The sequence below is a fragment of the Cupriavidus sp. DB3 genome (genome assembly GCF_020418465.1).
Lineage (GTDB): Bacteria > Pseudomonadota > Gammaproteobacteria > Burkholderiales > Burkholderiaceae > Cupriavidus > Cupriavidus cauae.
Genome location: NZ_JAIZPL010000002.1, coordinates 1 through 56504, shown reverse-complemented (window position 1 = coordinate 56504; position 56504 = coordinate 1). Strand labels below are relative to the sequence as shown.

Annotated in this window: 51 protein-coding genes (1 of these 51 running past the window's edge); 22 read left to right on the top strand and 29 right to left on the bottom strand. The window is 68.1% G+C overall.

Features of this window, described 5'->3' with window-relative positions; all coding sequences use genetic code 11:
- Positions 1-798: the 5' portion of an NAD(P)/FAD-dependent oxidoreductase gene (locus K7G19_RS05995; RefSeq protein WP_226107032.1), read on the bottom strand. Its footprint begins 417 nt before the window's first position; only the first 798 of its 1215 coding nucleotides appear in the window; the start codon lies at positions 796-798; its stop codon lies off the left edge, out of view.
- Positions 799-1024: 226 nt separating this feature from the next.
- Complete coding sequence (locus K7G19_RS05990; protein WP_226106417.1) at positions 1025-2467, bottom strand: PLP-dependent aminotransferase family protein; 1443 nt, start codon at positions 2465-2467, stop codon at positions 1025-1027.
- A gap of 391 nt (positions 2468-2858) precedes the next feature.
- Between K7G19_RS05990 and K7G19_RS05985 the strand changes: the two genes are divergently transcribed.
- Complete coding sequence (locus tag K7G19_RS05985; protein ID WP_226107031.1) at positions 2859-3611, top strand: NADPH-dependent F420 reductase; 753 nt, start codon at positions 2859-2861, stop codon at positions 3609-3611.
- 10 nt (positions 3612-3621) lie between these two features.
- Here K7G19_RS05985 and K7G19_RS05980 read toward each other — a convergent pair whose 3' ends face one another.
- Entirely contained in the window at positions 3622-4566 is a 945-nt protein-coding gene (locus tag K7G19_RS05980; protein ID WP_226106415.1) for a hypothetical protein, read from the bottom strand.
- A 108-nt stretch (positions 4567-4674) separates the two neighbouring features.
- Here K7G19_RS05980 and K7G19_RS05975 point away from each other — a divergent pair, with 108 nt between their 5' ends.
- The 5 genes from K7G19_RS05975 (at position 4675) to K7G19_RS05955 (ending at position 9516) form a co-directional block, all read left to right on the top strand.
- Complete coding sequence (locus K7G19_RS05975; RefSeq protein WP_149318751.1) at positions 4675-4929, top strand: hypothetical protein; 255 nt, start codon at positions 4675-4677, stop codon at positions 4927-4929.
- A gap of 77 nt (positions 4930-5006) precedes the next feature.
- Positions 5007-5864, top strand: coding sequence for a DUF3348 domain-containing protein (locus K7G19_RS05970; RefSeq protein ID WP_226106413.1), 858 nt, complete (start codon positions 5007-5009; stop codon positions 5862-5864).
- Between the two features lie 10 nt (positions 5865-5874).
- The gene (locus K7G19_RS05965) at positions 5875-8154 is read left to right on the top strand and encodes a DUF802 domain-containing protein (protein WP_226106411.1); all 2280 of its coding nucleotides are present in this window, start codon (positions 5875-5877) and stop codon (positions 8152-8154) included.
- Positions 8151-8798 (top strand): OmpA family protein, encoded by a 648-nt coding sequence (locus tag K7G19_RS05960; RefSeq protein ID WP_149318745.1) that lies wholly within the window; start codon positions 8151-8153, stop codon positions 8796-8798. The genes K7G19_RS05965 and K7G19_RS05960 overlap by 4 nt, the downstream gene beginning before the upstream one ends.
- Complete coding sequence (locus K7G19_RS05955) at positions 8791-9516, top strand: DUF2894 domain-containing protein (RefSeq protein ID WP_226106409.1); 726 nt, start codon at positions 8791-8793, stop codon at positions 9514-9516. The genes K7G19_RS05960 and K7G19_RS05955 overlap by 8 nt, the downstream gene beginning before the upstream one ends.
- A 12-nt stretch (positions 9517-9528) precedes the next feature.
- On the opposite strand, the gene K7G19_RS05950 is transcribed toward K7G19_RS05955, so the two are convergent.
- On the bottom strand, positions 9529-10437 hold the full coding sequence (locus K7G19_RS05950) for an ABC transporter substrate-binding protein (protein ID WP_226106407.1): 909 nt from the start codon (positions 10435-10437) through the stop codon (positions 9529-9531).
- A 77-nt stretch (positions 10438-10514) separates the two neighbouring features.
- Positions 10515-11000, bottom strand: a complete 486-nt coding sequence (gene pedF, locus K7G19_RS05945; protein WP_149318743.1) for a cytochrome c-550 PedF — start codon at positions 10998-11000, stop codon at positions 10515-10517.
- Positions 11001-11289: 289 nt separating this feature from the next.
- Here pedF and K7G19_RS05940 point away from each other — a divergent pair, with 289 nt between their 5' ends.
- Positions 11290-13311, top strand: coding sequence for a sigma-54-dependent Fis family transcriptional regulator (locus K7G19_RS05940; RefSeq protein WP_150084013.1), 2022 nt, complete (start codon positions 11290-11292; stop codon positions 13309-13311).
- Positions 13312-13351: 40 nt separating this feature from the next.
- Here K7G19_RS05940 and K7G19_RS05935 read toward each other — a convergent pair whose 3' ends face one another.
- Together K7G19_RS05935 and K7G19_RS05930 are read right to left on the bottom strand one after the other, a co-directional pair.
- Entirely contained in the window at positions 13352-14347 is a 996-nt protein-coding gene (locus tag K7G19_RS05935; protein ID WP_226106405.1) for an MBL fold metallo-hydrolase, read from the bottom strand.
- Between the two features lie 44 nt (positions 14348-14391).
- On the bottom strand, positions 14392-15363 hold the full coding sequence (locus K7G19_RS05930; RefSeq protein WP_226106403.1) for an alpha/beta fold hydrolase: 972 nt from the start codon (positions 15361-15363) through the stop codon (positions 14392-14394).
- 105 nt (positions 15364-15468) lie between these two features.
- Here K7G19_RS05930 and pqqA point away from each other — a divergent pair, with 105 nt between their 5' ends.
- The 5 genes from pqqA to pqqE all read left to right on the top strand — a co-directional run bounded on the left by pqqA (position 15469) and on the right by pqqE (position 18642).
- The gene (pqqA, locus tag K7G19_RS05925; protein WP_006578070.1) at positions 15469-15543 is read left to right on the top strand and encodes a pyrroloquinoline quinone precursor peptide PqqA; all 75 of its coding nucleotides are present in this window, start codon (positions 15469-15471) and stop codon (positions 15541-15543) included.
- A gap of 79 nt (positions 15544-15622) precedes the next feature.
- Positions 15623-16540 carry a pyrroloquinoline quinone biosynthesis protein PqqB gene (gene pqqB / locus K7G19_RS05920; protein ID WP_226106402.1) on the top strand — a complete coding sequence of 306 codons (918 nt, stop codon included), beginning with the start codon at positions 15623-15625 and terminating at the stop codon, positions 16538-16540.
- Positions 16537-17229 carry a pyrroloquinoline-quinone synthase PqqC gene (gene pqqC / locus K7G19_RS05915; RefSeq protein WP_226106401.1) on the top strand — a complete coding sequence of 231 codons (693 nt, stop codon included), beginning with the start codon at positions 16537-16539 and terminating at the stop codon, positions 17227-17229. The genes pqqB and pqqC overlap by 4 nt, the downstream gene beginning before the upstream one ends.
- Before the next feature lie 23 nt (positions 17230-17252).
- On the top strand, positions 17253-17498 hold the full coding sequence (gene pqqD / locus K7G19_RS05910; protein ID WP_190286398.1) for a pyrroloquinoline quinone biosynthesis peptide chaperone PqqD: 246 nt from the start codon (positions 17253-17255) through the stop codon (positions 17496-17498).
- A complete protein-coding gene (gene pqqE / locus K7G19_RS05905; RefSeq protein WP_226106400.1) occupies positions 17470-18642 on the top strand; it encodes a pyrroloquinoline quinone biosynthesis protein PqqE in 1173 nt (390 codons plus the stop codon). The genes pqqD and pqqE overlap by 29 nt, the downstream gene beginning before the upstream one ends.
- Before the next feature lie 98 nt (positions 18643-18740).
- On the opposite strand, the gene K7G19_RS05900 is transcribed toward pqqE, so the two are convergent.
- From K7G19_RS05900 to K7G19_RS05840, 13 genes are all read right to left on the bottom strand, one after another.
- The gene (locus K7G19_RS05900; protein ID WP_226106399.1) at positions 18741-19082 is read right to left on the bottom strand and encodes a c-type cytochrome; all 342 of its coding nucleotides are present in this window, start codon (positions 19080-19082) and stop codon (positions 18741-18743) included.
- Positions 19083-19200: 118 nt separating this feature from the next.
- Positions 19201-20934: a PQQ-dependent methanol/ethanol family dehydrogenase gene (locus K7G19_RS05895; RefSeq protein ID WP_226106398.1), complete on the bottom strand. Its 1734-nt coding sequence runs from the start codon at positions 20932-20934 to the stop codon at positions 19201-19203.
- 295 nt (positions 20935-21229) lie between these two features.
- Positions 21230-22165, bottom strand: coding sequence for a quinoprotein relay system zinc metallohydrolase 1 (locus K7G19_RS05890; protein WP_226107030.1), 936 nt, complete (start codon positions 22163-22165; stop codon positions 21230-21232).
- A 77-nt stretch (positions 22166-22242) separates the two neighbouring features.
- A complete protein-coding gene (locus K7G19_RS05885; protein WP_370639516.1) occupies positions 22243-23025 on the bottom strand; it encodes a quinoprotein dehydrogenase-associated SoxYZ-like carrier in 783 nt (260 codons plus the stop codon).
- Between the two features lie 11 nt (positions 23026-23036).
- Entirely contained in the window at positions 23037-23858 is an 822-nt protein-coding gene (locus K7G19_RS05880) for an ABC transporter permease (protein ID WP_370639515.1), read from the bottom strand.
- Between the two features lie 15 nt (positions 23859-23873).
- Positions 23874-25082 (bottom strand): ABC transporter substrate-binding protein, encoded by a 1209-nt coding sequence (locus K7G19_RS05875; protein WP_226106396.1) that lies wholly within the window; start codon positions 25080-25082, stop codon positions 23874-23876.
- The gene (locus K7G19_RS05870; RefSeq protein WP_226106394.1) at positions 25075-26091 is read right to left on the bottom strand and encodes a PQQ-dependent catabolism-associated beta-propeller protein; all 1017 of its coding nucleotides are present in this window, start codon (positions 26089-26091) and stop codon (positions 25075-25077) included. The genes K7G19_RS05875 and K7G19_RS05870 overlap by 8 nt, the downstream gene beginning before the upstream one ends.
- Entirely contained in the window at positions 26088-26864 is a 777-nt protein-coding gene (locus K7G19_RS05865) for an ABC transporter ATP-binding protein (RefSeq protein WP_226107026.1), read from the bottom strand. The genes K7G19_RS05870 and K7G19_RS05865 overlap by 4 nt, the downstream gene beginning before the upstream one ends.
- A gap of 23 nt (positions 26865-26887) precedes the next feature.
- Positions 26888-27838 carry a tripartite tricarboxylate transporter substrate binding protein gene (locus K7G19_RS05860; RefSeq protein WP_223819739.1) on the bottom strand — a complete coding sequence of 317 codons (951 nt, stop codon included), beginning with the start codon at positions 27836-27838 and terminating at the stop codon, positions 26888-26890.
- Positions 27839-27927: 89 nt separating this feature from the next.
- Entirely contained in the window at positions 27928-28341 is a 414-nt protein-coding gene (locus tag K7G19_RS05855; RefSeq protein ID WP_226106392.1) for a DUF779 domain-containing protein, read from the bottom strand.
- Positions 28342-28468: 127 nt separating this feature from the next.
- The gene (gene adh, locus K7G19_RS05850; RefSeq protein WP_226106390.1) at positions 28469-29989 is read right to left on the bottom strand and encodes an aldehyde dehydrogenase; all 1521 of its coding nucleotides are present in this window, start codon (positions 29987-29989) and stop codon (positions 28469-28471) included.
- A gap of 299 nt (positions 29990-30288) precedes the next feature.
- A complete protein-coding gene (locus K7G19_RS05845; protein ID WP_226106388.1) occupies positions 30289-30915 on the bottom strand; it encodes a response regulator transcription factor in 627 nt (208 codons plus the stop codon).
- On the bottom strand, positions 30915-32360 hold the full coding sequence (locus K7G19_RS05840; RefSeq protein WP_226106386.1) for a histidine kinase: 1446 nt from the start codon (positions 32358-32360) through the stop codon (positions 30915-30917). Before K7G19_RS05840 ends, K7G19_RS05845 begins: the two co-directional genes overlap by 1 nt.
- 195 nt (positions 32361-32555) lie before the next feature.
- Here K7G19_RS05840 and K7G19_RS05835 point away from each other — a divergent pair, with 195 nt between their 5' ends.
- Together K7G19_RS05835 and K7G19_RS05830 are read left to right on the top strand one after the other, a co-directional pair.
- Entirely contained in the window at positions 32556-34994 is a 2439-nt protein-coding gene (locus K7G19_RS05835; protein WP_226106384.1) for a TonB-dependent receptor, read from the top strand.
- Positions 34995-35084: 90 nt separating this feature from the next.
- Entirely contained in the window at positions 35085-35846 is a 762-nt protein-coding gene (locus K7G19_RS05830) for a hypothetical protein (RefSeq protein ID WP_226106382.1), read from the top strand.
- A gap of 38 nt (positions 35847-35884) precedes the next feature.
- On the opposite strand, the gene K7G19_RS05825 is transcribed toward K7G19_RS05830, so the two are convergent.
- Complete coding sequence (locus K7G19_RS05825; protein ID WP_226106380.1) at positions 35885-38215, bottom strand: glycoside hydrolase family 55 protein; 2331 nt, start codon at positions 38213-38215, stop codon at positions 35885-35887.
- Positions 38216-38460: 245 nt separating this feature from the next.
- Between K7G19_RS05825 and K7G19_RS05820 the strand changes: the two genes are divergently transcribed.
- Together K7G19_RS05820 and K7G19_RS05815 are read left to right on the top strand one after the other, a co-directional pair.
- Positions 38461-38889, top strand: a complete 429-nt coding sequence (locus K7G19_RS05820; RefSeq protein WP_149318727.1) for an antitoxin Xre/MbcA/ParS toxin-binding domain-containing protein — start codon at positions 38461-38463, stop codon at positions 38887-38889.
- On the top strand, positions 38889-39350 hold the full coding sequence (locus K7G19_RS05815) for an RES family NAD+ phosphorylase (protein WP_226107024.1): 462 nt from the start codon (positions 38889-38891) through the stop codon (positions 39348-39350). Before K7G19_RS05820 ends, K7G19_RS05815 begins: the two co-directional genes overlap by 1 nt.
- Positions 39351-39455: 105 nt before the next feature.
- On the opposite strand, the gene K7G19_RS05810 is transcribed toward K7G19_RS05815, so the two are convergent.
- Both K7G19_RS05810 and K7G19_RS05805 read right to left on the bottom strand, forming a co-directional pair.
- Positions 39456-40457 (bottom strand): tripartite tricarboxylate transporter substrate binding protein, encoded by a 1002-nt coding sequence (locus K7G19_RS05810; protein WP_006578080.1) that lies wholly within the window; start codon positions 40455-40457, stop codon positions 39456-39458.
- A 52-nt stretch (positions 40458-40509) separates the two neighbouring features.
- A complete protein-coding gene (locus K7G19_RS05805; RefSeq protein WP_149318725.1) occupies positions 40510-41670 on the bottom strand; it encodes a M20 family metallopeptidase in 1161 nt (386 codons plus the stop codon).
- A 149-nt stretch (positions 41671-41819) separates the two neighbouring features.
- Here K7G19_RS05805 and K7G19_RS05800 point away from each other — a divergent pair, with 149 nt between their 5' ends.
- The 3 genes from K7G19_RS05800 (at position 41820) to K7G19_RS05790 (ending at position 44541) form a co-directional block, all read left to right on the top strand.
- Complete coding sequence (locus tag K7G19_RS05800; protein WP_226106378.1) at positions 41820-42728, top strand: MurR/RpiR family transcriptional regulator; 909 nt, start codon at positions 41820-41822, stop codon at positions 42726-42728.
- Between the two features lie 230 nt (positions 42729-42958).
- Positions 42959-44098 (top strand): DJ-1/PfpI family protein, encoded by a 1140-nt coding sequence (locus K7G19_RS05795; protein WP_226106377.1) that lies wholly within the window; start codon positions 42959-42961, stop codon positions 44096-44098.
- 20 nt (positions 44099-44118) lie between these two features.
- The gene (locus tag K7G19_RS05790; protein ID WP_226106376.1) at positions 44119-44541 is read left to right on the top strand and encodes a VOC family protein; all 423 of its coding nucleotides are present in this window, start codon (positions 44119-44121) and stop codon (positions 44539-44541) included.
- 101 nt (positions 44542-44642) lie between these two features.
- Here K7G19_RS05790 and K7G19_RS05785 read toward each other — a convergent pair whose 3' ends face one another.
- Both K7G19_RS05785 and K7G19_RS05780 read right to left on the bottom strand, forming a co-directional pair.
- A complete protein-coding gene (locus tag K7G19_RS05785; RefSeq protein ID WP_370639501.1) occupies positions 44643-46241 on the bottom strand; it encodes a phospholipase D family protein in 1599 nt (532 codons plus the stop codon).
- 163 nt (positions 46242-46404) lie between these two features.
- A complete protein-coding gene (locus K7G19_RS05780) occupies positions 46405-48522 on the bottom strand; it encodes a TonB-dependent siderophore receptor (RefSeq protein ID WP_226106375.1) in 2118 nt (705 codons plus the stop codon).
- Between the two features lie 263 nt (positions 48523-48785).
- On the opposite strand from K7G19_RS05780, the gene K7G19_RS05775 reads away from it, so the two are divergent.
- Positions 48786-50222, top strand: coding sequence for a PepSY domain-containing protein (locus tag K7G19_RS05775; RefSeq protein ID WP_226106374.1), 1437 nt, complete (start codon positions 48786-48788; stop codon positions 50220-50222).
- A gap of 41 nt (positions 50223-50263) precedes the next feature.
- Here the strand turns inward: K7G19_RS05775 and K7G19_RS05770 are convergent, their stop codons facing one another.
- Entirely contained in the window at positions 50264-50641 is a 378-nt protein-coding gene (locus tag K7G19_RS05770) for a YnfA family protein (protein ID WP_149318719.1), read from the bottom strand.
- A gap of 81 nt (positions 50642-50722) precedes the next feature.
- Between K7G19_RS05770 and K7G19_RS05765 the strand changes: the two genes are divergently transcribed.
- Complete coding sequence (locus tag K7G19_RS05765) at positions 50723-51121, top strand: DUF1801 domain-containing protein (RefSeq protein WP_226106373.1); 399 nt, start codon at positions 50723-50725, stop codon at positions 51119-51121.
- A 75-nt stretch (positions 51122-51196) separates the two neighbouring features.
- On the top strand, positions 51197-51490 hold the full coding sequence (locus tag K7G19_RS05760; RefSeq protein ID WP_226106372.1) for a YciI family protein: 294 nt from the start codon (positions 51197-51199) through the stop codon (positions 51488-51490).
- Positions 51491-51829: 339 nt separating this feature from the next.
- Here the strand turns inward: K7G19_RS05760 and K7G19_RS05755 are convergent, their stop codons facing one another.
- The 3 genes from K7G19_RS05755 to K7G19_RS05745 all read right to left on the bottom strand — a co-directional run bounded on the left by K7G19_RS05755 (position 51830) and on the right by K7G19_RS05745 (position 56173).
- Positions 51830-52612: a transporter substrate-binding domain-containing protein gene (locus K7G19_RS05755; RefSeq protein WP_226107021.1), complete on the bottom strand. Its 783-nt coding sequence runs from the start codon at positions 52610-52612 to the stop codon at positions 51830-51832.
- Between the two features lie 262 nt (positions 52613-52874).
- A complete protein-coding gene (locus tag K7G19_RS05750; protein ID WP_226106370.1) occupies positions 52875-55592 on the bottom strand; it encodes a DUF6351 family protein in 2718 nt (905 codons plus the stop codon).
- A 170-nt stretch (positions 55593-55762) separates the two neighbouring features.
- The gene (locus K7G19_RS05745; RefSeq protein ID WP_226106368.1) at positions 55763-56173 is read right to left on the bottom strand and encodes a hypothetical protein; all 411 of its coding nucleotides are present in this window, start codon (positions 56171-56173) and stop codon (positions 55763-55765) included.
- Between the last annotated feature and the right edge of the window lie 331 nt (positions 56174-56504).

Below are 56504 nucleotides of genomic sequence, written 5' to 3'. Positions count from 1 at the left end.
GGCGGGGATCTGCTGCGTCAGCGGCGTCGCCGTGACGCCGCCGGTCCAGATGACGGTGGCGGCATCGATCCGCTTGCCGTCACTGAGCGTGATGCCGTGGGCGTCGACCGCCGTTACCGCGACGCCCAGCCGGCGTTGCACCCCCAGCGCGTCGAGCGCCTGCTCGATGACGGGACGCGGCCCGGGTCCGAGATCGGGACCGATGGCATCCGCCTGCTCCACGACTATCACGTGTACTTCGCTGTCGTCGCCGAGCGCGGCACGCAGGCGCGCCGGCATTTCGGCGGCGGTCTCGATGCCGGTGAAGCCGCCGCCGGCCACCACGACCGTATTGCGCGCCGTCGACCACGGCCGCTCGGCCAGCGCGGACAGATGCCGCTCCAGTGCGACCGCGTCTTCGCGCTGATCGACGCTGAAGGCAAACCGGGACAGGCCGGGCAGCGCCGGCATCGCCAGACGGCTGCCGGCGGCGAGCACCATCCGGTCGTAGCGAATTTCGCTGTACCGGCCTTCGCCATCGCGCAGCGCGACGCGGCCGGCGGCGGTGTCGATGGTGTCGGCCCAGCCGGCGATGAAGCGCACGCCGACGGTGTCGAACAGCGCATCGAGCGGCGCCGCCATGCGCGCCGGCGCGCTCTCATAGAGACGCGGCCGCAGCGTGATGGCGGCTTCGGGCGCCACCACCACGATCTCGATGGCATCCGGCGCGACGCCGTGGCGATCGCGCAGTCTGGCGGCGGCCAGCGCCGCATACATGCCGGCAAAGCCGGCTCCGACGATAACGACTTGCTTGTTCATGACACCCCACGATTGGCAACGACGGAGGATCCGTCCGGATCGACAGGTGGGGATGGTAGGGGGCGGGGGGCCGGCGGGAACAGTACCAAGATCTGAGCAAATGCAGGCACCATCGAATGCCTGCACATTGCGCGTCCGGCTACGGTATCGGCGCACGGCATCGCCGCAGCGTGCTGCAGCAGGCTGTTACGGGGTTCTGCTGACTGCCAGGGACTGCTGCGAGGGCTCAGCGCATCTCGGCCAGCAATGCCATCAACGTGTCGCAGGCCGGCTCCAGCCGCGCCTCGCTCAGATTGGTGACGCCGAGCAGCAGGCCGCGCTGCTGCGGGTGCCGCCCGGGGTCGGCATACCAGCGCGAGACGGCGGAGGGCGCGATGCCGCGCCGCACCGCTTCGGCCGCGATCGCCCGATCGTCGCAGTGGGGCGGCAGCCGAAGCCGCACGGCCAGCCCGGCCATCGCATCGACGTCCGCCTGCGGGCCCGGACGGGCGTCCAGGAGGGTCCGCAGAAGGCCGCGCAGCGCATCGCGCCGCTGTGCATACAGCGCCTTCATATGCCGCAGATGGCGCAGATAGTGGCCCTCGGCCATGAACTCGGCAAACGCCAGCTGTGTCGCCAGGTTCGGCGCGGGAGCCAGGCAGCCGGCCACCTCGGCGAAGCGTTCCGCCAGCGGCAGCGGCGCCACCACGAAGCCCAGCCCCAGCGCCGGGCTCATGGTCTTGCTGAACGTCCCGATATGGATCACGCGGCCGTGCCGATCGGTCGCCGCCAAGGCCGGTGCCGCGCGGCCCTGCAATTGCAGTTCGCTCAGATAGTCGTCCTCGACGATCCACGCCTGCGCGCGGGCGGCCCAGCGCAGCAGCGCCTGGCGCCGTGCGGGCGACAGCGGCACGCCCGTCGGCGCCTGCTGCCCGGGCGTGACCACGGCGAGCGCCGCCTCGGGCGCCAGCGCGAGGCCGCGTTCGACATCGAGCCCGTGCGCGTCCACCGGGATCGGCACCGCGCGCAGCCCGGCCAGTTGCAGGCCGGTCCGCGTGACCATATAGCCCGGCTCTTCGATCCAGGCGGTGCGGCCGGCGAGTTGCAGCGCGGCCAGCGTCAGCCCCAGCCCGCCGCGATAGCCGGCGGTCAGCACGATCTGGTCAGGCACGCAATGGATGCCGCGCGCGATCGCCAGATAGCTGGCCAGTTGCGAGCGCAGCGCCGCCGCGCCGCGCGGATCGGGATAGGTGACCGGCGACATCGCGCCGGTACGCAGCGCCCGCGCCCGCAGCCGGGACCACAGCTTGGCCGGGAACGCGTCCTGCGCCGGCACGCCCATCTCGAACGGCAGCGGAAGCGCGGAGAAGTCGTGGAGGAGGCCGCTCAGCGGCGCGTTCAGCGCCGGCGCCGGCGCGGCTGCGGACTCGGTTCGCGCCGGCTGGGCGGCGACGCGGGTACCGGCTGCTCCGGCCGCGACCACCAGCCGCTCGTCGATCAGCCGTTCATAGGCGCTGCGGACGGTGCCGCGGCCCACGCCAAGCCGGGCCGCGAGATCGCGCCACGAGGGCAGCCGCGCGCCGGGCGCCAGCCGCCCGTCGCGGATCGCCAGGCGCAGATTGCCGGCGATCTGCGCGCTCAGGGGTTCGGATGACAAACGGTCGAGGCTGACGTCGAGACTGGAGTCCATGCGGGAAAAATCGATCGGCGTTGCATCGCCGGCTGGCGGGACAAGGCGGCGTTGGACAGGCATTCTAAGCCGCAGCGCTGGCGGCAACGGCATGGAGGCCACCGGCAATTTGACCTAGAGTGGCCACAGTAGCCGCGGTCAGGGCAGCGTTCACGCCGCTCTTCCCGCCACCGCTTGCCGCTTGCCGCTTGCCGCTTGCCGCTTGGAGGACATTGCCATGGACCGCCCGTTATTGCGTCGGCTTCCGCGCCTGCTGCGGACGCGCTTGCCGGCACAGTTGCCGATCCATTTGCCGACTCGGTTAGCGCCCCCATTGAGGCCATCGAATCCATTGCCGCTGCCGCAGCGCCCGGATGCGCACCGGCGGCGGCTGCTGGCAGTCGGTGGCGCGATGCTGCTGCCGGCCGCATTGCCCGGCCTCGCCTCGGCGCAATCCGCGTCACCTTCACCTTCACCTTCGCCGCAGCAGTCGGTGCCCCGTCCATCGGGCAGCAAGCCGATGCAGATCGGCGTGATCGGCAGCGGCCGGATCGGTGGCACGGTCGGAGGGCTATGGGTCAAGGCCGGCTATCCGGTCTTGTTCTCGTCGCGGCATCCGGAACAGCTCAAGCCGCTGGTCGATGGCCTGGGGCCGCAGGCCCGGGCGGGCACGGTGGCGGAGGCGGTCGCTTTCGGTGACGTGCTGTTCGTTGCCGTGCCCTACGGCGCGCTGCCTGAGATCGGCAAGGCGCATGGCCGCGGGATGGCCGGCAAGGTGGTGCTGGACGCCACCAACGCCTATCGCCATCGCGATGGCGCCGCGGGCGAGGATGCGCTGGCCAACGGCATCGGTCCGACCACGTCGAAATACCTGCCGGGGGCGCGCATCGTGCGCGCCTTCAATTTCACCAGCGCCAGCGATTTTGCGACCCGGCACCATCAGGAACCGCGGATCGCGATACCCATCGCCAGCGACGACCGGGCCGCGCTCGACACCGCCTCCGAACTGGTGCGGGCCGCCGGCTTCGAGCCTGTCGTCATCGGTCCGTTGAAGATCGCCGACAGCTTCGCGCCCGGCGGGCCGCTGTTCCGGCAGGTCGGCAGCGCCGAGGAACTGCGGCAGAAGGCGAGGGCCGCAGTGCCGGCGCAGCCTGCCGGGCGCTAGCGCTCGGCGATCACAGCCGATACAGCGACGCTGGCGAGCCCGCCGGCGGGCTCATCAGATTGCGCACGGTGACCTTTGCCAGCAGGTTCGTCCGCGCCGCGTCGCTCAATTGACCGCCGTGGATCAGTGCCATCGCCTTGTCCTGGATACCGGCGGGCGGCTGCGGCCACGACAGCCACTCGGCCAGCCAGGCGGCCTGCAGATCCGCCGGCATCGCTGCCAGCCCTTGCTCCATGGCGCAGACCAACGAAGGCGAAGCGTCCGGGCGCAGCGCGAGATGCGCGGCTTGCTCCAGCAGCCCCGCGCGTGCCGTTGTCCTGCCGGCCACCTGCGGCCGCTCGGCGTCGCCGAGGACCGAGGCGAGACGCCCCCGCAACGTGTCGTCCCGCGGAAGATTCGGGCCGGCGAGGTACCGCGCAATGCTGGCCGCCAGCGTTTCGGCCGACGTGGTGTCGCGCCGGTTGACGAGGCCGCCCGCCCGCTCGACGTCCTGGATCAGGCAGTTGCTCAGCCGGAACTGATGGCTTTCCAGCAGCGTGCCAAGCAGATCGCGCGGATGTGCGCCCGGATCTCGCTGCCTTTCCTGCTCCAGCGCCTGGAATACCGCGTTCAGTCGGAGAATGTCGGGGCGCGGTTCGAGCGCGACGCGCGCTTCGCCGGCGTCTAACTCCAGTAGAGGTAATCCGCGTGCCGCCGCGGGATTGGCGCCGGACTCAAGCGGGAATGGAAGGGAAATGGCCTGCTGGGGCGCGGCGGCGCCCGTCGAAGAGGTGTGCATGGGAGAAGTAGGGAGGTGAGCGTTGAGGGAGGAGCCGCGGCGTGCCGGCTGGCGTGCTGCTGCGCCGCCACCGCGGTCCGGCTCGTGTCCGCGACGCGGACCGCGCGATTCTGGCCAGCCTCGCCGCAGCGCGCTTCCGATTTGCGGCGCGGACCGCAGGAAGCGTGCCTCGCTCAAGCCGCCATGCCGCCGGCCGCTGCGCTGGGCGACGGTAGAATGCCTGCGCGCCGGACCGTTCCGTCTCAGTAGCCAGATTTCCGCTGACACCGGCCAGGGAGGATGACGATGAGCGCCCCAAATCCCCAGCACCCCGACGAGCACCGCCTCGGCGCCTGCGCTTACCTGCTGCACATGCTGCTGCAGCGCGCGGAACAACAGCAGCCCGGCATGCTCGATGCACTGATACGCGGTGTCACGGCAGACCGGGACGGCGCGCAAGCGCAAGGACTGGCCGATCCACGTACGGCCGGCGTCTTCGACGAAGCGCTGCGCATGCTGCAACTGGCGAACGATCAGCTCAGGGCGCAGACCCGACCGTAGCAATCGCGGGCTTACGCCCGCCGCGGCCGAAACGCGGCCCCGGCAGTGTAAACTGCGGGGTTTTTCACTCAGGCGCTATGTTGCAAGTGCCCCCGAGCGCAGCCCCCGGCGGACAGACGCTGATCCGGTTGCTTGCGCACCTGACCGAAGCCCAGGCCCCCGAATCGGCCCCGTCGCTGTCGGGCCAGCTGAGCCAATGGCTGGGCTGGACCGACGCGATCGCCTTGTCGTCGGCGCTCAACGGCAATCCGCCGGCCGTGCCCGCGGCCGGCGCGCGTGCGGCCGTCGGCGACGAAGCCGCCGACAGCGCGCGGGTGCGGGCGATGCTGGTCGACGCCATCCGCGACGACCGCGCCTCGGCCAGGGGGCGGCGCAGTCCGGTCCGGCCCATGCCGGCGGAAGCGCTCGATGCGTCGGCCGATTTTGCGATCTACCGCCAGCGCTACCAGACGCTGCAGCAGAGGATGGAGACCGCCATCGGCGATCTGCGCGGCCGCCTGCGCGGGGCGCTGGCCCGGCGTCCCGGCCAGGGCCGGCTCGCCATGCTCGATGCGGTGATGGAACGCGTGATGGGCGCGCGGGAGCAGGCGTTGCTGGCCAACCTGCCGGCCGTGCTCGAGGCGCACTACCTGCGCTTGCGGCAGGCGGAGGAAAACGCGCTGGCCCGGGCGGCGAGCGCCAACACCGCCAATACCGACAATACCGACAATACGGCCGAAGCCCCCGAAGCCCCCGAAGCCGCCGAAGCCGCGCAACCCGCCGACACCACTGCAAGGCCCGAGCCGGCCGGCGTGACGGCGACGGTCGCGCCCGGCGCATGGCGCCGCGTGTTCCGCCGCGATATGGAAGACCTGCTGCTGGCCGAACTGGACCTGCGCTTCCAACCCGTCGAGGGATTGGTCGCGGCCCTTGGCGCCAATCGATCCGGCAGCTAACCAGAACATCATGACCCGATTCCCTATTCAACTTGTTGTGTTCCTGGCGGGCCTGCTGGCCGTCGGCTGGATCGGCGCCGGCTACGCGGGCTCGAATGCGCTGGCGTTCGCCGTGACGCTGCTGATCGGCGGCTTCTATGTCGGCGGCGCCTACGAGCTCCAACGCTATCGCCGCGCGACGGAGAGCCTGACACAGGCCGTCGGCGGCCTGTCCGAGACGCCGGCGACCCTGGGCACCTGGCTCGAACGCATCGATCCGGGCCTGCGCCAGGCCGTCCGGCTGCGCGTCGAAGGCGAGCGCGTCGCCTTGCCGGGACCCGCACTGACCTCGTATTTCGTCGGCCTGCTGGTGCTGCTCGGCATGCTAGGGACGTTTCTGGGCATGGTGGCCACGCTGAAGGGCACCGGCCTGGCGCTGGAAACCGCCACCGATCTGCAGGCCATCCGCGCCTCGCTCGCCGCGCCGGTCAAGGGCCTGGGCTTCGCCTTCGGTACCTCGGTGGCGGGCATGGCGACCTCGGCCATGCTGGGGCTGCTGTCGGCGCTGTGCCGGCGCGAGCGGATCGACGCCGCGCAGCTGCTGGACGCTCATATCGCGACGACCTTGCGTGTCCATTCGCGGGTCCATCAGCGCGAGGAAGCCTTCAAGCTGATGCAGCGCCAGGCCGAGACGATGCCGGTGCTGGTCGACCGGCTGAACGCGATGATGGCCGCGATGGAGCAGCAGAGCCAGGCACTGACCGAACGGCTCGCCGCCAGCCAGGACGCCTTCCACGGCAAGACCGAAGCGGTGTACACGCGCCTGGCCGCATCGGTCGAGCAATCGCTGAAGGACGGCGTCGCCGAGAGCGCGCGCGCCGCCAGCGCGGCGATCCAGCCGGCGGTGGAAGCCACCATGAGCGGCCTGGCGCGCGAAGCGGCCGGGCTGCGCGACACCGTCACGCAATCGATGCAGCAGCAGCTGGAAGGCCTGGCGTCGCGTTTCGATGCGACCACGACGCAGGTGGCCGGCCTGTGGAGCGAGGCGCTGGCGGAGCACCGGCGTACCAGTGCGGCGCTGGCCGACGGCCTGCGCGGCACGCTCGACGGGTTCACCGCCAACTTCGAGCAGCGCTCGGCGGGATGGCTGGAGCAGGTCGCGCAGCGCATCGACACGGCAGCCGCCGCGACTTCGGCCCGCTGGAACGAAGCACTGTCCGGCCACGAGCGCACCCTCGGCGCGATCGCGAGCGAGAACCAGCAGGCGCTGGCGACGGCCGCCGGCGCCTTCGAACGGAATACGAGCGCGCTGCTGACCACGGTCGCGCAGGCGCAGGCCGAGCTGCGCGTGCAGCTGGCCGCGCAGGACGCGCAGCGCCTCGCCAACTGGAGCGCGACGCTGTCCAGCCACGAGCACGCCATCGGCGCGATCGCCAGCGAGAACCAGCAGGCGCTGGCGACGGCCGCCGGCGCCTTCGAACGGAATGCGAGCGCGCTGCTGACCACGGTCGCGCAGGCGCAGGCCGAACTGCGCGCGCAGCTGGCCGCGCAGGACGAACAGCGTCTCGCCACCTGGAGCGCGAAGCTGGACGGCATTGCCGCGGGGCTGCGCCAGCAATGGGAAGCGACCGGCGCGCAGACCGTGGAGCGGCAGCAGCAGATTTGCGAGACGCTCGAGCGCACCGCGCAGGAAATCACTGCCCAGACGCAGGCGCAGGCAGGCGCCACCATCGCCGAAGTCGCCCGTCTGGCGCAGGTCGCCGGCGAAGCGCCGCGCGTGGCGGCCGACGCCATTGCCGAACTGCGGCGCAAGCTGTCCGATGAAATGGCGCGCGACAACGCGATGCTGGAGGAACGCACCCGCCTGATGGAGAGCCTGTCCACGCTGCTCGAACAGGTCAGCCGGACCTCCACCGCGCAACGCGAGGCGGTCGACACGCTGGTCGGTACCAGCGCGGAACTGCTCGAACGCATCGGCTCGCGCTTCACCGACAAGGTCGAGGCCGAGACCGGCAAGCTGACCGACGTGGCGGCGCAGGTCACCGGCAGCGCCGCCGAGGTCGCCAGCCTGGGCGAAGCGTTCGGCGTGGCGGTGCAGCTGTTCAGCGAGTCGAACGACAAGCTGGTCGCGCATCTGCAGCGCATCGAGGCCGCGCTCGACAAGTCGATGGCCCGCAGCGACGAGCAGCTGGCCTACTACGTGGCGCAGGCCCGCGAAGTGGTCGACCTCAGCATGCGCTCGCAGAAGCAGATCCTCGAAGACCTGCAGCAGGTCGCCGGCCAACGCGCACCGGACGCAGAGGCGGCATGAGAGAGGAGATCGACGCCGGCGTCGAGCCGACCGTACCGACCTGGGCCGTCTTCGGCGACCTGATGTCGGTGGTGCTCGGCGCCTTCGTGCTGATTCTGCTGGGGGTGATCGGTATCCAGCTCGAACTCGCCTCGCGGCTGGACAACGAGGTCAAGCAGCGCCAGCAGGAGATGCATCGCCGCGAGAGCCTGGAACAGGCGCTGGCCGGCCCGCTGGCCGCGGGGCGCGTGACGCTGGTGAACGGGCGCATCGGCATCAGCGGCAGCGTGCTGTTCGCGCTGAACTCGGCCGAGCTGCAGCCCGAGGGGCAGGAGGTACTCAAGAGCCTGGCCGCGCCCTTGAAGGCCTATCTGCGCAATCGCGACGAGATCCTGATGGTCAGCGGCTTCACCGACGACCGGCAGGTGCGCGACGGCAACCGCCAGTTCGCCGACAACTGGGAGTTGTCGGCCCAGCGCGCGCTGACGGTGACGCGCGCGCTGATAGACGCGGGCGTGCCGGCCGCGTCGGTATTCTCCGCCGCCTTCGGCTCGCAGCAGCCGGTGGCCTCGAACAAGGACGCGCAAGGCCGCGCCCGCAACCGCCGCGTCGAGATCGCGCCGATCCCGCGCGTGTCGATGGGAACGGGGAAGTCCGGTGGCTAGCCTCGGCGCCGACGACATGCTGGCGCGCATCGACGCATGGCGCGACAGCGGCGCGGATCGCGTGGATCCGGTCCGCTTTCGCCTGCTGGAGGCACTGGCGCGACGGATGTCCGCCCATCGCGGCGAGGCGCGGCGGCGGCTGGAGGAAAGGCTGGCCGGGCTCGTGCAAGCCTATGAGGACGGGCTCGGCCGCGCAGCAGCCACGGCGACCCAGCCCGAACAAGGTCCGGCGCAACGCCGGCGCATGACAGGGCCGCTGGCGGCACTGGTGCGCCAGCTCAGAGGCGATATCGAGGGGCAGGGCGCCGATCCTGCGGCGATATCCACGGTCACCGCCACCGCCACCACTGCCACCGCGATCGCGCCGCGTCACCCGCCCCAGCCCGACCCGGCGCTGGTCGAATATGTCCGCCAGACATGGACCCGCCTCAGCGCGGAGCGCGCCTGGCGGCAGTCGCTCGAACGCGTCCCGGAAAACGCCGGACCGCTGAACTCGAACCACCTGATCCACCGCGCGCTGTCCGCGATGCGCGAGCTGTCGCCCGGCTATCTGCAGCAGTTGCTGTCGTACGTCGATACGCTGTCGCGGCTCGAGCGAATGAACGGGGACGGTGCGGCGGAAAGCAAGGGCGCGGCGCCCACCGGCGCGCCGGCCAGGTCCGCGCGCGGCAAGGCACGCCAGTCGCGCGCCAGGCCCGCGGCGCCGCCGAAACCGTAGCGCCTCACCGCATCACGGCGCCACCGGCGTCAGTCCTGCCGCGGTGAAGATCTTCTGCAATTCGCCGTTGCCGCGCAGCGTATCGACTGCGCGCTGCACCGCGTCGGCCAGTTCCGCGTTGTCCGCCTTTACCGCCATGCCGACCGCCCATCCGCGCGGCGGCAGCAACGGCGACGAGACCTCGGCCGCCGCGTATTGCGACGCGGTGCGGCCATCGGCCTTGAGGGCGCTCTCGTATTGCGAACGTGTGACCATCGCGGCCGCGATCTCGCCGGCAAACAGCGCGCGCAGCGTGTCGCGCGGCGACGGATAGATGCGGACCTTGTCGCGCAGCGTGCCGCCGGCTCCGGCCAGCAGCGCATTGGCGCCGGCCGAGCCGGCTTCCGCGCCGACGGGCAGACCTCCCAGATCGGCGAGATCGCGGATCTGTGGCAGCCGCGCGGTGTCGTGGACCAGCACGAACTGCTCGCGATAGTACGGCGCGAAGATCGTCGCCTTGTCGTTCTCCCGCATGAAGGCGCGGTCCACCGGCACGTGCAGCATCACGTCGGCCGGCCCATAACCGAGATAGTGGCCGCGCCAGACCATATTGCGCAGGTCGTCGGCCATGTTCTCGTCGGCGTCGAAGGGCAAGAGCGTCAGCGACAGATTCAGCTGGCGGCTCAGCGCTTCGGCGATCGCGACATCGACGCCGGTCGGCTTGCCGTCCACGACATCGGAGAAGGGCGCGAAGGCCTTGTAGACGGCGACCTTCAGCCGCCCGCTTTCGCGGATCCTGGCGAGATCCGCCCAGGCGCCGGCGGACCATGCCAGTCCGGCCGACAGCAGCAGCAAGGCGACGGCGCGGCCGCGGCGCGCGGCCGGACCGGCGCGCCTCGAAGGCACGGGGGACAGCAGGGACAGCAGGGGCAGGGTGGGCATCGTCGTCTCCTGAATGGAATAGGAAGGCAGCGCATAGGGGCGCGCCGGCGCGCGCCGGGCACCTCGTCGGCGTGCCATCACTGCGGCCGGCGCGATTCCAGGTAGGTCTTCAGTGCCCACACGGCTTCCTGCGTCAGCGTCTCGTCGAACGGCGGCATGTAGACGCGGCCGTCGCGCGTGCGGCCGCGGCGCACGGTGGTGGCGAAGTACTGATCGATCTCGCTGTAGCAGCCTTGCTTCTTCTTCGGGTCGGCCAGCGCAGAACAGTCGGAGTCGAGACTGCGCAGGTCCGGCGCGATGCCGCCCGAGATCGCGTCGAGGCCGTGGCAGCGTGCGCAGTTCTGGTTATAGGCGGAGCTGCCGATGCGCAGCGCCTCGTCGTGCGCGGGGCCCGTGCGGTAAGGGTTTTCCTGCTTCCACTCCTTGCCGAGCTGCGGCAACGTGCTGGTGTCGACGGCCTGGGGCGTGACGTCGCCGTGGGCATGGGCGGCGCCGGGCATCGTGGCGGCGGCCAGGCCGGCGCAGAGGGCGAGGGCGGAAAGAAGCGGGCGGAAAGTCGCCATGGGAGTCTCCTGGTGTTGTCGGGATCGTTTGCCCCGATCGTCCGCAAGAGCTGTGCCATTCGCGCCAGGCCCAGAAAACGGCGGAAATCGCCACGCGGCGGCGTCCTCGCGTCGCAGCATGGTCGCCGGGGCGCCCTCGAATTCAACACCCTGGCAAGCATTTTGCTCCACAATGCAACAGTGCCCCGGCGGAACACTGCGCACCCCACTGTGCGCAGGTTTCGCCCGGATGCGCCGATCGCCGAAGATCCGGCACCAAGATGCCGGGCAGCCGAACAGGAGACAATCCATGACCCCGCACGAGCCGGAGCCGCACGGCGGCACGCACGCCGACACCATCGCCCAGGCCCATCAGCGATCGCAGTCCTACGGGCTGCGCCCCTACGAGTCGCCGGACTTCGGCCCGGTCGCGCCGGTCGACCTGCGCAGCCAGATCGAGAAGAGCCAGTCCCTGTTCACGCACGCGCTGCCGGTCATGGAGATGCTGTACGACCAGATCGTCAACACCCACAGCATGGTGATCCTGACCGATACGGCCGGCCTGATCCTGCATTCGCTGGGCGATGACGACTTCCTCGAAAAGGCCGACAAGGTCGCGCTGCGTCCCGGCGCGGTGTGGTCCGAGGAGAGCAAGGGCACCAATGCGATCGGCACCGCGCTGACCGAGGGGCTGCCCACGCTCGTCCACGGCGACGAACACTTCCTGCGCGCCAATCATTTCCTGACCTGCTCGTGCTCGCCGATCTTCGATCCCTACGGCAAGACGGTCGGCGCGCTCGACGTGACCGGCGACCATCGGGGCTTTCACAAGCACACCATGGCGCTGGTGCGCATGTCGGCGCAGATGATCGAGAACCATCTGTTCGAGAACGCCTTCCAGGACATGGTGCGCGTGCATTTCCACGCGCGGCAGGAGTTCATCGGCACGATTGCCGAAGGGCTGGCCTCGTTCACGCCGGGCGGGCGCTTCCTGTCGGCCAACCGCAGCGGCCAGTTCCAGCTCGGTTTGTCGGTGGGCGCGTTGCGGGCGCATACGTTTTCGTCGCTGTTCGGGCTGTCGATGGGCCAGCTGTTCGACGCGCTGCGCAGCGCGCCCGGCGGCGTGATGCCGCTGCAGCTGTCGAGCGGCGTCAAGGTCTGGGCCCGGGTCGAAATCACGCGCTCGACGGTGGTGCCTTCCGGCGGGCTGATGCCCGAGGCCCGCGAAACGCCTGCGCCGCGGCGCGGCCGCCTGCCGAACGCCCAGCAGCCCGGCGGCCTGGACGAGCTCGATACCGGCGATCCGCAGATGGCGGCGGTGATCGGCAAGCTGCGCAAGGTCGTCGGCCGGGACATCCCAGTGATGATCTGCGGCGAGACCGGTACCGGCAAGGAGCTGCTGGCGCGCGCGATCCATGCCGAAAGCCAGCGGCAGCAAGGCCCGTTCGTCGCCGTCAATTGCGCGTCGATTCCCGAGACGCTGTTCGAGTCGGAGCTGTTCGGCTATGAGGAGGGCGCGTTTACCGGTGCGCGCAAGAAGGGCGGCATCGGCAAGATGCTGCTGGCCAACGGCGGCACGCTGTTCCTCGACGAGATCGGCGACATGCCGCTGCACCTGCAGGTACGGCTGCTGCGGGCGCTGCAGGAGCGGTCCGTGACGCCGCTGGGCAGCAACAAGGTGATCGAGGTCGATTTCGTGCTGATCTGCGCCACCAACCGCAACCTGCGCGAGGAAGTCGCGGCGGGCCGCTTCCGCGAGGACCTGTACTACCGGCTCAATGGCCTGGTGGTGCGGCTGCCGGCGCTGCGCGATCGCACCGACCTCGACGTCGTCGCCAGCAAGGTGCTGGCGCGGCACGGCGGCGCATCGCGGCCGCTGCGGATCGCGGAGCCGGTGATGCGGATGTTCGCGTCCTATCACTGGCCGGGCAATATTCGCCAGCTGGCCAACCTGCTGAACACGGCGCGGCTGATGGCGGAGGACGAGGACGAGATCGACGTAGCGCATCTGCCCGACGATTTCCTCGACGACTGGCGCGAGCGGAACGCGGCGGGCACCGCCACGCCGGCCGCGGCCGCGAGCGGTGCGCGCCCGGCGGCGGTACCGGGCGTGGCGCAGCCTGATTCGGTGCCGCCGCTGCCGCTGCGGCCGACGCGGCTTGCCGACGTCGAAGCGCTGACCATCGTCGCGACCGTCAAGGCGCATCACGGCAATATCTCGGCCGCGGCCAAGGCGCTCGGCATCTCGCGCAATACGGTCTACCGCAAGCTCGGCGAGGCCGAGCGCCTGCTGCAGGCCGATGGGGACGCGGAACCGGGCGAGCCGCACTGACCTGCCCGCGCGCCGGCCAGCGCCGGCCAATGCCCCGCGCTCATCGGGCCGGCGCGCCGCGCATCCATTCATCCTCCAGTTCCAGCCAGGCGCGTTGCACGTTCAGCGCGTGCCGCGGCACAAAGCCCTGCCAGTGCCGGAAGGCTTCACCCGGCACGGCCCGCAAGGCATCGGCGGCATCCACGCCAGCGGCCAGCCCCTGCCGGATGCCGCGCTCCAGACTGTCGAGATAGGCCAGCGTCGGAACGATGCATTGCCGTGGCGTGCCTACGCCGTCGCCCACCACGGTGTCCGCCGGCAACACCGACAGCGCGCGCAGCGCAGCCTGCCAGCCCGTCAGCGAACCGTCGCGCAGATCCGGAACACGCTCGCCCGTGGCCAGCCCGCCGGCAAACAGCAAGCGCAGCGCGGGCGCATACAGCGCCGTGTCCGAGGCGCTGTGCGCATTGGCAAGGACCCGCACCTGCCAGCGGACTCCCCCCGCGTCGAGCGGCGCGCCCTCGCGCAGCGCCGGCCGTGGCAGCACGATGGTCGTGCCGGCCATCGCCGCCGCCCCCAGTTCGGCCACGAGCTGGCGAAGGCAAGCGTCGCAACGCGATCGCATCCGCTCGACCGTCGCCGGCGAAGCGAGGAAAGCGGGGCGGGGCCGCAGCTCGGCGAAGGCGGCATTGGCCAGCACCTGCCGTGGATGCGGATGCGAATTGACGACCCATCGCACCGGCAGCGCAGTCCGCCGCCGGATCGCCGCGATCAGGCGGCGGCCGTGGCGCAGATTCGGGCCGGGATCGACCACCAGCACGCCATCACGACCGATCGCCACCAGAGAAGGGGAGAACGACGGATCGGCGCCGTCCACCGCGCCGGTGTAGACGCCGGGCGCCAGCGGCGAAAGAAGCGGCAAAAGAGGCGGAGACAGAACCGGAGACAGCGCGGGCGACGACACTCGCGACGGCACCCGGGACATAAGCGGCTGCGGCTGCGGCTGCGGCTGCGTCGGCGCGGCCCCGGCCACGCGGTCCGCGGACAGCGCCGCCAAGCCCAGGCCGGCCGCACGCTGCAGGAAAGCGCGGCGGCCGCCTGTCACGCCGACAACTCGCGGATCGCGGCTCGCAAGGCATCGGCCATGGGTCCGGCGGCGAGATGCCCGCCCCCGGATACCACGCGCAGCATGGCGTGTGGCATGACGGCCTGCAGCCGGGCCGCATTACCGGGGCGGCAGACGCGGTCGCGCGCGCCGTGCAGCAGGATCGTGGGGATGCGATGCAGCGCGATGCCGGCGGCGCAGCGCAGCAGCGCCGGCTTGCCGAGGCCGCAGCGCCGCTGCAGGTAGTGCGCCTGGATCCGGTACTTGCGCCGCAGGGCGGCGTCGTCCCGGGCGGGATGGGTCGGTCGACGCAGCGCGGCGTGCTCGCCCAGCAGCGCGCGTTCCACCATGCGCCATCGCCGCGCGGTGTCCCGTTGTTGAACACCTGTTCCATTCTGCAGCAGCCGGATGGCGCAACGTTGTTGCGCTTCGGCGGAGCCGCGGCGTGCTTGCGCCGCAGCAAAGTCGGCGCCGCCGGGGGGCAGCACCGACATGCCGCGGGCACGCGCGGCGAACAGCCGCAGGATATCGTCGCGCCCGGTCAGGAAGGTGCCGCGCAACACCAGCCCGGCCACATGCTGCGGCCAGCGCCCCGCGTAGGCCAGCGCCAGCGACGCGCCCCACGAGCCGGCGGCCACATGCCAGCGCTCGATCCCCAGGGTCGTACGAAGTCGTTCGATATCGGCGAGCAGCGCGCCGGTGGTGTTGCGCCTGAGCGTGCCGGCCGGGCGCGAGCGGCCCGCGCCGCGCTGATCGGGCAGGATCGCCAGCTGGCGCGCCGGATCGAACCAGCCGGCCATCGACACGGAGCAGCCGCTGCCCGGGCCGCCATGCAATACCAGCCAGGGATCGCCATCCGGCCGGCCGTGGAGGCGGACGTGCAGGCGGTGCATGTCCGCTGTGCGCAGCCAGAACACGCGGTCTTCAATGCGGTGGGAATCGTGCTGCTGTCGTGCGGTGTCGGGCATGGATGTTGCCTCGGAGTCGATGCGGAAGGGCGGGGCACGGTGCCGCCGCCCGCTCCGACTCGGCAATCACAGTCCGTGCCAAGCAACCACATCGAAGGAGACCTCATGAACTGGACCACGCCCGCCTATACCGATCTTCGCCTCGGCTTCGAGATCACGATGTATATCGCCAATCGCTGACGGTCAGCGTGCAAGCCGGTCCCCGCGCTGGCGGGGACTGTCAAAGAATAAAACGGGCGCACGGCGCCGCAACACTGCGATGACGACGTTAAGGGTTCTGGGATCGGCTGCGGGAGGGGGCTTTCCGCAGTGGAACTGCAACTGCCCCAATTGCGACGGCGTCCGCCGCGGCGCGGTGTCCGCGGTGCCGCGCACCCAATCCTCGATCGCGCTGACCGATAACGGCCTGGACTGGCTGCTGGTTAACGCGTCCCCCGACATCCTTGCGCAGATCCGGGCCACGCCGGCCCTGCAGCCCGCGCGCGAGCGGCGCGACACCGGCATCGCGGCCGTTCTGCTGATGGACGCGCAGATCGATCATGTGACCGGGCTGCTGATGCTGCGGGAACATCAGCGCCGCCTGCCGCTGTATGCCACCGAGCCGGTGCTCGCCGATCTGTCGGACGCCTTGCCGCTGGCGCGCGTGCTGTCACACTACTGCGGGCTCGATCGGCATCGGCTGCCGCTCGACGGCGAGCCGCTGCACATCGCGCCGCTGCAGCGGGCGACCATCACGGCCGTGCCGCTCGACAGCAAGGCGCCACCGTATTCGCCGAACCGCCACGCGCCGCGGCGTGGCGACAATATCGGCCTGCGCATCGTCGATACCGCCACCGGCAGGCGCGCCTTCTACGCGCCCGGACTTGGGCGGATCACGCCGGACCTGATGGAGGAGCTGCGCGGCTCCGATATCGTGCTGGTCGACGGCACCTTCTGGGTCGACGACGAGATGCTGCGGCTGGGCCTGTCGAACAGGACCGCCGCGCAGATGGGTCATCTGGCGCTGTCCGGCGCCGGCGGCATGATCGAGCTGCTGGACGCGTTGCCGGCATCGCGCAAGATCCTGATCCACATCAACAACACCAATCCGATTCTCGACGAGCGATCGCCGCAGCGCCGCCATCTGGACGCGCGCGGCATCGAGGTCGCCTGGGACGGCATGGAGATCGCGCTATGACGCAGGCCACCGCCTGGAGCCCGGCCGAGTTCGAATCGCAACTGCGCGCGAAGCAGTCGGGCTACCACATTCACCATCCATTCCATCGCCGCATGGCGGCGGGACAGTGCACCCCCGAGCAGATCCGCGGCTGGGTCGCCAACCGCTTCTACTACCAGGTACGCATCCCGCAGAAGGACGCCGCCATCCTGGCCAATTGCCCGGACCGCGAGACCCGCCGGCTCTGGGTCCAGCGCATCCTCGACCACGACGGCACCGACAGCGAGCCCGGCGGCATCGAGGCCTGGGTCCGGTTGGGCGAGGCGGTCGGCCTGCCGCGCCAGGCGTTGTGGTCGCACGAACTCGTCGTGCCCGGCGTGCGCTTCGCCGTCGACGCCTACGTCAATTTCGCGCGCAGCGCCCCGTGGCAGGAGGCGGTGTGCTCGTCGCTGACGGAGATGTTCGCGCCGGAGATCCACCGCCAGCGGCTGGCCGGCTGGCCCGAGCACTACCCCTGGATCGAGCGGGACGGGCTGCATTACTTCCGCACGCGCATTCCGCTCGCCCAGCGCGACGTCGACCATGGCCTGCGCGTGACCCTCGAACATTTCCGCACGCCGGCCGAACAGCGGCGCGCGCTCGAGATCCTACAGTTCAAGCTCGACGTGCTGTGGTCGATGCTCGATGCCATCGAGAAGGCCTATCCATGACCGCGCCATCCACAGGCACCTGCATGCCGACCCTGCACCGCACGCTCCGCCTGCAATGGGAGGAGGCGCAGCAGGCGTGGGTGCTGCTGTATCCCGAGGGCATGGTCACGCTGAACGAAAGCGCCGCGGCGATCCTGCGCCGCTGCGACGGCTCGCGCACGCTCGACATGCTGATCGACGAACTGCAGGGCGCCTATCACATCGAAGGAATCGCCGCCGAGGTCCATGCCTTTGTCAAACATGCCTTCGAACGCGGCTGGCTCGCCTGAGGCCGGCGTGCGCCCCGGCCCGCCTCTGTGGCTGCTGGCCGAGCTGACCTATCGCTGCCCGCTGCACTGCGCGTTCTGCTCGAATCCGGTCGACTATGCCCGGCACGGCGCGGAGCTGGGCACCGCGCAATGGCTCGACGTGCTGGCGCAGGCGAGAGCCCTGGGCGCGGTGCAGCTGGGACTGTCGGGCGGCGAGCCGCTGATGCGCAAGGACCTCGAAGCGATCGTCGCGGATGCCCGCCGGCTCGGCTTCTACATCAACCTGATCACCTCCGGTGTCGGGCTGACCGATGAACGCCTTGGCGCGCTGCGCGAGGCGGGACTCGATCATATCCAGCTGTCGTTCCAGGATTCGACGCGCGAGCTCAACGACTTCCTGTCGAGCACGCGCACCTTCGAGCTGAAGCAGCGCGTGGCGCGCATGATCAAGGCGCACGGCTATCCGATGGTGATGAACTGCGTGCTGCACCGGCACAACCTGCCGCATGTGGGCGCCATCATCGAGATGGCGCTGGAGATGGGCGCCGAATACCTGGAACTGGCCAACACCCAGTACTACGGCTGGGCCTGGCGCAACCGCCTCGCGCTGATGCCCGATGCCGCGCAGCTGCGCGAAGCCGAGGCGGTGGTCGAGCGCTATCGGCGGCGTATCGGTTCTCGTTGCCGCATCCTGTTCGTCGTCCCGGACTATTTCGAGACGCGCCCGAAGAAATGCATGAACGGCTGGGGCACGACGTTCCTGGGCGTCGCGCCGGACGGCACGGCGCTGCCATGCCACGCGGCGCGCATGCTGCCGGGACTTTCGCTGCCGAACGTCGCCGACATGCCGCTGCGCGACATCTGGTTCGACAGCGAGGCGTTCAACCGCTATCGCGGCACCGCGTGGATGAAGGGCGCGTGCCAATCCTGCGACGAGAAGGAGGCCGATGCCGGCGGCTGCCGCTGCCAGGCATGGCAGCTGACCGGCGATGCCGACGCGACGGACCCGGTCTGCGAGCGGTCGGACGATCACGATCGCGTGCGCGCGATCGTGGCACAGGGGCGGCTGGCCGCCGTGCTGTCCCAGGGGCGCGTGCAGCGGGGCAGGGAGGCGCCGCTGCTGTTCCGTACCGACGCCAATTCGCTGCGACTGAGCAAGGCGTAGCGGACCGCGGCGCATGACATCAAGAAAGGAGAGGCGCACCGGCGCCTCTCCTTTTTCCGTATGACGCGGGACCTCGCTCACGCGGGGCCCCGATCGGATCAACCGGCCTCCAGCACCCACGCCGCCAGCTGCCTGGCCTCCTCGTCCTTCAGCGAGGGGTGCGGCGGCATCGGAATCCGCCCCCATACCCCCTTGCCGCCCTCCTGGATCTTGCGGGCCAGCTTGCCGGTGGCCTCGCTGTCACCCTTGTACCTGGCCGCGACCTCGGCGAAGCCGGGGCCGACCAGCTTGCCCTGCATGCCGTGGCAGGAAAAGCAGCCGTTCTTGTCGGCCAGCGCCCTGATGTCCGGGGCCGCCTGCGCCGAGGCGGCGAGAGCCAGGCCGAAGGCGAGGGCAGCCGCGCCGCGCGGCGCGATACGTCGAATCCGTTCTTTCAGCATGAATCACCCATTCGAATGCGGTCGGCGCCGTCCCCGCATGCGCCAACACATGCGCCAACACATGCATCAACGCACGTGTCGATGCGCACGCTGGCGCGCCGGCCTGTACGGCAAGCGCTCAGACCTTGCTGAGCTTGAACACCCACACCGAGCCGCCTTGCTCGAGGAAGTTGACGCGCTTGGCCACGTCGCCGCCCCACAGCGGCACGGCGCCGCCCCAGCCCGACACCACGGCGATGAACTGCTCGCCGTTTTCTTCCCAGGTGACCGGCGGCGCCACCACGCCGCTGCCGGTCTGGAATTGCCACAGCTCCTTGCCGGTCCTCGCGTCCGCCGCCTTCAGGTAGCCCTCGGGCGTGCCCCAGAACACCAGGCCGCCGCCGGTCGTCATCACGCCGCCCCACAGCGGCGCGTTGTTCTTGACCTCCCAGACGATCTTGCCGGTCTTCGGATCGACGGCGCGCAACGCGCCGATATAGTCCTCGTTCAGCGGCTTGATGGTGAAGCCGGCGCCGAGGAAGGCCGCGCCCTTCTTGTAGGTGATCGGCTCGTTCCAGATGTCCATGCCCCATTCGTTGGCCGGCACATAGAACAGGCCCGTCTGCGGGCTGAACGCCATCGGCTGCTGGTTCTTGCCGCCGAGGAAGCCCGGCGCGGCGAACACCGACTGTCCCTTCTTCTGGTCGGCGGGGTCGCCAGGACGGCTTTCCGCGACGAAGTTGGGCCGGCCGGTCTTCAGGTCGATGTCCCTGGCCCAGGTCACCTTGCGGACGAACGGAAAGGCGTTCAGCACCTTGCCGTTGCGTGCATCGTTGACGTAGAAGAAGCCGTTGCGGTCGGCCTTGCCGCCGACGCGCTTGCCGTCGAGGTCGAAGGTCACGAACTCGTTGACGCCGTCGAAATCCCAGCCGTCGTTCGGCGTGTTCTGGTAATGCCAGACGATCTTGCCGGTGGCAGGATCGATGGCCACCGTCGACGACGAGTAGAGGTTGTCGCCCTTGCGCAGATGGCTGTTCCACGGCCCCGGATTGCCCGTGCCGAAGTAGGCCAGCCCGGTCTTGGGATCGTAGGTGCCGCCGAGCCAGGTCGCCGCGCCGCCGGTCTTCCAGGTTTCGCCCGGCCAGCTGGCGTTCAGGTTACCGGTGATGCCGTTCTCGATCTTGTTGCCCTCGGCGTCGAAGCGATAGCCCATATGCCCTTCGACGGTCGGGCGGATCCACACCAGGCGGCCGGTCCTGGCATCGCGCGCCTCGACGCGGCCGACCACGCCGAACTCGCCCCCCGATACGCCGGTCAGCACCAGTCCCTTGACGATCATCGGCGCCGCCGTGTACGAATAGCCGGCCGCGTAATCGTCGATCTTGTCCTTCCACACGACCTTGCCGGTGTCCTGGTCGAGTGCGACCAGCTGCGCGTCCAGCGTGCCGAAGATGACGAGCTTGTCGTACAGCGCGGCGCCGCGGTTCACCACGTCGCAGCACGGCATGATGCCTTCCGGCAGGCGATGCTCGTACTTCCACAGCTTCGCGCCGGTCTTGACATCCAGCGCGAAGATCCGCGAGTACGAAGCGGTGACGAACATCTTGCCGTTATGGATCAGCGGCTGCGATTCCTGGCCGCGCTGCTTCTCCCCGCCGAACGAGAACGACCACGCCGGCACCAGGCGGGCGACGTTCTTCGTATTGATCCTGGCCAGCGGCGAGAAGCGCTGGCCCTCCGGCCCGATCCCCCACGACAGCACATCACCGGGACTCTTCGCGTCGTTCTCGATCATCGCGTCCGTCACGGCGGCCCGCGCGGCGAAGCTGGTCACGCACGCGGCGGCCAGCACCAGCACCTTCAACTTGCTCATCGTTTGCTCCTCTCTCTTTTTGTCGATCATCGGCTTCGATCATCGGTTTCGATCAACCCTGTCGCGGATTTCCCGGTGGTTCTTCCACAGGCGCGGCACAGGCCGATCGGCGATGCCGCGCCGGTGCGCCAATCCGCAATTCGCGTGCCACGCCGGCCGTGAAAAATTCCCGTTGCTTGCGAACCCTTTTCGCCGCGATCGCGCGCGCGGATGCGCCATACCGGGCCGTACCGCGCCACCGCGCAACAACGCTGTCGCGGAATGGAGCATCCCTCGCGGGTACCAGCGGCACGGTTCATGGCACCAGCGCCTCCCGTTCATAGGCCGGGTACAGGTGCGTGACGTTGCGCAGGTATTCGGCCGGCATCGCGGCCCAGCCCGAGTACGGCGCCGGCACCGGCATCGCGATGACCTCGGCGAGATCGCGGCCTTCGCGGGCCGCCTGGCGCAGCCGGGCGTCGAGCCAGCGCAGGTAGTCGCGCGTCTGCGCGATCGCATCGGCGCCGTCGAGCGCAGGGCCATGGCTTGGCACCAGCAGGCGCAATCCGTCCTCGCGCATCCGGCGTTCCAGCACGTCGAGGCTGGCGAGCCAGCGGGGAATGTCGGCGTGCGGCGTGGTCGGGATGCGCGAGCGGAAGGCCAGGCCGCCGGCGAACATCACGCGCGCGGTATGGTCGATCAGCACCAGATCGTCGCCGGTATGGCCCTGCAGGCGCAGCAGCTCGAATCGATGGCGTCCGATCGTGCGCGGTCCCGGCTCGATGGTCGTGACGGGCGGCGCCGGTTCGGTGCCCGCCATCCAGTCGCCGCAGAGCCGATACAGGTTGTCGGCATACGCGCCGGCCTCGCGCGCCGCGCCGGCGACGGTACCGGCCAGCGCGGCCGGACTGGCGTCGGCATAGGCCTGGTTGCCGAAGAAGTAGTCGGGATGCAGGTTCAGGTTCAGCACCAGGCGGACCGGGGCCTTGGTCACCCTGGCGATCGCCGCGCGCTGCTGCTCACCGTAGCGCCGCGACGGCCCCGTATTGACGACGACCACGCCGTCGCCGGTATCGATGAAGGCCGTATTGATGATGTTGCAGCCGTTGCCGACGGCGAAGTCGGCATTCGCCCCTTCAAACAGCCAGATGCCGTCGCCGATATCGCGCGGCGCGAGGCGGTAGTCGGGCGGCCGCAGCGCCCCTGCTGCGGGGTCGTCGCCGAATGCCGATGCGGGAAGCAGCAGGGCCATCGACAGGGCGATCGACAGGGAGAACGGCAAGGCAAACAGCTGGAGAATCGGCACGGCGAGCGCGGCCAACAGGCGCCTCATGGCAGCACCCGCGCGTCGATACGGTTGCCGTTGTTGTCGCGGCCGGTCACCGCCAGCGGCTGCGGCGCCGGCTCGCGCAGGTCGAAGGAGAAGATCGGGTTCTCCGACACGGGCTCGTGCAGCTCGAGCGTGCCGAGCGGCTCGCGACGGCCGTCGACGAGCGCCAGCTGCTCGATATGGAAGGCGGGAATGCCCGCCACCAGGCCGGTGTCCATCGGATGCATCACGCGGACCCGGATCCGGCCGCCGCCGCCATCGAGCGCGGCAAAGCGCCGGGCCTCGACCCGGTTCAGCGTCACGCTCCACGAGCCGTCCTTGCGCGTCACGCCCGGCACCGTGCAGCCGCCGCCGGCGGCGTCGACCAGCAGGCCGCCGACATGCCAGACGCCATCGCGGGTGCGGGCCGCGACCCGTACCGGGGAGCCTTGTTCCAGCTTGAAGCGGAACGACAGCGCCGGCTTGAGCTTGCCCGGCGTGAACGCCAGCACCTTGCGGATCGGATTGCGGTCGACCCCGACCACGATCCGGTCCACTTCGCCCAGCGCCGAGGCGTCGAAGGCGATCGGCACGTTCAGCGCGTCTTCGGCGAAGGCGGGACCGACGACCTTCACGCGCGCGTCGAACACCGCGGGCGCGTTGCCGAGCATCTCGCCGCGCAGCGTGGGCCATTGCGTCGAGGCGAACGGGTCGGCATCGGCGGCCGCATGCGCCAGCGCCGACGCCAGGGCCAGCAGCGTCCCGAGCCACGCACGGTTTTGCCTGCCATGACGGCGCGGCACGACAGGCGGCCTCACGCCCGTTTTCCCAGCGGCCTTGCCATGCCGCGCTGCGGGTCGTAGCCGAGCAGCGCCACGCCGAAGAACAGGCAGGCGCAGGCCGCCACCACCGCGACGCTGCCCCAGGCCGCCTGCCCGTACAGCGCGAAGCGGATCGCCTCGACCGCATGCGTGAAGGGGTTGATCCGCGCCAGCTGGTGGATCGGCTCGGCCCCGGATTCCTCGAGCTTCCACAGCGGATACAGCGCGGTGCTGATGAAGAACATCGGGAAGATCACGAAGTTCATCATGCCGGCGAAGTTCTCCAGCTGCCGCACATGCACCGACAGCGCGAGGCCGAGCGCGCCGAGCATCAGCGCGGCCAGCGTCATCGCCGCGAACAGCATCGGCAGCGCGGCATACGCGATCGGCACATCGAACAGCACGGCGACCAGCAGGAACGCCGCCATCTGCAGCAGCGACAGCAGCGCACCGGCCGCGAGCTTGCACGCCAGCAACCAGGGCCGCGGCAGCGGCGCCGTCAGCAGCAGCCGCATCACGCCCATTTCGCGGTCGTAGACCATCGCCAGCGAGGACTGCATGCCGTTGAACAGCGCGATCATCGCCAGCAGGCCGGGGGTCAGATAAACCTTGTATTCGACATAGGTGTCGTAGGGCGGAATGATGGCGACGCCGAACACGTTCTGGAAGCCCGCGCCGAATACCAGGAACCACAGCAGCGGCCGCACCAGCGACGAGATCAGGCGGCCGGGCTGGCGCAGGAACTTGCGCAGCTCGCGGCCCGCGACGGCGCGCAGCGCGCGCCAGCGATGGAGCAGGAGAGAGATGGAGGTCATCATGGCGGCAGGCTGTCAGCGGCGGCACGCGGTCTCGGGCGCGTCCGCGCCCAGCGTGTCGAGGTTGTTCCTGGGATGCAGGAAGCCGTCGAGCGGGGCGACCGCCGCCACGCCGTCGGGATGCGCAAGAAACACCGGCTGGCGCAGCTGCCCGTCCCAGGGCCGGAAACTCAGGCGCGGGCCCTTGAAGCCATCGATGACGACATCGCCGGAGACCAGGCTCCGGGCCTGCTCGGCAAACGGCGCCTTCGGCGCGCGCGTGGCCGCTTCGACCACAGCCTTGACCGCGACCCAGCCGGCCCAGTCGTGCCCGCTCATCGGCCTGCCGGCGGCCTTGAGGAAGCGCCGGTTCAATTGCGGGCCGCCGTGGCGCTCCCAGGCCCGGTGCCACGCCATCGCGGTCAGGCCGTTGGCGCCCGCCACCGGGCGCGGCAGTTGCGTGGCGTACGGCAGCGTGCGCGCGAACTCGCCGTCGGCATCGGCGACCACCACGACGTCGTGATCCGGGCCGCCCGTCAGCAGCCGGACGTTGGCCAGCTCCCGTTCACGCGGATCGTTCGACAGACGGAAGTCCCGCTGCGCGGCCCAGGCGATCCCGAAGCGCCGGGCCGCCTGCAGATAGAGCGCCTGCCACGCGCGATCCTCCGGCGCGGGGCCCGTCAGCAGCAGCGCCTTGCGCCATTTGCGCGCGGCCAGCGCCTGCATCAGCGCGTCGGCCTGCATGCGCCGGCTCGGCAGTGTGTGCAGCAGGTGCGGCGCGCAGGCTTGCCCGCGCAGCGCGTCGTCGTCGGACGAGACGTTCAGCAGCAAGGCCTCGCCGGGCTTTACCGCGCGGGTCGCCGCGCGCACGGCGTCGGCGGGGAGATCGAGCACGATGTAGCGGATGCCCTGGCGCGCCAGCATGGCGGCCGTCTGTGCCGCCCCCTCGGCGTCGCGCGCTTCGGCGGCATCGAGCTTCAGCGACAGCCCCGCGGCCTCGAGCGCAAGGCGGGATTCGGCCGCGGCCACGCGCATGCCGTCGAATGGCCTGCCCTCGGGGTGGCCGGGATAGCGCTGCTCCAGCCGTCTGGACTCGTAGCGCGGATCGTCGGCCAGGCTGACGACGCCGATGCGCAGCTCGGCCGCGCCAGCGCGCGCCGCGCCGGTTGCCGCAGCGGTAGCCGTCGATATGCCGGCCAGCAACACGCACACGGCGAGCGGACGCAGCAACGCGAGCCTAGTCATCGATCGCCACCGAATGCGGTACGCGCCCGGCCTTCAGCGTCGCCACCGCCTTGGCACGCGCGGTGGCGACCACGCTGACGTCGTCGGACATGCCGTTGGTCACGTACAGCAGCGCATCGCCGCGCGTCAGCGCCACCCCCCACGCGCGCCGGCCAACCAGCACGTAGTCGAGCACGCGCCGCGCGGCGACATCGACCACCGCCACGTGGTTGGCCCGCCCGAGGGCGACATAGGCGCGCCTGCCGTCGCGCGACAGGGCCAGCCCTACCGGCGTCACGTCGTCGGCACGAAACCCCTTCGGCGCGAAGGTCAGCACGTGCGCGACCTGCAGCGTGTCGGTGCGGATGATCGACACGCTGGCGGCGAGCTCGTTGCTGACCCACAGCTCCTTGCCGTCGGGCGACAGCGCGAAGCGGCGCGGCCGGTTGCCGACGGGGATATGGCGAACGATCTTGCGGCTGTCCACGTCGATCACATGGACGAGATTGGCCACTTCGGAGGCCACGTAGACACGCTTGCCGTCGGCGCTGACCTTGACGCCCTCCGGTTCATCGCCGACGGCCACCGAGAAGCGCTTCTGCCCGGTCGCGGTGTCGACCGCGGTCAGCAGGGACTCTTCCTCGTTGGAGACATAGAGCGTCCTGCCGTCCGGGCTCAGGTCGAACATTTCCGGGTCGTCGCCGACGCGCAGCGCGGCCAGCGTCTTGCGCGTGCGGACGTCGACCACATCGACGCGATCGTCGTCGCTGCAGGCGACATAGAGCCGCGTGCGGTCGGGCGACAACTGCAGATGGCGCGGCCGGCGGCACTGCGGCAGCACGGCGGACACCTGCCGGCTGGCCGCGTCGTAGAACGTCAGGCTGCCGTCCTTCTCGCTGGAAACGATGACCTGGCCGCCGCCAGCGGGGTATGCTGTCTCGGACCACCCGGCCAGCACCAGCACGGCGGTCGCGACCAGGGTGGCACCGACGACCCAGCGGATACGCGGCACCGGTGGCAGGTGGCTCATGGCGATGCCTCCGAGGCGGTGAGGGCCAGGAAGGCCCGTTCGAGGTCGTGCTGCGTGGTGGCGGCGCACAGCATCGCCGGCGTGCCGTCGAAGCGGACCGTGCCCCGGTGCAGCACGACGACACGGTCGCAGGCGGCGATCTCCTGGACCAGGTGCGTGGCCCACAGCACCGCGGTGGATTGTTCGGCGGCAAGGCGGCGGGCCTCGTCGACGATCCGCGCGCGCGAGGCCGGATCGAGTCCGACCGTCGCCTCGTCCATCAGCAGCAGCGCCGGCTCGTGCAGCAGCGCGCGGGCCAGTTCGACCTTGCGGCGGTTGCCGCCCGACAGCGCGCGCACCGGCGCGCGTTCGCGCTCGGCAAGCCCGAAGTGCGCGAGCAAGGCGGCGATGCGCGGCAAGGACTGCCGCCGGGCAAGGCCATGCAGGTCGGCATGGAACAGCAGGTTGTCGCGCACCGACAGGTCCAGGTCGATCGCCGGCTGCTGGAAGACCATGCCGAGCCGGGCCAGCGCGCGGACCGGATGCTCCCGCATGTCGGCGCCCATCACCTCGGCCCGGCCGGCATCCGCGACGAACAACCCAGTCAGGATCTGGAACAGCGTGGTCTTGCCGGCGCCGTTTGGCCCCAGCAACGCAACGAACTCGCCGGGGCGCACCGACAGCGATACGCCATCGAGCGCCGCCTGCCTGCCGAAGCGCTTGACCAGCCCGTCGCAGCGCAGCGCCGGGGCGGTATCGCCAGTTGCTTCGCTCGATTCGGCATCCGCCCGCATCGCCGCCGCCAGGGTGGGGCTCATCACGATGGCTCCTTGCCGGCGGCCAGGCCCAGCCGTTGCGCGAACTCGCGCTCGCGCGCCCACACGCCGCGCAGATAGGCCTCGTACCGCTCGGTATCGAGATACGTCAGTTCCTGGTCGTACCTGGCCAGTTCGGCCAGATGCCGGGGATGGCGCATGGCGCGGGCGAAGGCGTCGTGCAGCCGGCGCACGACGCGCGGGTCGGTGCCGCGCGGCACGCCGATGCCATAGGGCGAGTTGTGGACCGCGTCGGGATAGCCGAGCTCCTTCATGGTCGGCACGTCGGGCCAGCGGGGCGAGCGGTGTTCGCTGAACAGGGCCAGCAGCCGCAGGCGCCCGCTGTCGACATAGGGCGCGAAGCCGGTCGCGCTGACGCCCGCCATCAACGCACCGCCGGCGACCGCCAGCATCTGGTCGGCGATGCCGCGGTAGGGCACATGCAGATAGCGGACGCGGTTGCGGCCGAGCACGTCCTCGATCGCCAGATGCGGCGTGGTGCCGATGCCGGAGGAGCCCACCGTCAGCGCGCCGGGATGGGCCTGTCCCCAGGCGACCAGGTCGCCGAAGCTGCGGAACGGGCTGTCGGCCGGCACCACCACGCCGAAGGTATAGCCGGAGATCATCACCACCGGCTGGATATCGCGCAGCGGCTGCCATGTCGTCTTCTGCTGGTGCGGCAGCCGATAGACGGTCACCGGCAACTGGCCGATGGTGTAGCCATCCGGCTTTGCCGCGGCAAGCAGCGCGCCGACCAGGGCACCGCCGGCGCCGGCGCGGTTCTCGACCACCACCGGCTGGCCGAGCTCGTGCCCGACCAGTTCGGCCAATACCCGCATCGACAGATCGGTGGCGCCGCCCGCGGGCCAAGGCACGATCATCGTCAGCGGGTGCGCGGGGTAGCCGGCGGCCGGATTGGCGCCCGCGCCGGGCGTGACGGTTGTGGCCGCCATGGCCGGAAGCGCCGCGCGCGCGGCCAGCGCGCCAAGCGCGATCGTCAGCGCGCGGCGCCCTGGCATCGGAAGGATCGGCGCGGGCGCCATCACGCGGCGAGGTCGGGATAATCGACGGTTGCCCGTTGCAGCGGCACCGCGGCGAGCCGGTCGGCCTCCTCGTCGGTGAACAGCCGCGAACGGGTCAGGAAGCGCATGCCGGTGGCGCGTTCGATCGAGAACATGCCGCCATTGCCGGGCACCACGTCGATGATCAGCTGCGTGTGCCGCCAGTACTCGAACTGAGACTCGCTCATGTAGAACGGTGCGCCACCGATCTCGCCGAGCTTGATGTCGCTGCCGCCGACCAGGAACTCGCCGCGCGGAAAACACATCGGCGCGCTGCCGTCGCAGCAGCCACCGGACTGGTGGAACAGGATGGGGCCGTGGTCACCGGTCAGCTGCGCGATCAGCGCGAGCGCGGCGTCGGTGGCGATCACGCGTGGGGGCAGGGGGGTATGCATGGTCGGAATCCGCGAAGATGCCGTCGTCCGCGCGAAGGCCGGGAGCCCGGCGTCCCTGCCGCTTGCGGCGGCACAGGACGCCAGGATCCGGCCTGGCGAGGGCGACGGCCGTTGCCAGGCCCGTCGGTCAGAAGAAGCCGAGCGCGTTCGGGCTGTAGCTGACCAGCAGGTTCTTGGTCTGCTGGTAGTGGTCCAGCATCATCTTGTGGTTCTCGCGTCCGATGCCCGATTGCTTGTAGCCGCCGAACGCCGCGTGGGCCGGGTAGGCGTGATAGCAGTTGGTCCACACGCGGCCCGCCTGGATCGCGCGGCCGAAGCGGTAGGCCCGCGTGCCGTCGCGCGTCCACACGCCGGCGCCGAGGCCATACAGCGTGTCGTTGGCGATCTCGAGCGCCTCTTCCTCGGTCTTGAAGGTGGTCACCGATACCACCGGCCCGAAGATCTCCTCCTGGAAGATGCGCATCTTGTTGTGGCCGCGGAAGACGGTCGGCTTGATGTAGTAGCCGTTCTCCAGGCCATTGCCCAGTTGCGCGCGTTCGCCGCCGGTCAGCAGCTGCGCGCCTTCCTGCTTGCCCAGGTCGATGTACGACAGGATCTTCTCGAGCTGTTCCTGCGAGGCCTGCGCGCCGATCATCGTGCTGCGGTCCAGCGGATGGCCTTGTTTGATCGCCTCGACGCGCTTGATGGCCCGCTCCATGAAGCGGTCGTAGACCGATTCCTGGATCAGCGCGCGCGACGGGCAGGTACAGACCTCGCCCTGGTTCAGCGCGAACATCGCGAAGCCTTCCAGCGCCTTGTCGAAGAAGGCGTCGTCCTTGTCGAGCACGTCGGCGAAGAAGATGTTCGGGCTCTTGCCGCCGAGCTCCAGCGTGACCGGAATCAGGTTCTGGCTGGCGTATTGCATGATCAGCCGGCCGGTGGTGGTCTCGCCGGTGAAGGCGATCTTGGCGATGCGCTTGTTCGAGGCCAGCGGCTTGCCGGCTTCGAGGCCGAAACCATTGACGACGTTGAGCACGCCCGGCGGCAACAGGTCGCCGATGATCTCCAGCAGCACCATGATCGAGGCCGGGGTCTGCTCGGCGGGCTTGAGCACGACGCAGTTGCCGGCGGCAAGCGCGGGCGCCAGCTTCCACGTCGCCATCAGCAGCGGGAAATTCCACGGGATGATCTGGCCGACCACGCCCAGCGGCTCATGGAAGTGGTAGGCGATGGTGTCGTGGTCGATCTCCGAGATGCCGCCCTCCTGCGCGCGCACCGCGCCGGCGAAATAGCGGAAATGATCGATCGCCAGCGGCAAGTCGGCGGCCATGGTCTCGCGCAGCGGCTTGCCGTTGTCGATCGTCTCGGCGACGGCGAGGCGCTTCAGGTTGGCCTCCATGCGATCGGCAATGCGGTTCAGCACGTTGGCGCGCTCGGCCGGCGAGGTGCGCGCCCAGGCCGCCTTGGCCGCATGCGCGGCGTCCAGCGCCAGCTCGATATCGTCGGCATTGGAGCGGGCGATCTTGCAGAACGCCTGGCCGGTGACGGGCGACAGATTGTCGAAATACTGTCCGGATTGCGGCGGCACCCACTTGCCGCCGATGAAGTTGTCGTAGGACGCCTTGTACGGGAATTCGATATCGAGGAATTTCAGTTCCGCATGGTTCATGGTGGTGTCTCCTGACGAATCGTCTGTCTTGCGTTTGTCTTGCGTTTGTCTTGCGGTTGCGCTGCTGTCTTGGCGACCGGGTGTCCGGCCAGTCCACTTCCCTCAGCGCAAGGAGCGTGCCATTTGCCGGCCGCCGTTTTTCGGCATGGTTCGCCCGTGATGCGCGCCCGCACTGTTGCGTCGCTAATCGCGGCCCTGTCCCCGGTGTCCCGAAATGGAGCAATCGCACTGCGGCCGGCGATCAACGGTCCGCGATCAAGGGGCCATGGCCAACGGTCCCGCGGTCTGCGGTTCTGCCTTCAGTCAAGGCCGTGCTCGCGCGCATAGCGGTACATCTCGACGACGTTGGCCAGTCCCAGCTTCTTGCGGATCAGCGTCTGGTAATTGGCGATTGTCTTGGTGCTCAGGTAGAGCTGCGCGGCGATGTCCTCGAGCGCGATACCGCGCACCAGCAGGCGGAACAGATCGAACTCGCGCGGCGACAGGCGCATGTGCGGCAGCGCCTTCGGGTCTCCCTCGCCGGCGAGGCCGGCGATATCGTCCGACAGCGGCTGCTCGCCGGCCGCGACGCGATGCACCGCGTCGACCAGCAGGTCTGGTGCGCTGCTCTTGGTCAGATAGCCGTCCGCTCCCGCGCGCAGCGCCTGCGCGACGATGGCGGGGCTGTCATGCATGCTGAAGACCAGCACGCGCAGGGCGGGCACGCGCGCCTTCAGGCAGCGCAGCACTTCGAGCCCGCCGCGGCCCGGCATCGACAGGTCCAGCACCAGCACGTCGGCAGGGTGGCGGCTGAGCCAGAGATAGGCGGCATCGCCGTCGGCGAACTCCCCGACGACCTGCAGGCGCTCGTCCAGCTCCAGCAGGCGGCGGTAGCCGGTCCGCACGACGGCATGGTCGTCGGCGAGTACGACGCGCAGCGGCATCATCAGGCCAGCTCCGGCAGGCAGCCGTGGCCGGGGGCGCCGGCGCGGGTCGTGATGTCTGGCGCATGCACCGCCGCAACGGCCGCACCCTTCGAAATCGTCGCGACGGCGGCAGGCGGCGCCGCCAGCGCGCCAGGGAAACGCGCAAGCAGCTTCAGCCCGGGCCGCGTTTCGCCGGGCCGCGAGGCGCCCAGCTCCAGCTCGCCCCCATGGGCCCACACCCGTTCCCGCATGCCGCCCAGTCCGCAGCCGGCCTCGAGCGCGGCGCCGAGATCGGCGATGCCGCGGCCGTCGTCCTCGACGCACCAGACGATATCGCCGGCGGCGTTGGCGGCCACGCGGGCCTGAACCGTTCCGGCGCCGGCGTGCCGTACCGCGTTGGTCAGGGCCTCCTGCGTCATGCGGTAGAGCGCCAGTGCCAGCGCCGGCGGTACCGCCACCGCGCCAAGCTCTATCTCCAGGCGAAAGTCCGTGCGCGAGTCCGGCTGCGTGCGCCACCCTTGCAGCAAGTCCTGCAGCATCCGCGCCAGCGGCACCGGCCCGTTGCCCGGCTGCGTGCCATGCGGCCGCAGCCGATGCAACAGCGAGCGGACATCCTGCTGGATGCGCGCGCCATGCTGCGACAGCCCGTCGGCCACGCCGCGCAGCCCGGCGTCATGCGCCAGCCGGCGCGACAGGTAGGCGGCGTCGGCCCGCATCGCGGTCAACGTCTGGCCAAGCTCGTCGTGCAGTTCGCGCGCGATGCGCGCCCGCTCGTGCTCCTGCGCATCGAGCAGCCGCAGGCTCAACGCGCGACGGGAAGCCTCCGCCTGCGCCAGCGCCGCGGCGAGCTGCTGCAACGCCCGGCGGATGGCGTCAAGCTCGGCGATCCGGGTCGGGGGCAGCGCCGCATCGTATTCGGCGTGCTCGTATCGGCGGATTGCCGCCAGCATCCCGCGCAGCGGGGCCAGCGCCCGTCGTGCCGACCAGGCGATGCCGGCGAACAGCAGCGCGCTGTACAGCATCAACGTGGCCAGCTGGCCGGCAAAGGTGTTCAGCGCCTCGCTTTCCTCGCTGCGCGGATTCCAGTCCAGCGCCACGCGGTAGGCGGCGCCCTCGGCCGCGGGGATGGTCCACGACGCGGCCGGCCCGGCGGGCGCTGCGCTGCCGGCGGTCCCGGCCTGCGGGACGAGGACCACGCCGCGATCGTCCCGCAGTGTCAGCCGCAGATGGCGCAGCGCGCCGGAGGCCGCGATGTCCCGCAGGGCCCGCAAATGTCCGTCGTGGGCCTCGGCGGGATCTGCCTGCAGCCCGGCGAGATGGCGAAACATCCTGGCCGTCGCGTCGGCGCCGCGCCGTTCGCTGCGGATGTCGCCCGCGGCGGTGGCCAGCGCGAACAGCGTGGCGACGATCAGGCTGAGCAGCGCGATCGGCGCGGCCCGAAGCAGCAGGTGGCGGGACAGGGGCATGGCTAGGGTCTCCTCGTGTTCGTCGAGGCGGCCCGTGCGCTCTGGTGGCGTGGTTGCGTGGCGCGCGATCCCGGCACGGCGAGCCCGGCCCTGTCGTCAGGTCGGGAGTTTTTCCCGGCCCTCGGGGTACGGAATCTGCTCGACGGGATCGTGCGGCCCGACAGAGGTCCGCTCGATAACAGGAGGAGATGCAAGATGTCAGCCAACCGGAGCGGTGCCGCCGCCGGCGGCCGGCGCGCGGCCGCCGCGCCGCGCCGCGCGGGGCCCCCCGTGCCCAGCGCCATCGCCGTGGCCTGCGCGATCGCGCTGTTCGGCGCCGGCCCCGCTGTTGCACAACAGGGCAGCACTGTGTCACAACAGGACAGTTCGCTGCCGACCGTCACCATCGTCGCCGCCGCGCCGCTGCCCGGCATCGGCGTGGAACGCGATGCCTTGCCCTATTCGGTGCAGAGCGCCGACGGCGAGGCGGTGACGGGCCCGCGCGCGGGCAATCTGGTCGAATACCTGAGCCGCAATCTGCCCGGCGTCAACGTCAACGAGATCCAGGGCAGCCCGTTCCAGGCCGACGTGACCTATCGCGGCTTTCGCGCTTCGTCGATCCTCGGCGTGCCGCAGGGCCTGTCTGTCTATCTGGACGGCGTTCGCGTCAACGAACCGTTCGGCGACGTGGTGAACTGGGACATGATTCCCGAAGCCGCGCTCGACAATGTCGCGCTGGTGTCGGGCTCAAACCCCGCCTACGGCCTGAACACGCTCGGCGGCGCGCTCGCGCTGACCACCAAATCCGGCCTCACCTCGCAGGGCTTCGGCGCCGACCTGTCCTACGGCAGCGGCGCCCGCAAGCGGGCCGATCTGTCCTTCGGCGCGCGCAGCGAGGACGGCTGGCACGGCTTCATCGCCGGCACGCTGTTCAAGGAGAACGGCTGGCGCGACCATTCCGATGGGCGGCTCGGCAACCTGTTCCTGAAGGCGGGCCGCAGCAGCGGGTCGACCGAGTGGGACGTGTCGCTGCTGCACGGCAGCAGCAGGCTGGTCGGCAACGGTCTGGTACCGGACTATCGGCTCGATGGCGACGCAGCGGTGCCCGACCTGTACGCGGCCAACCGGCGCGCGGTGTTCACCTATCCGGACCAGACCCGCAACCGCGTCACGCAAGTCATGCTCAACGGCAGCCACTGGCTCGACGACAAGACCCGCATCTCCGCGATGGCCTATGTCCGCCACAGCCGGCGCGATACCGTCAACGGCGACGTCAGCGAGGACTATGCCGAGTACGCGGAGGCCTGCGAGGATGGTTTCCATCCCGACGGCTCGCCGGTCGACGACGACTGCGGCCTGACACGAGAGCAGGGCGCCGCGTTGCATCCGGCCGTGCTGAACACCACCCACACCCGCCAGCGAGGGGAAGGCATTGCGCTGAGCCTGGCCAGGGAGCTGGGCGCGCACCGCATCAACATGGGAATGACGTTCGACGCAAACCGCGTGCGTTACGCGCAGTACGAGCAGGAGGCGCTGCTCAGTGCCGACCGGGGCGTGACCGCCGCGCCGGGGTCCGACGTCGAGCTGTTCTCTGGCGCCCATGGCAAGTCGCGCGCGATCGGGCTTTATCTGGCCGACCTGTGGGCGCTGACGCCGAGCACCCATCTGAACCTGTCGGCACGCTGGAATCGGCTGAAGGTCACCAGCACGCTGATCGACAGCGACGGCAGCGACAAGCCGACGGAGCGCTTCACCTACAGCAAGCTCAATCCCGCCATCGGCGTGACCCAGCAGGTCGGGGCGGGGCTGACGCTGTTCGCCAACGCCGCGCAGAGCAATCGCGTGCCGACCGTGATCGAGCTGGGCTGCGCCGACCCCGCCCAGCCATGCCGCTTGCCCGCCGGCCTGCAGGCCGACCCGTATCTGAAGCAGGTGGTGTCCCGCACCTACGAGGTCGGCGCGCGCTGGCGGCCGTCGCGCGACTTCGAGCTGTCGGGCGCGGCCTACCGCACCGACAATCGCGACGACATCCTGTTCCTGCGCGCACCGAACAGCCAGCAGGGGTATTTCTCGAACTTCGATCGCACCCGCCACCAGGGCCTGGACCTGCTGGCCAACTGGCGCCTCGACGCGGTCACGCTGCGGCTCGGCTACAGCTATCTGCAGGCCACCTACCAGGCCCATGGCCGCATCCTGGCCGGCGAGCGCACCATCGACGTCCGGCCCGGCATGCGGCTGGCCGGATTGCCACGGCATACGCTGAAGTTCGGCGCCGACTGGCGCGTGACGCCGTCGTTCGCGGTGGGCGCCGACGTGCTGGCGGTGTCGTCCAGCGTGATCAGCGGCAACGAGGACGGCCTGGCCAGCGACCCGCGGCCGGGCAGGGCGCCGGATGCGCGGCGCTGGGATACCGCCGGCTATGCCACCGTCAATCTGCGCGCCAGCTATCGGGTCAGCAAGCAGCTCGAGCTGTATGCGCGCATCGACAATCTCTTCGACCGCCGCTATGCCAGCTACGGTCAGCTGGCCGAGAACATCCTGCCGGATGGACGGCTGGTGCAGCCGCACGTGGCGCCGCAGGATGCGGCGACGTCGCGCTTCATCGCCCCTGGGGCGCCGCGCAGCATGTTCGTCGGGCTGCGGTACCGGATGTAGCGCGGGACAGGGGGACGGCAGGGCGGCGCGGGGCCGATGTCGCGGGGGCGATGTGCTAGGCTCCCGCACTTTGCCCTTCACGCCATCGCCATGCAGCCGTCGTTCGCCGCCTTTCGTGCCGCGCTTGCCAGTTTCGTCAGTTCACGCGCCCTCAAGCTCGCCGTCGGTCCGATCGTGGTGCTGCTGATCGCCGGTGCGATCTTTCTGGGCCTGCCGCTCGTCATGCTGATGATCGGCATCGTGCCGCCCTGGGTGCAGGCGCTGTACGGGGGCGCGGGTGGGGTCGCGCAGACGCTGCTGGTGGTGCTGTACCAGCTCGCGCTGATCCTGCTGGTGGCGCTGTGGTCGATGCCGGGCGCGGTCGCACAGATCGGACCGGCTTACTCCGCAGCCGGCCCGTCTCCCGACGCCATGGCGGGCCAGCGCGGCGCACTGGCGCACTACATCGGCACCTATATCGTGCTGTGCGCGGTGATCCAGTTCCTTGGCACGGTGCCGCTGCTGTACGGCGTGGCCAACCTCGCGGCCCAGGGCTGGCTGGCGATGCGGCTGATGCCGTATCTGGCCCTGCGCAAGCGCGCATCGGCCAGCGAATTCGCGGCGCTGACCAAAGCTTGGCGCCTGCCGTTCGCCGGCGTGGCGATCGCTGGTGTCGTGCTCAGCGGCCTGATCGCCGCGGCCATCTCGGGAGCAATCGCGCTGCTGCTGCCCGGGCCGGCAGCGTTTGCCGGCGTGACCATCGGGCGCGTGCTCGGGATGCTGTTTCTCGTTTACTGGTTCGCGCACCTGTCGCTGCGGGCGCTGGCCGCGATGCGGGGAGATGCGGCGAGCGCCCGGCCCGCGCTGCCGTAGGCGGAAGGCCATCGCGGTAAAGCGGCGGCCTCTCGCGCCTACGGGCGATTGTTCCGGATCATCGCACCCGGCGGCCCGCTCGATCCGCCGAACCAGGGCTCGACCCGCGCCTGGTTCTGTTCGACCAGTACCGAATAGTTGTCCTTGAAGCTGTTCGGGAAAAAGATCATGCCGGGGCTCGCCACCCGGTTTCCTCGTACCAGGATGCCGGACAGCGTCGCGCCCGGCATGCCTTGCACCGCCAGCCCGCGCGTGACGTTGCGCGCCGCCGTGCGCATCACGAAGACCGGGTCGCCATCCTCGGCGACGGTGTTATCCAGGCAGTCGATATTGAAGGTCGGCAGATAGGTGTTGTCGCCATAGGGACCATAGGCCGCGATGGCGATGCCGTCGCCGGCGTTCATGTTGTAGTTGTGGTCGATCACGCTGTCGAACACGCCGCCAAAGAACAGGATCGAATTCAGCGCGCGGCCATGCATGTTGCGGAACTCGTTATGGCTGACGGTGATGCGCAGATAGCCGGTGGTGATGTTGATCACCGAGGACGAATCGGGCACCACGTCCCATGGCGTCGCCAATTCCATCACGCGGCCCTTGATCGATTTCAGATGCCGGTACTGGCCGACGCCCGTGCCGGCGACGATCGACATCAGCACGTTCTCCGGATTGCTGGTGCCGACCATGTCCCAGTTCGGATCGCGCGCCAGCGTCACCGTACTGGCCGAGCTCGCGGCGAGCCTGCCCAGATACGCGCCGCCGCCGCCGTCCGTCGTAAAGAACTGGTTGGTCGGCGTGTAGGTCATGTTGCGGAACAGGTTGTAGCCGAGATAGAAATTGCGCGTGGCGTTGGCCGTGGTGCCGCTGATCATCGGCCGGCTGGCGCCGATCACCACGCCTTCGTTGACCTCGTCCTGCGCGCCGAACAGATTCTTGGTGACGACGACGTTCTGGCTGTTGGCAATGCCGTAATCGCCCTTGGTCGCCCGATTGCCAGCGATCAGCACGCCGTCGCCGTAGTCGATGGAGAGCGTCTTGCGCGAGCTCAACGTCGAATTGACGATGCGCAGGTCGGGCCCGGAAATCTTGATCAACTGGGCGCTTTCCGCGCCGTTGGTGTAATCGGCCGACACGACGAAATTGACGCGCTGGATCAGGATATGGCCGTGCGTGCGCGGATCGCTGCCCAGATCCGCGGCCCGCAGCATCGTTTCGCGATGGGGCCCGCGCAGCGTCAGCGAGGCGATGCCGAAATGACTGTCGCCGGTGATCCATGACGCGGGGGTGGCCGCGGCGTTGTTCGCCTTGCCGAGCAGGGTGGTCGCGTCCTCCGATTCCCCAACCAGATACTGATGGCGGCGCAAGGCGATCGTTCTCGAGATGGCGAATTGCCCGGCCGGCAGCTTGAATACGGTGCGGACGCCGTTGCTGCGGTTCTTGTCGAGGCACGCTTGCAGCGCCGGGGCGTTGTCGGTGACGCCATCGCCGGCCAGTCCCGGGCAGGCCACTACCGCGGGCGGTTTTGGCGCGGGTTGAATGCGGATCGGCACCGGCAGCGCCGCAGTCAGGTCCTTTTTCGGGGAGCCGATCCACACATGGTAGGGGCCGGGCGCCATGTCGGCGGGCACGGCCGCCACCAGCGCGGTATCGTCCGCGTGCTCGACCGTCAGCGGATAAAGCCGGTTGTCGGCCGATTGCAGATAGGCTTCCTTGCTGCCGTTGAAGTTCTTGCCGAACAGCCGCAGCTTGCCTCCGGCCTCGGCGCCGCAGTTGACCAGCTCATGCGCCGGCGCCTCCAGGCTGGAATCGGTATCGGGCGTGCCGAGAATCCACTGGATTTCCGGCCGATTGACGATGCCTTCCAGCGCCGGCACCGCGCGATCCTGATCCTCGATGCGGTAGGCGTAGGGGCCGTATTTCAGGTTGGCCGGGATGGTGAAGGTCAAGCCCGTGGAACTCAGGTTGACGGCCGGCACCGTGATCGCGCTGGCCCGGACCGCGCTGCGCCAGTCGGTCATCCCGGACGTCAGCGCCGCCAGCCGCACGGTCTTGCGGTTGGCGGTGAAGGCGCCGCTCATCAATACGCTCTGGCCGGGCCGGTTCTCGCGCGAGGTCCAGAAAATGGCGTTCTTCTCGTAGACCGGATCGCTGTCCGGCCGCATCCGGTTGACATCAACGAACACCGCCCGCTTGCCGCTGCCGGTGTCGCCGTTCCTGCCGATCATCGGGTTGGCGCACCCGCTCAGCGTGCCGGCTTCGGTAATGGGCGCGACCGGCGTGCCCGCCGCAACCGCGGGCACCGACGCCCCGCGCGCCTCCGCGCCGCCCGCCACCGCCTGCCAGCAGCCGAACAGCGCCAATGCGGCCGTCAACAGGCGCTGTCGAAAGCGAAACGCTGGTTTCATGGCTCCCCCCGGTTGTGTCTGGCGAACGGACGGCCATGGCAGAACTGCGCCCATCGCCTATATCGGACGGGCCATTAATGTCTGGAAACCACGCCCGTCACAGTACGAGACGGCACACAAGGAGGAATCGGAAGACCTGCCGTCTTTCCTGCTTAGCGGAGGGGGATCAAATGGCCTACAATTTGGCATCAATTGATCCAAGAGGTGCGGATATGCTGATCGTTCCCCCGGAACACATCAGCGCGGCCATGGCGCTGTCGCCTCCCCGCGTATCCATCGCCGAACTCGATGCCGCGGTGCGGGAAGGACTGCCAAAGTCCGCACTCCGAGAAATCGTCGAACACGTGGTCCGAACTTCGGACGAACGACGGATGTTGATGTCGCGGATCGTGCCGGAAGCGACCTTCAAACGCCGCAAGGACCGCCTGACGCCGGACGAGTCGGAAAAGACAGAGCGTCTGGCTCGAATCTTCGCGACGGCCCGTTTCGTATGGGATGACGAAGAGGACGCCAGGGAATTCCTGCATGCGCCCCATCCGCTGTTGGACGGTCACACACCGCTCGACGTATCGATGACGGAGCTGGGCGCCAAGCGGGTCGAGGAAGTTCTCTGGAGGCTCTTCTACGGCATGGCCGCGTGATGCGGATCTACCGGATCGCAGATCGGCGCCATGAAGTGTGGAACGGCAACGGCGCCATGCTCGTGGGCGGGCGTTTCAACAGCCCGGGCGGCCCCGTCATCTACGGCTCCCTGAGTTTCGCGGGCGCAATGCTCGAGATTCTCGTTCACTCACGCATCGGCAAGGTGCCTCGCCAGCATGTCGTGGTGGTTGCCGACGTACCTGACGACATCGCGCTCGAACGTGCAGGGCCGGACGACTTGCCGGCGGGATGGGACGCCGTGAACGATCCCCGCACGGCTCGCGGCTTCGGCGATCGCTGGCTGGCCGACCTCCGATCGGCCGTGCTGATCGTGCCATCGGTCGTTGCCCGGCTCGAGTGGAACGTTCTGGTCAATCCAATGCACGCGGATGCAGCCAGGCTGGTCGTCTCGGCGCCGGAGCCGGTGCGTTGGGACGAGAGGCTGTTCCGGGCGCCGTAGTCCGTGTCCGCCGCCGGGCAAGCTCATCCGCCGATTGCCGATGAGGGATGGAAGCCCCGGGGGCGGTCCCCCGGGACTGTACGCGCTGTACGGGCCGTACGAGCGTTACTCCGCCGAAATCTTCGCCCGCTTCACCACCTCGCCATAGCGCTGCAGGCGATCGGCCATCATGCGTTCGAAGGCGGCGGGGGCCATGTCTTCCGGCGGGACCACGCCGCGGGAGCGCAGGGCGGCCTGCATGGCGGGATCGCTGGCCGCCTTGCGCACGGCCTGGTAGATCTTCTGCACCACCGGCTGCGGCGTGCCGGCCGGTGCGGCGATGCCGGTCCACGAGCTCAGGTTCAGTTCGGGATAGCCCAGTTCGGCCAGCGTCGGCACGTCCGGCAGCTGCTCGAGGCGCTGTTCGGAGGCGACCGCCAGTGCGCGGACTTTGCCGTCCTTGACGTGCGGCAGCATGATGACGAGGTTGTCCAGGATGAACTGCACCTCGTTGCTCAGCACCGCCGTGATCAGTTGCGAGCCGCCGCGGTACGGGATATGGGTCGCCACCGCGCCGGTGCTGGCCTTGAACATCTCGACGTTCAGCTGGCCCATGCTGCCGACGCCGCCGCTGCCGTAATCCAGCTTGCCCGGGTTCTTCTTCGAATAGGCGATGAACTCCGCGAAGGTGCGCACCGGCAGGCTGGAATGCACGACCAGCGCATTGGGCTGCCGGCCCAGGATCGCGATGTTCTCGAAGTCCTTGATCGGGTCATAGCCGATGCGCGGCTGCGTCAGCGGATTGGCCAGGTGGCTGCTCTGCGACGACACCACCAGCGTGTAGCCGTCGGGCTTGCTGCGCGCGACGACCTGCGTCGCGACCGAACCGCCCGCGCCGGGACGGTTGTCGACGACCACCGGCACGCCAAGAATGCGCGACAGCGGCTCGGAATACTGGCGCGCCATGATGTCGACCGATCCGCCGGGCGGGAAGGGGACCACCAGCGTGATGGGACGCGACGGCCAGTTTTCCTGCGCCACGGCGCCCAGCGGCGCGGCGGCGGCAATGGCGGCGGCGCTCAGGCCAAGACCAACGAAGCGGCGGCGGGAGAAGGGCAGGTTCTGCATGATCAGAAAGGCAGGATGGAAAAGGGATTCGTTCGATGGCGGGACATGCCGCTCATTGCAGCCCGAGGATGGCCAGCGCCAGGGCCTGCGCCCGTGGCACGAAGGTGGACAACTCGCAGTACTCGCGCTCGGTGTGCGGATGGCCGCCGACCGGGCCGGTGCCGCACAGCGTCGGCGTGCCGGCCGAGCTGGTCAGGCCGCTGTCGGCCGCGCCGCCGGTGAATTCACCGTCGACGGTAAAGCCGACGCGTTCGGCGCTGCGCTGATAGAGCGACAGCAGGGCCGCGGGCGTCGTCGCCATCGGCATCGTGCGGCGCATGTCGGTGATGCGCCCGCGCGTGCGGGGAATCGATTCGGCCTCGACGATCTCGCGGATGCGGCCGTACAGCGCGTCCATGTCGGTATCGGCGGTGAAGCGCACATCGAGCTGCGCCCTGGCATGCGGCGCGACCATGTTCGGCACGATGCCGCCCTGCACGCAGCCGACATTGGTGGTGATGCCCGATGCCGGGTCGGTCAGCGCATGCAGCGCCAGGATCTTGCGCGCCAACGCATCGATCGCGCTGGCGCCATGGGCGTGGTTGATGCCCGAGTGCGCGGCCACGCCCTCGACCTCGAACTCGACCACCATCGAGCCCTTGCGGCCCGTCACCAGGTTGCCGCTGACGCGCCCCGGCTCCGCATTGAACACCGCGCGCACTTCACGGGCGACGGCCATGATCCGATCGCGCGTGGCGGGCGAGCCGATCTCCTCGTCGCACGAGAAGAACAGCCGCACCGGCGGCGCCTGCCGGCCCAGCCGCGCCAGCGCCTCGGCAACGAACACATTGAGCACCAGGCCGGATTTCATGTCGGCGACGCCGGGACCGTAGGCGCGTCCATCCTCGACGCGGAAGGGCCGCCTGGCCGCCGTGCCTTCGGGATAGACCGTATCCATATGCCCCATCAGCAGGACCGGCAGGCCCTCGCCGGAGCCCGGCACCTGCGCATCGAGGCAAACGCCGTATCCCGGCACCGCATGAAAGCGCACGGCGATGCCGGCGGCTTCCAGATGCGCGCGCAGGACCTCGGCCACGGCCTGGACGCCGGCTTCGTGGCGGCTGCCGCTGTCGATGTCGACGATCTTCTGCAGCAAGTCCTGCATCGCCTGATGCTGGCCTTGCAGCCAGTCCAGCAGCGCCTGCGCGCCCTGGGCAACTTCCTTATCCTGCATGGGGTTCCTGTTCGCGACCGATGAACGATGGCCGATGACCTGTGACCGGTCCGCGATGAAAGACGTGATGGGAGGCGCAACAACATGCGCCGTGAAACGTGTATTGCAACGGTGATATCATCATGCAATACGTATTGCAGAGTGTCAATATGACGAATTCCCGCAAGGAAAGCGCCGATCATGGCGCCACGCTGCTGGACCGGCTGGCGCGCGAAGCCGCCACGCTTACCGCGCGCGAGCGCGAGCTGGCCGACGCGCTGACGCGCGGCTATCCGCATGTGCTGCTGGAATCGGCGACCGCGCTGGCGGCGCAGCATGGCACCAGCGCGTCGACGGTCGTGCGGTTGTTCGCCAAGCTCGGCTATGCCAGCTATGCCGACGCCCAGCGCGAAGCGCGGGCCAGCGTAACGGCCGCGCTGCCAACCGCGGGACAGCGCGCGCCTGCGCTGATCGGCGGCAAGCGAACCTTGCGGGCCTGCCTCGACGATGCGTTGATGCACGACCAGCACAACCTGACCGCCACGCACGAATCGCTGGACATCGCCGCGTTCGAAGCGATCGCGCGGCTGCTGGCCGGAGGAAAAGGGCGGCTGTTCATCCTCGCGCAGAAGAACAGCGCGCCGGTCAGTGCCTGGCTGGCGCTGCATCTGAACATGTGCCGCCCCAATGTGCACGAGCTGGGAGCCGGCGCGGTGACGGCCACCGACGCCATGCTGTGGGTGCAGCCGGAAGACGTGCTGCTGACCTTCAGCGTCCGCCGCTATTCCAGCGCGCCGGTCAGCATCGCCCGTGCCTTCCGCGAGCGGGGCGCCCGCGTCGTCGCCATCTGCGACAGCCCTGCCGCGCCGCTGGTGCCGCTGGCCGACCACCATCTGCTGGTGCGCACCGCCAACGCATCGCCATTCGACTCCTACACGGCGGCATTCTTCCTGTGCAATGCACTGGTGTCCGCCGTCGCCCAATTGCGCCAGCCGGCGGTGATCGAGGCGCTGCAGCGGCGCGATGCGCTGTGGCAGGCGTTCGAGACCGATCCGGTGGAGGGACTGCGAAAGGGGTAGGGCGCGAAGGTCCGGTACTTGCCCGGCGCCGGCCCCGCTATCGGCGCGGGCACCGGCATGGTGTTCGGCATCGACCGATCCCCGCCAAATGTGGACACCTTGGCATGGCTTGGCGTCCCGATTCCGTCCGCCTAAGCTAGTGGTCTGGCTAAAAAAACCACGGGGAGACGAGGACGATGAACCGGCCGAATCGACGTCGTGCGACATGGATCGGGCTCTGCATTGCCGGTATGGTGGTCATCGCGCTGGCCGCCGGCGCGGCGTGGCTGCTGTCCTTGCCGCCGGCCACAACTCCCGCCGCGCCGCCGGCGATCGCCGAATCCGAGCGGGCCGCCACGCTGTCGGCGCTGAAGCCGCCCAAGCGCCCGCGCCCGGTGATCGCCATCGTCGGCATCAACGACGCCACCGAAACCACCGACTATCTGATGCCCTATGGCATCCTGCGCCGCGCCGACATCGGCGAGGTGGCGGCATTGGCGACGCAGCCCGGACCGGTGAAGCTCTACCCCGCGCTGCGGGTCGAGCCGGATGCAACGATCGCGCAGTTCGACGCGCAGCATCCCCAGGGCGCCGACTACGTGCTGGTCCCGGCGATGAGCCGAGACGACGATCCGACCGTGCTGCAATGGATCCGCGGCCAGGCCGCCAAGGGCGCCACCGTGATCGGCATCTGCGCCGGAGCGAAGGTGGTGGCCGCAGCCGGCCTGCTCGACGGCAAGCGCGCCACCACTCATTGGTACTACCTGAACGACCTGCTGGAGAAGCATCCCACGGTACGCCACGTCCCCGATCGGCGCATCGTGGTCGACGGCCGCGTCGCCACCACCACCGGCATTTCCGCCTCGATGCCGATGACGCTGACGCTGATCGAAGCCGTGGCCGGCCGCGACAGGGCAGAGGCGGTCGCCCGCGACCTGGGCCTGCCGCATTGGGATGCGCGCCACGACAGCGACGCCTTCACCTTCACGCGTCCCTTCGCCTTGACGGCGATGGGCAACACCATGGCCTTCTGGAACCGCGAACGGCTCGGCATCGCGCTGCGGCCCGGCGTCGACGAGGTATCGCTGGCGCTGGTCGCCGACGCGTGGTCGCGCACCTATCGTTCGCAGGCCATCTCCTTCGCCGCGCAGCCGGGGCCGATCCAGACCCGGAACGGCATCCGGCTGCTGCCCGAGCAGGTGGGCAAGGACTGGGATGGAGAACGCACCATTGCACTCACCGCGGAACCGCACCCGGCGAAGGCGCTTGATGCGGCCCTGAACGGCATCGGCCAACGCTACGGCACGCGTACGGAAGCACTCGTCGCCATGCAGCTGGAATATCCCGGCGAACATGGGCGAACCGAGACGCGAACCACCCCAATGCAGTAGAACCCAACGGAGGAGACACGATGGCAAAGATGATTTTCCTGAACCTGCCGGTCCGCGATCTCGCGGCCGCGACGCGCTTCTACGAGGCGATCGGCTGCGTCAGGAACGAGCAGTTCAGCGACCATCAGACCTCGTCGATGGTGTGGTCCGATACCATCAACTTTCATCTGATGACGCACGCCTATTACGGGACCTTCACCAGCAAGCCGATCGCCGACGGGCACCAGACCAGCGCCATGCTGATCGCGCTGTCGATCGACAGCCGCGAGGAGGTGGACACCATCGTCGAAGCCGCAAAATCGGCCGGCGGACGCGCCGACATTCGCGAGCCGCAGGACATGGGCTTCATGTACCTGCGCACCTTCGAGGACCCGGACGGTCACCTGTTCGAGCCGGTGTGGATGAACCCGGCGGCGATGATGGGCGAGCAGGACGCGCAATAGCGGAACGCCGGGGACCGCTCGACAGGTTTTTCTCCGCGCGTAGCGGTCCCGCAGCGCATCCCCACGACACATCGCCGCACGTCGCAATACCCCGCAGCACGTCACAACATCCAGTCGATCGGCAGCAACGACAAGCCCCGGATCCACAAGCGCTCCAGCCAGCTGGTATTGGGCTCGGTATCGTGGCGGATCGTGTCGCTGCCGCGCCTTTCGAGCCAGTACAGGCTGCCGTCCTCGGCCAGCCGGACCTCATAGGCGTTCTGCGGAACGCTGGTATCGAATGCCGATTCGATCCTGCCGGCCAGCGCGGGACTGTCGATCACGAAACCCAATTCGGTATTCAGATGGGCCGAGCGCGGATCGAAATTGAGCGAACCGACAAAGGCCCGCTGCGCATCGACGGCGAACGTCTTGGCATGCAGGCTTGCGCCGGAGCTGCCGAACGGCCCGGCGCGCTCCTCGGCCCTGGAGCGGGGAGTGGTATCGGCCTTGTCCGCGGGCGGCGCGACTTCGCGCCGCAGCTCGAACAATTGCACGCCGGATTCGAGCAGCGCGCGGCGCCATTTGACATAGCCGGAGTGCACCACCTTGACGTCCGTGGCCTCGGCCGCATTGGTCAGCACGCGCACCTTGACCCCCTTGGCGGCGAGGTCGGCAAAGGTCTTCGCACCGGCCTCGGTCGGAACGAAGTAGGGCGACACCAGGTCCAGTTCCCGCGTCGGCACGCCGATGGTCTCCATCAGCTGATTCCCGATCAATCCATTGCTCGGCGCCTTGCCCAGGACCTTGGCGGGATCGTCGCTGACGATCCGTGTCTTTGCCCACTCGAACGCCAGGGTGCCATCGATGATGCGACGGTAGGCCGGCAGTGCCTTCAGGGCGTTCATGTAAGCCGTGGCGGCGGGGTCGCGCTCCGCGGTGGCGGCCTCCCGGGCCAGTTGTTCCAGCCTGTCCGGGGACACGGGCAACGCGATCCGGTTCACCGGATACGCACTGGCGCTCGCCCAGTAGCGATCGAAGTCCCGTTCGACCTCGGCAGCAATCGGCCCGACGGCCAGCACGTCCAGATCGGAAAACAGCACGCCATCGGTGGCGCCAAAATATTCGTCGCCGACATTGCGTCCGCCCACGATGGTCGCTTGGGCGTCCACGGTGAACGATTTATTGTGCATGCGCCGGTTCAGGCGGCGGAAGTCCGTCAGATAGCCGATGAATTTCGGCGACCGCACGACGAAAGGATTGAACAGGCGGACCTCGATATTGGGATGGGCGTCCAGCGCGGACAGGATTTCGTCGAGGCCCGAGATGCCGTTGTCGTCCAGCAGCAGGCGCACGCGCACGCCGCGCTCGGCGGCTTCATGCAGGGCATCGAGCAGCAGCGTGCCGGTGGTGTCGCGGCGCCAGATGTAGTACTGCACGTCCAGCGTGCGCTCGGCCATGCGGGCGCCATGGACCCGCGCGGCGAAGGCCTCGCGCGGGTCGGCCAGCGGGTGGATGCCCGACAGGCCGGGACGCTCGGCCAATGCCGGCGCCAGCGCGCGGCCCAGCGCCGTGTCGCGGGACTCTTCCGGCGTCAACGCATGCGATTCGGTTCGGGGTTCCAGCGGTGGCAGGGCGCATCCGGCGAGCACGAACATCGCGAAAACGGCGGGGACCAGCGGACGCAAGCGGGCGAACAGGCGATGGGAGGCAGTGTGCATGGACTTCGAGACGATCGACGGCCCGGTCAACGGACGGAAGAAGATACGAACTATAAAGCAGGGCCATGCCATCGCATCCCATCGCCGCGGCGCGGCCGGTTCGCGTCATGGTGCCCCAAACACGCGCCAACGCGTGCCAACGCGCCTCAACGCGTGCCGCAACTCAAAACCGGTGATTGACCGTCAATTCCACCCGCCGTCCGGCCCCTTGCAACCATTGGGTCGGATTGTAGTAGGCCGTTGCGACATAGTGCCGATCGAACACATTGAAGCCGCGCAGTGACAGCGTGGTGTGCTTGCGCGGCCGCCATTGCAGCAGCAGGTCGGTGGTGGTGTACGCCGGCATCTTGAGCGTATTGGCGCGGTCGGCGAAGCGGCGGCCGACATGGCGGATGCCGGCGCCGGCCGTCCATTCCGGCAGGAAGCGCCAGGTCAGCCAGGCATTGGCCAGGCGCTCCGGCACGTCGGTCGGCACGTTGCCATTGCGCGAGACCGCCGTGCCGTTGACCGATTCGGTGAACCGGTCGTAGCGCGCCTGCAGCAGCGCGGCATTGGCATCGAGCCGCCATCCCGGCAGGAATTCGACGCCGATGCTGGCCTCGATGCCGCGCGAGGACTGCTCGCCAACCTGTACGCTTTGCGTGGGATTGACCGCGTCGCGCGTGACCAGGTTCTTCTTGACGATGTGGTAGGCCGCAACGGTCCATTCCCCTTTGCCATTCCAGAAGTCCTGCTTGACGCCGGCCTCGACCTGGCGACCGGTGGACAGCTCGAAATTGCTGTTCGACGAGGAAAGCATCAGCAATGCGCTGACGGGATCGGCCGCTTCCGAATACTGCGCGTAGACAGCCAGATTCGGCGTCAGGTTGTACACCGTGCCGGCACGCCAGCCGATGTGCGAAAACGTCCTGTCGAATGCCTCCCGATTGGCCACCAGATCGTGGCGCTCGATCCTGGCATGGTCATAGCGCAAGCCGCCCAGCACGGACCACCGCGGCGTGATTTCCAGCCGATTCTCGGCGAACAGGGCGTACTGGACCGCCTCGTTGCTGTAGCGCGGCGTGGTGCCGGCGACGTTGATGAAATTGCCGCGATCGAACGTGTAAGGATCGACCACCGTGCTGCCCGAGTAGGGCGAATTATTGGTATGGCGAAACGATGCCCGATTGACATCGAAGCCGACCGACACGCTGTTGTTCATGCCGAACAACGCATGGCGATAGACCGCATCGGTGGTATTGCCGACCTGCCATTGATCGTGAAGGATCTCGACATAGGACGAACGCTGGATCAGGCCGCTCGCCGGCAGATAGTCGTAGTACTCGGCATTGCGCCAATGACGCTTGCTGTCGATGTAATACGCCCGCGAGCGAACCGTCAGATCGGCGTTCGGCATCCACCGCGCCGACAATTCGGTCCACTGGTCGTCGAACTGGATGCGGCTGTCGCTGACGTTGTAGTTTCGGGTCCGCAAGGACGGATCCTGGCGGCCATTGACGAGCGGCACGCCGAAATACCGTGCCGGCTGCTGCCAGCCCTTGGCGTAGCTCAGCTTGATGCCGAGCTCCGGCGTTGGATCCCATTGCAGCGCGCCCGATACGGACAGATTGCGCGAATCGCCGAAATCGACCGACCCGTCCGTGCGATTGCCGCTGATATCGAAGCGGTATGACCAGCGCTCGTCGATCGCGCCGCCGCTGCCGAAGGCGAGCCGCTGGGTATTCTCCGTACCGACCGTCGCCTGGACTTCGTTTTCCACCGGTCCGCGCGTCGGCTTTTTCGGCACGACATTGACGACGCCGCCGATCGCGCCTTCGCCATAGATCACCGAGGCGGGTCCGCGCAGTACCTCGATGCGTTCCACCGACCAGGTGTCGAAGGGATACGTCACGCCGATCCCGCCGTATTGGCGCACGCCATCGTAGAGCCGCATCACCGACGCCGCATCGGTAAAGCCGCGGGCGGACAACGAAGCGCCGCCATTGCCGGGATGGCCGAGGCCCGACAGCCCCGGTGCACGGGTGATGGCATCGACCAGCGATACATCGCCGCGGACTTCGAGCTGATCGCGGGCAATGACGTCCACGCTGGCCGGCGTCTGCATCGGCGTCAAGCCAAGGTTCGATCCGGTCGAGGCCGGATCATCCAGCGCGGTCTGCCCGGCGGCATGGACGGTGACCGGTGCCAGTTCGTGGACCTCAGGAGAAGGGTCGGCCGCCTGGGCGGAAAGGCATACTGCGGCAGCGGCTAGCGCCACCTCGCGGGGAAGGAGTCGGGCCATTGAGAAAGCGGGCGTGTCCCAGGTGAGACGGCAGGAATGCCGCGAGACACCGTTGTTTTTGGTGCCAGATTCTATTGGCCACGCCGTACACGGTACATGCGACACCATGCCGCAGGACCCGCGCGGGATTTCGTCGCACAGTACGGATCGGCGCGGCGATCCGCCTCACTCGCCAAAAAAATGACGCCAATAGGCCAATAACCCCAATAACCCAATAACCCAATAGCTTCGATAGCGCCATCACGCATTCACCGCTCCCGCAGATGTCCGTACCGACACCCCGATCGCCCGCCGCAGCGCCTGCCCCAACGTCCGCCGCCCACCGCACGCTTTGGCGCTGGCATTTCTACGCCGGCCTGTTCGTAATGCCCTTTCTGATCGTGCTGGCGATCACCGGCACCATTTACTGCTTCCAGCCGCAAATCGAACCCTTGCTGTATCCGGGGCTATTGCGCGTGACACCGCAGGGCGAGCCGCTGTCCCCGCAAACGCTGCTGGAGCGGGCGAGGGCGGCCGCGCCGGCCGGCGCCGTGGCCACGACCTACACCATGCGCAACGATCCGCGCGCCAGTGCGGAGTTCATCTTCCGCCTGCCCTCGGGCAACAGCGAAAGCCTCTATCTGGATCCCTATTCAGGCGCGGTGCTGGGCAGCCTCAGCGTGGAAGACCGCTTCATGAAGCAGGTCCGGTTGCTGCATCGCGCCTTGCTGGCAGGAAAGCCCGGCGAATTGCTGATGGAACTGGCCGGATGCTGGACGCTGGTGATGATCGCCACCGGCCTGGCCATGTGGTGGCCGCGCTTGCGCGAATCGGGTGTGAGGGCGTTTGCAATGCGGCCGGCAAGCGGCAGGCGAGGGCGGTGGAAGGAAATCCATCTGATGCTCGGCGCTTCGCTGGCGATCGGCGCGCTGGTGTTCGTGCTGTCCGGTCTGCCGTGGACCGCCTTCTGGGGCAAGCAATTCAAGGCCATCACGACGGCCGCGAACCTGGGGCGCCCGGCCGATGGCGAAGCAGGGCATGCGCACGCGCCCGTCCGTGAGGGCAATCATGCCGCTCATGGCGATCACCGGCGACACGGCAGGACGATGGAATCGCTGCCGCTGAGCGAAATCCCGTGGGCGACGGGATTGACCGCCGTGCCGGTCGGAACCAGCGCATCCGCCGGCCATGCGCCGATCGGTCTGGATCGGGTCGTTGCCATCGCCGGCTCGCGCGGAGCCGGCGCGGGATGCCAGGTGGCACTGCCGGGAACGCCCGATGCGGTCTATTCGGTGTCGTGCTTCCCCAGCGACCCCAAGGCCGAAAGAACGCTGCATATCGATCCGCACAGCGGCAATATCGTCCGGGATATCCGCTACGACGACTACGGCCCCGTCGCGAAGGCCGTGTCGTACGGCACCTCGCTCCATATGGGCCGGTATTTCGGCCTTGCCAATCAGATCGCATGCGCCGCGATCTCGCTCGGCCTGATGGCGCTGGCCATCACCGGCTTCGTCATGTGGATCAAGCGCAAGCCGGCCAATGCATTGGGCGCGCCGTCGCGTCCGTCGAGCCCGCCGCCGATGCGCGCATGGATTGCCGGACTGGCGGTACTGGGGGCGATATTCCCGCTGATGGGAATCACGATGCTGCTGGTCTGGCTGATCGATCGGCTGGTGCACAGAGCGGCCGGCGTGCCGTCGAGACCGGTACGGCAATGATCGGGACGGGATGTCCGGACCGGGATCGGCGGATCGGCGGATCAGCCCGTCCCGGCACCCGTGGTCGGCTGCAGCACGATAATGGCCATGCCGGCCAGCGCCACCGCGGCGCCGAGGACGTCCCAGCGCGTCAGCGGCAGCCCGTCCACGATGCGAAGCCACACCAGCGCGACGGCAATATAGACGCCGCCATACGCCGCATAAGTTCGACCGGCGGCGGTGGGATGCAGGGTCAGCAGCCAGGCGAAGGCCGCCAACGCCAGGGCCGCGGGAACCAGCAGCAGCGGGGTCTTTTCCTGCTTTAATACCAGGTAAGGCAAATAGCAGCCGACGATCTCGGCCAGCGCCGTCAGCACGAACAGCGCCGTATAGGCAAGGAAGGTCACGATCGAAGCGGGCAGGGTAGCGGTGGACCGCATTGTCCCATGGCCCTGCGGACTTTCCGTCAGGCTGACGGAACGGTGCTAAGGTACGAGCTGCCTGCGCCGGGAGACATCGATATGAAGAACAACGAATTGCCGCAAGACCGATCCGCCTCCGCATTGATCGACGCCCGCATCGAGGAACTGGGCGACTGGCGAGGCGAAATGCTCGCCAGACTCCGCGCCCTGATCAAGGAAGCCGACCCGAACGTCATCGAGGAATGGAAATGGCGCGGCGTTCCGGTGTGGTCGCACAACGGCATCATTTGCACCGGCGAGACCTACAAGAGCGTCGTCAAGATGACGTTCGCAAAGGGCGCTTCATTGCCGGATCCGGCAGGGTTGTTCAATTCGAGTCTTGAAGGCAATACGAGACGGGCCATCGATTTCGCGGAAGGCGCGCAAATCGACGAGAAGGCGTTGAAGGAACTGGTGCGTGCGGCGGCTTTGCTGAATAGCACAAAGGCAAAGAAGTAGGTTGCCATCAGAATCGCAGAGCATCCACGACGCTGCCGACGTATTCCCGGATACATACGAGGAAGAGGGGAAAGAGTGCTATTCGCCGTTCGCTTTCATGATATTCCTGGGCAAACACACGTACGGACTAGCCACTTCAAAGCCCACATCGACTGGCTTGACGGGCATCGCGACCGGATGCTCATCGCCGGCTCCTTAAGAGAAGCGGAGTGTGAAGCTCCAGTCGGAGGGCTATGGATCGTCAGTGCGGCCAACAAGCTTGAGGTCGAAGCGCTGTTGCAGTCGGACCCGTTCTGGGTGCATGGTCTGCGAGAAAAAGTCGAGATTCAGTCGTGGCACCGCGCCTTCCCTGACCCCGTCACGATATGACCAAGTCCGAATTGCACGAGTTTTTGACGTCGACCTTCGACCTTGTCGTTGACCCGGTAGAGCGTGGCAATGGCAGGACCTACTTCTTGAAACGGGTCGATTGGAGGCCAGGATCTACGACGAGAGTTCTTCGCGTAGAAAGCTCGGATGAAACGGTACGTCATATCAGACTTTGCGTTTCATCCGACAACAACAACAGCGTTTTCGCAATACACCCGTTGCGACTGTCCAGCTTGGTGAAGGTTGTGGGGGATGAAATAGGGCGTCTCCACGAGCGCGAAGGCGCATCCGGCTAGTTCATGGCCAGTCTCGCCTTGGACATGGCCGGCATCATCATACTTACTCCGGCAGCCACCTGGCCCGCACGCGCCCGAAGTCACCAGTAGCGGTGCTCAGATGCAGCCACTGGTCCACGAAGTGCTTGAACACGTCATCGCCCTGCGGCAGCAGATAGGCCATCTCCGCATACTGCAGCGGCTTCTGCGGATTGACGGCGCATAGTTCCGGATGGGCCTTGCTTTGCACGATGGCTTCGGCGGCTTCCGTGACGAAGACGTCGGCATTCTTCTTGATGACCTCGTCGAAGATGGTCACGTTGTCCGTATGGATCCGCAATTGCGCGCGGCCGAGATGCGTCCGTGCAAAACGCTCGTTGCTGCCGCCGGGATTGGCGATCACACGCACCGCCGGCTGATTGATCGCCTCGATGGTCTGGTACCTGGCGACGTTCTCGCAGCGGGTCAGCGGCGTCTTGCCGTTGATCATGTAGGGCGCACTGAAATAAGCCTGCCGCTGGCGTTCCAGCGTCACGGAAATACCGCCCACGGCGATGTCGCATTTGCCGGCCACGAAGTCCGGCATCAGGTTCGACCAGCTCGTCTTGACGTATTGCGGCTTGGCCTGCAGCGCGGCAGCGAGCGTCTGCATCAGGTCGACGTCCAGCCCCTCGAATACGCCCGGCGCCTTCTCGAAGCTGAAAGGCTTGTAATCGCCCGGCGTGCAGACCCGCAGCGTGCCGCTTTGCTGGACGCGGTTCAGCGTCGAACTGGCCGGCTGGGCCAGCGCGAAGCAGGGCAGGGCGGCTGCGGCCACGACGGCAAGGGCTTTGGTTGCGCTGATCATTTCGCAAATCTCCTCATCGACTTGTGAGATGTAGTTCGGATGTCGAAGCGGGATTGTGCACGAAATGTCCGGGCGGCCTATCGGTCTGGACAATTGCCTGCCCAATTTGCCTACGCGCAATTTGCCCATGAGGAATGCAGCGGGAACGAATGCGGGCTCAGGTTCGACTGCTTTCGAGGCCGACTGCCTGCCGAGGCAGCGTCTTTGCCAACAACATCGCGAACGCGGCGGTGCCCGTCGAGCACCGCCGCGCCTCGCGACATTACGGTGCGAGCGGATGTCCGATCACCATCCCGTTGTCCGGGGTAATCCGGATCCATGTGCCCGCCAGCGGCTGCTCCTGCTCACCGGGCTTGCTGTAGTCGCAGACTCCACCCGGGAACACCGCGCGTAACGCCGCGAGATCGGCCTCTTGCTGCGAACCGGTCCACGACGGATTGCGTTCCGCGTAGCCCGCGTAGTCGCTGACCGTCACGGGCTTGAGCTGGCATTGCATCGTCCGGGCATGGAGCGGCTCGCCCGCCTCGAAGCGGGGATACGACGAGGCAGGGAACATCGAATTGCATCGCGACGGCGTTTCGCTGACCTCGACGACGTCGGCCGGCGAATTGCTGCCATTGCCCTTGCGGAACACGGTGCTGAATCCGCCGAATCGCTGCGGCTCCGCGATAAAGTCGTTGGCCGCGCCAGCCGTGGTGGCACCGAAACAGCCATCGACGATGTCAGCCGGTTTGTTCTTCACGACTTTTGCCGCGCGCGAATCGGCGGTGCGGTCGCTGACCACCGCGGTCAGCCATCGGTCCATGCCAAAGAACGCCTTTTGCATGGCCGGCAACGATCGCCCGGTGTGAGCGGGGCGCGGAGCCTGAACGGGCATCGTATGGTGGGCATTCGGATCGTGCACGAAGCTGCCCACATTGGCCGTTCCAGTCCACATGACATGATTCGCGAACTGGCCCGTTGCCGCCGCGATACGGGCGCGGACAATGAAGTGGAAGAACTTCAGATGCATATCCCCGGCGCCCGTGAACTCGTTGTTCAAGCCATCGAGGTTCAGGATAGCGGTACTACGAAGGCCGGCCCCGCCATACATGATCATGCCCGTCTGATAGGCCCGCTTCAGCGCCTCGGCGTCCGCGCGCATGCGATCCGTGCGGAGATTGCCGTCAATATCCTGGCCGCCAATTTTGCGATTGAGGTCGATGAATTGCGCCATGGAAATCAAACCGGTGTTCAACGCGTTGAGGCCGTACTGGATGCCGACATTTCCGGTGAACGAACGAGCGAATCCCGTCGACGGATCCACGCCAAGAATGTTCTTGTTGTGGTCGTTCACGTTGGGACGAAGACCGGTCGGATTGGCGGGCAGCAGGCTGACCGGCGGCGCCGGCAGGACGCCCATGGGCGCGCTGGTCACCACGTTGGCCGGGCTGTACTTCTCGGCATTGCCGATGACCGCATTGAACACGGAGCTGTTTCCGGCGCCTCCCATCACGTTGTCCCGATCGCCCTGGTTCGCCGGCCGCAGAACCGAATCCGTTCGCGCGGCCCAGAAGCTGGCTTGCTGGCGAACGCTGTGATAGGTGCCATAACCCGAGGCAGCGGCAATCTCCGCGTTGGTCCAGTTCAACAGCGTCGGGTCCGCGGCGCGCCTGGCGGCGGTGGCATTGTCGTAAGTCGGATCGTAAGGACTGTTGGGGACAGGCGAGTAGGTCCCGTTCTGCGTCGTCCCGCCCTTCGTATGGTTGAGCTGGAAGTTGTAGAACAGACGGCCTTCCATGCTTTGCGGGCCGCCGTTATCCGGAAAGCCCGCCAGCATGACGATGCCATCCAGCAGTCCCGGATAGGTATCGGCAATCATGCTCTGCTGCATGGCCGATCCGGAGGAACCCCAACCCATCGTGTAAAGCACCGGCCCGTTCGCTTCGATGAACCGCTCCTTGACCATCATCATGGTTTCGGCGGAGATGATGTGATTGCAGTTCTGGCCGAAATAATTCAGCGTCGAATTGGCTACCGCGAACCCCTTGCTGAGCGGCAGATCATTCAAGGCATTGAAATCGCCGGCCGCGCCGTTCGCGGAATTGTTCGAGCCGCCCACGGGGCCCATCGATCGGCCCTGGACATACCAGCCGCCGCCGCAACTCTGCCCGAACGGGTAGACCAGCCGCCCGTTGAATTCGCTGGGCGGATTCACCGCGCTGGGATTCGGGTTCTTCTTTGGATCTCCCAGCACGGCGATCTGGTAAATGCCTCGATTGATGACGCCGGTCTCCAGTCGAACGATATACGGCACGGTTCGGCCATCGAGCAGCGTGGTTGTCTCTACATTGGCCGGCGGATTCGCCGGATCGTACGGCTGCCAGACCGCGGTTCCTGACTTCGTCGCATCGTGATAGACCCAATCGACCCGGGTTGGGGCGGCGCAATTGGGATCGGTGTTCGGCCCCGCGGTGAGCGTCGGGCCGCCCGGATAGACCGTGAACGTATCGGTCTGGCAGTGGAAGCTGCCTTCCTGGGGCGCGTACAGAATCGGTCCCTGGATGGGATAGGCGGTCAGCGTCAACGATCCGCGCACCTTCGCGTCGGCGGCCGCGTCGACGACGTCGATCCTGTTCTCGCCTTGCTTCAGCCCTGACACCAGGCCAAGCATCGATTTTCTCGACGGATTCGGCTTGAAGCTGCCCGTCACATCGACGCCGTTCAGCTTGACCTTCGCGCCGGCAATGTTGCCGCCATCGGCCTGCGTCAGTTCGATCAACGTGTCATCGCCACTGACCAATCCCTCCGGCGAAGACAGGCTCTTGACCGTCACCGCCGGTTTCGCGGGTTCGTCGCGGTCGCCTCCACATCCGGAAACAGAAAGCACCAAAGCCGTCAGCCCGACGACAGCAAAGGGCAGGGCGGTCCGAGTTCCCCGTCGGCCTTCCCGTGCGACGGATCGATTGCCCGCTCTTTGTGGGGCGCTTTGCCAAACCATGATTGTCTCCTGATGTTTTAGTGGAAATCGGCACTGACGGCCTTATATATTCCGCTCTGCGGAATAATCCATAAATATCGCGCTGGGAAATAATCAGTCTATAGCGCGCAGGGAAGTTCTCAATGCGAAAACACTCCCGACGAAGCATTTATTGAGAACCGACATATGTTTCATGCACCGGAGTAATGCCATCCCGGTTTCGGTCGATGAGCTCGACCGGCAGCGACGGTAATGTGTGCTACATATTGCGTCGGCGCGGCTTTGAAGGCGGCGCGGACCGGTCGGCCAAGGGGTGGCGCCACCGAGAACGAACCACTGCAGAGGTAGATATCTCGCCGGCCATGGATTTGAATTGACCTCATTCCCGGCGGGCAGCGTGACAAACGGCGGATATATTCATTTATCGCGACTTCCAACCGATGCATGCCGATAAATGCGGCGCCCGAGAATATTTCCATTCCAGCAAAGGCCGATGACTTGCATTCCTCAATTCGTACGCCAAAGGTATCTCGGCGTCTTTTTTGGCTAAATGGAAAATTCCAGCCATTCGCTTTGAGATGGAAAGCAGTCCAATCGGCCATGCTGCCGTTTCGACCGCCCAAGCGTCTTGCGCGAGGATTGGCTCGCCAGAATCCTTTCCCAGTCGAACCAGAGTGGCTCGGACCTCGGCTCGCCGGCGACTGCAACGTCGAGGCGACTCCCAGCACGGACATTTCTATTTATCCAGAAGGTGACATTTCTATTCGCGCCTAACACTCGCGCCGCCGATAATGTTTGTTATGTTAAATGGCAGATATCCCTGCGGCCGCGCGCTCCTGGCCGGCCGTTAATTTGCATAAATTTGTTACCCGTTTTTGCATAAATTTGTTACCCGCCCCTAGGCGCTCACCTTTCGGAGGCTGGCAGTTTCGA

Bases quoted from the DNA above. Each gene is read 5' to 3' on its own strand.
- pqqD (WP_190286398.1), top strand. From the start codon at position 17,253: ATGCCGACCCTGCACCGCACGCTCCGCCTGCAATGGGAGGAGGCGCAG.
- K7G19_RS05795 (WP_226106377.1), top strand. From the start codon at position 42,959: ATGGTGGTCATCGCGCTGGCCGCCGGCGCGGCGTGGCTGCTGTCCTTG.
- K7G19_RS05790 (WP_226106376.1), top strand. From the start codon at position 44,119: ATGGCAAAGATGATTTTCCTGAACCTGCCGGTCCGCGATCTCGCGGCC.
- K7G19_RS05975 (WP_149318751.1), top strand. From the start codon at position 4,675: ATGAGCGCCCCAAATCCCCAGCACCCCGACGAGCACCGCCTCGGCGCC.
- K7G19_RS05780 (WP_226106375.1), bottom strand. From the start codon at position 48,522: ATGGCCCGACTCCTTCCCCGCGAGGTGGCGCTAGCCGCTGCCGCAGTA.
- K7G19_RS05930 (WP_226106403.1), bottom strand. From the start codon at position 15,363: ATGCCCGACACCGCACGACAGCAGCACGATTCCCACCGCATTGAAGAC.
- pedF (WP_149318743.1), bottom strand. From the start codon at position 11,000: ATGGCGACTTTCCGCCCGCTTCTTTCCGCCCTCGCCCTCTGCGCCGGC.
- K7G19_RS05820 (WP_149318727.1), top strand. From the start codon at position 38,461: ATGCTGATCGTTCCCCCGGAACACATCAGCGCGGCCATGGCGCTGTCG.
- K7G19_RS05835 (WP_226106384.1), top strand. From the start codon at position 32,556: ATGTCAGCCAACCGGAGCGGTGCCGCCGCCGGCGGCCGGCGCGCGGCC.
- K7G19_RS05765 (WP_226106373.1), top strand. From the start codon at position 50,723: ATGAAGAACAACGAATTGCCGCAAGACCGATCCGCCTCCGCATTGATC.
- K7G19_RS05990 (WP_226106417.1), bottom strand. From the start codon at position 2,467: ATGGACTCCAGTCTCGACGTCAGCCTCGACCGTTTGTCATCCGAACCC.
- pqqC (WP_226106401.1), top strand. From the start codon at position 16,537: ATGACGCAGGCCACCGCCTGGAGCCCGGCCGAGTTCGAATCGCAACTG.
- K7G19_RS05750 (WP_226106370.1), bottom strand. From the start codon at position 55,592: ATGGTTTGGCAAAGCGCCCCACAAAGAGCGGGCAATCGATCCGTCGCA.
- K7G19_RS05865 (WP_226107026.1), bottom strand. From the start codon at position 26,864: ATGCGGGCGGATGCCGAATCGAGCGAAGCAACTGGCGATACCGCCCCG.
- adh (WP_226106390.1), bottom strand. From the start codon at position 29,989: ATGAACCATGCGGAACTGAAATTCCTCGATATCGAATTCCCGTACAAG.
- K7G19_RS05875 (WP_226106396.1), bottom strand. From the start codon at position 25,082: ATGACTAGGCTCGCGTTGCTGCGTCCGCTCGCCGTGTGCGTGTTGCTG.
- K7G19_RS05940 (WP_150084013.1), top strand. From the start codon at position 11,290: ATGACCCCGCACGAGCCGGAGCCGCACGGCGGCACGCACGCCGACACC.
- K7G19_RS05830 (WP_226106382.1), top strand. From the start codon at position 35,085: ATGCAGCCGTCGTTCGCCGCCTTTCGTGCCGCGCTTGCCAGTTTCGTC.
- pqqB (WP_226106402.1), top strand. From the start codon at position 15,623: ATGACGACGTTAAGGGTTCTGGGATCGGCTGCGGGAGGGGGCTTTCCG.
- K7G19_RS05890 (WP_226107030.1), bottom strand. From the start codon at position 22,165: ATGGCCCTGCTGCTTCCCGCATCGGCATTCGGCGACGACCCCGCAGCA.
- K7G19_RS05755 (WP_226107021.1), bottom strand. From the start codon at position 52,612: ATGATCAGCGCAACCAAAGCCCTTGCCGTCGTGGCCGCAGCCGCCCTG.
- K7G19_RS05810 (WP_006578080.1), bottom strand. From the start codon at position 40,457: ATGCAGAACCTGCCCTTCTCCCGCCGCCGCTTCGTTGGTCTTGGCCTG.
- K7G19_RS05845 (WP_226106388.1), bottom strand. From the start codon at position 30,915: ATGATGCCGCTGCGCGTCGTACTCGCCGACGACCATGCCGTCGTGCGG.
- K7G19_RS05805 (WP_149318725.1), bottom strand. From the start codon at position 41,670: ATGCAGGATAAGGAAGTTGCCCAGGGCGCGCAGGCGCTGCTGGACTGG.
- K7G19_RS05950 (WP_226106407.1), bottom strand. From the start codon at position 10,437: ATGCCCACCCTGCCCCTGCTGTCCCTGCTGTCCCCCGTGCCTTCGAGG.
- K7G19_RS05840 (WP_226106386.1), bottom strand. From the start codon at position 32,360: ATGCCCCTGTCCCGCCACCTGCTGCTTCGGGCCGCGCCGATCGCGCTG.
- K7G19_RS05855 (WP_226106392.1), bottom strand. From the start codon at position 28,341: ATGCATACCCCCCTGCCCCCACGCGTGATCGCCACCGACGCCGCGCTC.
- K7G19_RS05745 (WP_226106368.1), bottom strand. From the start codon at position 56,173: ATGGCCGATTGGACTGCTTTCCATCTCAAAGCGAATGGCTGGAATTTT.
- pqqE (WP_226106400.1), top strand. From the start codon at position 17,470: ATGCCTTCGAACGCGGCTGGCTCGCCTGAGGCCGGCGTGCGCCCCGGC.
- K7G19_RS05770 (WP_149318719.1), bottom strand. From the start codon at position 50,641: ATGCGGTCCACCGCTACCCTGCCCGCTTCGATCGTGACCTTCCTTGCC.
- K7G19_RS05860 (WP_223819739.1), bottom strand. From the start codon at position 27,838: ATGGCGGCCACAACCGTCACGCCCGGCGCGGGCGCCAATCCGGCCGCC.
- K7G19_RS05900 (WP_226106399.1), bottom strand. From the start codon at position 19,082: ATGCTGAAAGAACGGATTCGACGTATCGCGCCGCGCGGCGCGGCTGCC.
- K7G19_RS05970 (WP_226106413.1), top strand. From the start codon at position 5,007: ATGTTGCAAGTGCCCCCGAGCGCAGCCCCCGGCGGACAGACGCTGATC.
- K7G19_RS05880 (WP_370639515.1), bottom strand. From the start codon at position 23,858: ATGACCTCCATCTCTCTCCTGCTCCATCGCTGGCGCGCGCTGCGCGCC.
- K7G19_RS05785 (WP_370639501.1), bottom strand. From the start codon at position 46,241: ATGCACACTGCCTCCCATCGCCTGTTCGCCCGCTTGCGTCCGCTGGTC.
- K7G19_RS05800 (WP_226106378.1), top strand. From the start codon at position 41,820: ATGACGAATTCCCGCAAGGAAAGCGCCGATCATGGCGCCACGCTGCTG.
- K7G19_RS05895 (WP_226106398.1), bottom strand. From the start codon at position 20,934: ATGAGCAAGTTGAAGGTGCTGGTGCTGGCCGCCGCGTGCGTGACCAGC.
- K7G19_RS05965 (WP_226106411.1), top strand. From the start codon at position 5,875: ATGACCCGATTCCCTATTCAACTTGTTGTGTTCCTGGCGGGCCTGCTG.
- K7G19_RS05815 (WP_226107024.1), top strand. From the start codon at position 38,889: ATGCGGATCTACCGGATCGCAGATCGGCGCCATGAAGTGTGGAACGGC.
- K7G19_RS05870 (WP_226106394.1), bottom strand. From the start codon at position 26,091: ATGAGCCACCTGCCACCGGTGCCGCGTATCCGCTGGGTCGTCGGTGCC.
- K7G19_RS05960 (WP_149318745.1), top strand. From the start codon at position 8,151: ATGAGAGAGGAGATCGACGCCGGCGTCGAGCCGACCGTACCGACCTGG.
- K7G19_RS05775 (WP_226106374.1), top strand. From the start codon at position 48,786: ATGTCCGTACCGACACCCCGATCGCCCGCCGCAGCGCCTGCCCCAACG.
- K7G19_RS05985 (WP_226107031.1), top strand. From the start codon at position 2,859: ATGCTGCTGCCGGCCGCATTGCCCGGCCTCGCCTCGGCGCAATCCGCG.